The 55,719-nt window shown below is 74.7% G+C and carries 54 protein-coding genes (2 of these 54 running past the window's edge); 27 read left to right on the top strand and 27 right to left on the bottom strand.

Annotation, left to right across the window (positions count from 1 at the left end; translation table 11 throughout):
• Window positions 1-538, top strand: partial view of a HEAT repeat domain-containing protein gene (locus ACZ6EM_RS14095; protein WP_465772454.1) — the 3' portion only. Its footprint begins 263 nt before the window's first position; 538 of the gene's 801 nt are visible here — the last part of the coding sequence; the start codon falls outside the window, past its left edge; its stop codon occupies window positions 536-538.
• Window positions 539-657: 119 nt separating this feature from the next.
• On the opposite strand, the gene ACZ6EM_RS14090 is transcribed toward ACZ6EM_RS14095, so the two are convergent.
• Window positions 658-1,023 (bottom strand): hypothetical protein, encoded by a 366-nt coding sequence (locus ACZ6EM_RS14090; protein WP_359903942.1) that lies wholly within the window; start codon window positions 1,021-1,023, stop codon window positions 658-660.
• Between the two features lie 272 nt (window positions 1,024-1,295).
• Between ACZ6EM_RS14090 and ACZ6EM_RS14085 the strand changes: the two genes are divergently transcribed.
• Window positions 1,296-1,565: a GlsB/YeaQ/YmgE family stress response membrane protein gene (locus tag ACZ6EM_RS14085; protein WP_359903939.1), complete on the top strand. Its 270-nt coding sequence runs from the start codon at window positions 1,296-1,298 to the stop codon at window positions 1,563-1,565.
• A gap of 41 nt (window positions 1,566-1,606) precedes the next feature.
• Here the strand turns inward: ACZ6EM_RS14085 and ACZ6EM_RS14080 are convergent, their stop codons facing one another.
• Window positions 1,607-3,508, bottom strand: coding sequence for an APC family permease (locus ACZ6EM_RS14080; RefSeq protein WP_452180638.1), 1,902 nt, complete (start codon window positions 3,506-3,508; stop codon window positions 1,607-1,609).
• Window positions 3,509-3,978: 470 nt separating this feature from the next.
• On the opposite strand from ACZ6EM_RS14080, the gene ACZ6EM_RS14075 reads away from it, so the two are divergent.
• Window positions 3,979-5,565 carry a N,N-dimethylformamidase beta subunit family domain-containing protein gene (locus ACZ6EM_RS14075; RefSeq protein WP_465772453.1) on the top strand — a complete coding sequence of 529 codons (1,587 nt, stop codon included), beginning with the start codon at window positions 3,979-3,981 and terminating at the stop codon, window positions 5,563-5,565.
• 10 nt (window positions 5,566-5,575) lie between these two features.
• Here ACZ6EM_RS14075 and ACZ6EM_RS14070 read toward each other — a convergent pair whose 3' ends face one another.
• The gene (locus tag ACZ6EM_RS14070; RefSeq protein ID WP_401051632.1) at window positions 5,576-5,707 is read right to left on the bottom strand and encodes a hypothetical protein; all 132 of its coding nucleotides are present in this window, start codon (window positions 5,705-5,707) and stop codon (window positions 5,576-5,578) included.
• Between the two features lie 159 nt (window positions 5,708-5,866).
• Here ACZ6EM_RS14070 and ACZ6EM_RS14065 point away from each other — a divergent pair, with 159 nt between their 5' ends.
• A complete protein-coding gene (locus ACZ6EM_RS14065; RefSeq protein ID WP_359903933.1) occupies window positions 5,867-6,601 on the top strand; it encodes a polyprenol monophosphomannose synthase in 735 nt (244 codons plus the stop codon).
• 100 nt (window positions 6,602-6,701) lie between these two features.
• Entirely contained in the window at window positions 6,702-7,952 is a 1,251-nt protein-coding gene (locus ACZ6EM_RS14060) for an FUSC family protein (protein ID WP_401051630.1), read from the top strand.
• A gap of 84 nt (window positions 7,953-8,036) precedes the next feature.
• Here the strand turns inward: ACZ6EM_RS14060 and ACZ6EM_RS14055 are convergent, their stop codons facing one another.
• The 9 genes from ACZ6EM_RS14055 to ACZ6EM_RS14015 form a co-directional block, all read right to left on the bottom strand.
• Window positions 8,037-8,486, bottom strand: coding sequence for an SRPBCC domain-containing protein (locus ACZ6EM_RS14055; protein ID WP_465772452.1), 450 nt, complete (start codon window positions 8,484-8,486; stop codon window positions 8,037-8,039).
• A 4-nt stretch (window positions 8,487-8,490) separates the two neighbouring features.
• Window positions 8,491-8,964, bottom strand: a complete 474-nt coding sequence (locus ACZ6EM_RS14050) for a VOC family protein (RefSeq protein ID WP_465772451.1) — start codon at window positions 8,962-8,964, stop codon at window positions 8,491-8,493.
• Window positions 8,965-9,054: 90 nt separating this feature from the next.
• Complete coding sequence (locus tag ACZ6EM_RS14045) at window positions 9,055-11,064, bottom strand: phosphocholine-specific phospholipase C (protein ID WP_465772450.1); 2,010 nt, start codon at window positions 11,062-11,064, stop codon at window positions 9,055-9,057.
• Between the two features lie 44 nt (window positions 11,065-11,108).
• The gene (locus tag ACZ6EM_RS14040; protein WP_452177649.1) at window positions 11,109-12,545 is read right to left on the bottom strand and encodes an endonuclease/exonuclease/phosphatase family protein; all 1,437 of its coding nucleotides are present in this window, start codon (window positions 12,543-12,545) and stop codon (window positions 11,109-11,111) included.
• Between the two features lie 287 nt (window positions 12,546-12,832).
• Window positions 12,833-13,099, bottom strand: coding sequence for a metal-sensitive transcriptional regulator (locus ACZ6EM_RS14035; protein ID WP_392877763.1), 267 nt, complete (start codon window positions 13,097-13,099; stop codon window positions 12,833-12,835).
• Between the two features lie 173 nt (window positions 13,100-13,272).
• A complete protein-coding gene (locus ACZ6EM_RS14030) occupies window positions 13,273-13,620 on the bottom strand; it encodes a PRC-barrel domain-containing protein (protein WP_401055264.1) in 348 nt (115 codons plus the stop codon).
• A 344-nt stretch (window positions 13,621-13,964) separates the two neighbouring features.
• A complete protein-coding gene (locus ACZ6EM_RS14025; RefSeq protein ID WP_465772449.1) occupies window positions 13,965-14,642 on the bottom strand; it encodes a response regulator transcription factor in 678 nt (225 codons plus the stop codon).
• On the bottom strand, window positions 14,639-16,000 hold the full coding sequence (locus ACZ6EM_RS14020; protein WP_401055343.1) for a sensor histidine kinase: 1,362 nt from the start codon (window positions 15,998-16,000) through the stop codon (window positions 14,639-14,641). Before ACZ6EM_RS14020 ends, ACZ6EM_RS14025 begins: the two co-directional genes overlap by 4 nt.
• A gap of 226 nt (window positions 16,001-16,226) precedes the next feature.
• The gene (locus tag ACZ6EM_RS14015) at window positions 16,227-18,428 is read right to left on the bottom strand and encodes an MMPL family transporter (protein WP_465772448.1); all 2,202 of its coding nucleotides are present in this window, start codon (window positions 18,426-18,428) and stop codon (window positions 16,227-16,229) included.
• Between the two features lie 379 nt (window positions 18,429-18,807).
• Here ACZ6EM_RS14015 and ACZ6EM_RS14010 point away from each other — a divergent pair, with 379 nt between their 5' ends.
• From ACZ6EM_RS14010 to ACZ6EM_RS14000, 3 genes are read left to right on the top strand one after another with little or no spacing between them, the layout of a single operon-like run.
• Window positions 18,808-19,932, top strand: a complete 1,125-nt coding sequence (locus ACZ6EM_RS14010; protein WP_380544762.1) for a DegT/DnrJ/EryC1/StrS family aminotransferase — start codon at window positions 18,808-18,810, stop codon at window positions 19,930-19,932.
• Window positions 19,933-19,954: 22 nt separating this feature from the next.
• On the top strand, window positions 19,955-20,899 hold the full coding sequence (locus ACZ6EM_RS14005) for an NAD-dependent epimerase/dehydratase family protein (protein ID WP_380544760.1): 945 nt from the start codon (window positions 19,955-19,957) through the stop codon (window positions 20,897-20,899).
• Window positions 20,900-20,911: 12 nt separating this feature from the next.
• Window positions 20,912-22,003: an MGDG synthase family glycosyltransferase gene (locus tag ACZ6EM_RS14000; protein ID WP_465772447.1), complete on the top strand. Its 1,092-nt coding sequence runs from the start codon at window positions 20,912-20,914 to the stop codon at window positions 22,001-22,003.
• A 55-nt stretch (window positions 22,004-22,058) separates the two neighbouring features.
• Here the strand turns inward: ACZ6EM_RS14000 and ACZ6EM_RS13995 are convergent, their stop codons facing one another.
• From ACZ6EM_RS13995 to ACZ6EM_RS13980, 4 genes are all read right to left on the bottom strand, one after another.
• Window positions 22,059-22,826, bottom strand: coding sequence for a polysaccharide deacetylase family protein (locus ACZ6EM_RS13995; RefSeq protein ID WP_465772446.1), 768 nt, complete (start codon window positions 22,824-22,826; stop codon window positions 22,059-22,061).
• Entirely contained in the window at window positions 22,823-23,710 is an 888-nt protein-coding gene (locus ACZ6EM_RS13990) for an SDR family NAD(P)-dependent oxidoreductase (protein WP_465772445.1), read from the bottom strand. The genes ACZ6EM_RS13995 and ACZ6EM_RS13990 overlap by 4 nt, the downstream gene beginning before the upstream one ends.
• Before the next feature lie 78 nt (window positions 23,711-23,788).
• Entirely contained in the window at window positions 23,789-24,676 is an 888-nt protein-coding gene (locus ACZ6EM_RS13985) for a DMT family transporter (RefSeq protein WP_465772444.1), read from the bottom strand.
• A gap of 269 nt (window positions 24,677-24,945) precedes the next feature.
• Window positions 24,946-25,749, bottom strand: coding sequence for an SAM-dependent methyltransferase (locus ACZ6EM_RS13980; RefSeq protein ID WP_465772443.1), 804 nt, complete (start codon window positions 25,747-25,749; stop codon window positions 24,946-24,948).
• 298 nt (window positions 25,750-26,047) lie between these two features.
• Between ACZ6EM_RS13980 and ACZ6EM_RS13975 the strand changes: the two genes are divergently transcribed.
• Both ACZ6EM_RS13975 and ACZ6EM_RS13970 read left to right on the top strand, forming a co-directional pair.
• A complete protein-coding gene (locus ACZ6EM_RS13975) occupies window positions 26,048-26,647 on the top strand; it encodes an RNA polymerase sigma factor (RefSeq protein WP_359902517.1) in 600 nt (199 codons plus the stop codon).
• Entirely contained in the window at window positions 26,644-27,405 is a 762-nt protein-coding gene (locus ACZ6EM_RS13970; protein ID WP_401048550.1) for a hypothetical protein, read from the top strand. Before ACZ6EM_RS13975 ends, ACZ6EM_RS13970 begins: the two co-directional genes overlap by 4 nt.
• A gap of 29 nt (window positions 27,406-27,434) precedes the next feature.
• Here the strand turns inward: ACZ6EM_RS13970 and ACZ6EM_RS13965 are convergent, their stop codons facing one another.
• The 5 genes from ACZ6EM_RS13965 to ACZ6EM_RS13945 form a co-directional block, all read right to left on the bottom strand.
• Complete coding sequence (locus ACZ6EM_RS13965; RefSeq protein ID WP_465772442.1) at window positions 27,435-29,102, bottom strand: condensation domain-containing protein; 1,668 nt, start codon at window positions 29,100-29,102, stop codon at window positions 27,435-27,437.
• Between the two features lie 270 nt (window positions 29,103-29,372).
• On the bottom strand, window positions 29,373-30,050 hold the full coding sequence (locus tag ACZ6EM_RS13960; RefSeq protein ID WP_465772441.1) for a 4'-phosphopantetheinyl transferase family protein: 678 nt from the start codon (window positions 30,048-30,050) through the stop codon (window positions 29,373-29,375).
• Complete coding sequence (locus ACZ6EM_RS13955; protein ID WP_465772440.1) at window positions 30,047-30,832, bottom strand: hypothetical protein; 786 nt, start codon at window positions 30,830-30,832, stop codon at window positions 30,047-30,049. The genes ACZ6EM_RS13960 and ACZ6EM_RS13955 overlap by 4 nt, the downstream gene beginning before the upstream one ends.
• A gap of 4 nt (window positions 30,833-30,836) precedes the next feature.
• On the bottom strand, window positions 30,837-31,127 hold the full coding sequence (locus ACZ6EM_RS13950; RefSeq protein WP_049653836.1) for a phosphopantetheine-binding protein: 291 nt from the start codon (window positions 31,125-31,127) through the stop codon (window positions 30,837-30,839).
• A 138-nt stretch (window positions 31,128-31,265) separates the two neighbouring features.
• Entirely contained in the window at window positions 31,266-32,198 is a 933-nt protein-coding gene (locus ACZ6EM_RS13945; protein ID WP_401048544.1) for a 3-oxoacyl-[acyl-carrier-protein] synthase III C-terminal domain-containing protein, read from the bottom strand.
• A gap of 179 nt (window positions 32,199-32,377) precedes the next feature.
• On the opposite strand from ACZ6EM_RS13945, the gene ACZ6EM_RS13940 reads away from it, so the two are divergent.
• The 4 genes from ACZ6EM_RS13940 to ACZ6EM_RS13925 all read left to right on the top strand — a co-directional run bounded on the left by ACZ6EM_RS13940 (window position 32,378) and on the right by ACZ6EM_RS13925 (window position 35,811).
• Window positions 32,378-32,641 (top strand): hypothetical protein, encoded by a 264-nt coding sequence (locus ACZ6EM_RS13940; protein ID WP_380544725.1) that lies wholly within the window; start codon window positions 32,378-32,380, stop codon window positions 32,639-32,641.
• Window positions 32,638-33,783 (top strand): glycosyltransferase, encoded by a 1,146-nt coding sequence (locus tag ACZ6EM_RS13935; protein ID WP_465772439.1) that lies wholly within the window; start codon window positions 32,638-32,640, stop codon window positions 33,781-33,783. The genes ACZ6EM_RS13940 and ACZ6EM_RS13935 overlap by 4 nt, the downstream gene beginning before the upstream one ends.
• A 239-nt stretch (window positions 33,784-34,022) precedes the next feature.
• Window positions 34,023-35,006: an ATP-binding cassette domain-containing protein gene (locus tag ACZ6EM_RS13930; protein WP_465772438.1), complete on the top strand. Its 984-nt coding sequence runs from the start codon at window positions 34,023-34,025 to the stop codon at window positions 35,004-35,006.
• A gap of 40 nt (window positions 35,007-35,046) precedes the next feature.
• On the top strand, window positions 35,047-35,811 hold the full coding sequence (locus tag ACZ6EM_RS13925; RefSeq protein WP_465772437.1) for an ABC transporter permease: 765 nt from the start codon (window positions 35,047-35,049) through the stop codon (window positions 35,809-35,811).
• An 88-nt stretch (window positions 35,812-35,899) separates the two neighbouring features.
• Here ACZ6EM_RS13925 and ACZ6EM_RS13920 read toward each other — a convergent pair whose 3' ends face one another.
• The 4 genes from ACZ6EM_RS13920 to ACZ6EM_RS13905 form a co-directional block, all read right to left on the bottom strand.
• Window positions 35,900-37,198, bottom strand: coding sequence for an aminotransferase-like domain-containing protein (locus tag ACZ6EM_RS13920; protein ID WP_401048695.1), 1,299 nt, complete (start codon window positions 37,196-37,198; stop codon window positions 35,900-35,902).
• The gene (locus ACZ6EM_RS13915) at window positions 37,195-38,130 is read right to left on the bottom strand and encodes an alpha/beta hydrolase (protein WP_401048693.1); all 936 of its coding nucleotides are present in this window, start codon (window positions 38,128-38,130) and stop codon (window positions 37,195-37,197) included. The genes ACZ6EM_RS13920 and ACZ6EM_RS13915 overlap by 4 nt, the downstream gene beginning before the upstream one ends.
• A gap of 26 nt (window positions 38,131-38,156) precedes the next feature.
• Window positions 38,157-38,933 (bottom strand): class I SAM-dependent methyltransferase, encoded by a 777-nt coding sequence (locus ACZ6EM_RS13910; RefSeq protein ID WP_401048692.1) that lies wholly within the window; start codon window positions 38,931-38,933, stop codon window positions 38,157-38,159.
• Window positions 38,934-39,030: 97 nt separating this feature from the next.
• The gene (locus ACZ6EM_RS13905; protein ID WP_465772436.1) at window positions 39,031-40,131 is read right to left on the bottom strand and encodes an alpha-hydroxy acid oxidase; all 1,101 of its coding nucleotides are present in this window, start codon (window positions 40,129-40,131) and stop codon (window positions 39,031-39,033) included.
• A 179-nt stretch (window positions 40,132-40,310) separates the two neighbouring features.
• Between ACZ6EM_RS13905 and ACZ6EM_RS13900 the strand changes: the two genes are divergently transcribed.
• The 11 genes from ACZ6EM_RS13900 (at window position 40,311) to ACZ6EM_RS13850 (ending at window position 52,443) form a co-directional block, all read left to right on the top strand.
• Window positions 40,311-41,750: a class I adenylate-forming enzyme family protein gene (locus tag ACZ6EM_RS13900; protein WP_465772435.1), complete on the top strand. Its 1,440-nt coding sequence runs from the start codon at window positions 40,311-40,313 to the stop codon at window positions 41,748-41,750.
• A gap of 80 nt (window positions 41,751-41,830) precedes the next feature.
• On the top strand, window positions 41,831-42,106 hold the full coding sequence (locus ACZ6EM_RS13895; RefSeq protein ID WP_380553714.1) for a phosphopantetheine-binding protein: 276 nt from the start codon (window positions 41,831-41,833) through the stop codon (window positions 42,104-42,106).
• On the top strand, window positions 42,103-42,369 hold the full coding sequence (locus tag ACZ6EM_RS13890) for an acyl carrier protein (RefSeq protein WP_401048687.1): 267 nt from the start codon (window positions 42,103-42,105) through the stop codon (window positions 42,367-42,369). The genes ACZ6EM_RS13895 and ACZ6EM_RS13890 overlap by 4 nt, the downstream gene beginning before the upstream one ends.
• Window positions 42,366-43,523, top strand: a complete 1,158-nt coding sequence (locus ACZ6EM_RS13885; RefSeq protein ID WP_401048685.1) for a beta-ketoacyl synthase N-terminal-like domain-containing protein — start codon at window positions 42,366-42,368, stop codon at window positions 43,521-43,523. The genes ACZ6EM_RS13890 and ACZ6EM_RS13885 overlap by 4 nt, the downstream gene beginning before the upstream one ends.
• Window positions 43,524-43,534: 11 nt before the next feature.
• Window positions 43,535-44,158 (top strand): beta-ketoacyl synthase chain length factor, encoded by a 624-nt coding sequence (locus ACZ6EM_RS13880; protein ID WP_465772434.1) that lies wholly within the window; start codon window positions 43,535-43,537, stop codon window positions 44,156-44,158.
• 190 nt (window positions 44,159-44,348) lie between these two features.
• Window positions 44,349-45,965: a class I adenylate-forming enzyme family protein gene (locus ACZ6EM_RS13875; RefSeq protein WP_465772433.1), complete on the top strand. Its 1,617-nt coding sequence runs from the start codon at window positions 44,349-44,351 to the stop codon at window positions 45,963-45,965.
• Window positions 45,966-46,038: 73 nt separating this feature from the next.
• Window positions 46,039-47,295 (top strand): beta-ketoacyl-[acyl-carrier-protein] synthase family protein, encoded by a 1,257-nt coding sequence (locus tag ACZ6EM_RS13870; RefSeq protein WP_452191483.1) that lies wholly within the window; start codon window positions 46,039-46,041, stop codon window positions 47,293-47,295.
• Between the two features lie 160 nt (window positions 47,296-47,455).
• Window positions 47,456-49,426: a 4-hydroxyphenylpyruvate dioxygenase gene (hppD, locus tag ACZ6EM_RS13865; protein WP_465772432.1), complete on the top strand. Its 1,971-nt coding sequence runs from the start codon at window positions 47,456-47,458 to the stop codon at window positions 49,424-49,426.
• The gene (locus ACZ6EM_RS13860) at window positions 49,423-50,556 is read left to right on the top strand and encodes a thiamine pyrophosphate-dependent dehydrogenase E1 component subunit alpha (protein WP_452177675.1); all 1,134 of its coding nucleotides are present in this window, start codon (window positions 49,423-49,425) and stop codon (window positions 50,554-50,556) included. The genes hppD and ACZ6EM_RS13860 overlap by 4 nt, the downstream gene beginning before the upstream one ends.
• Window positions 50,553-51,521: an alpha-ketoacid dehydrogenase subunit beta gene (locus ACZ6EM_RS13855; RefSeq protein WP_452177676.1), complete on the top strand. Its 969-nt coding sequence runs from the start codon at window positions 50,553-50,555 to the stop codon at window positions 51,519-51,521. Before ACZ6EM_RS13860 ends, ACZ6EM_RS13855 begins: the two co-directional genes overlap by 4 nt.
• Before the next feature lie 133 nt (window positions 51,522-51,654).
• A complete protein-coding gene (locus ACZ6EM_RS13850) occupies window positions 51,655-52,443 on the top strand; it encodes a DUF3050 domain-containing protein (protein WP_401048942.1) in 789 nt (262 codons plus the stop codon).
• A gap of 25 nt (window positions 52,444-52,468) precedes the next feature.
• On the opposite strand, the gene ACZ6EM_RS13845 is transcribed toward ACZ6EM_RS13850, so the two are convergent.
• Window positions 52,469-53,818, bottom strand: coding sequence for an acyltransferase (locus ACZ6EM_RS13845; protein WP_465772431.1), 1,350 nt, complete (start codon window positions 53,816-53,818; stop codon window positions 52,469-52,471).
• A 420-nt stretch (window positions 53,819-54,238) separates the two neighbouring features.
• Here ACZ6EM_RS13845 and ACZ6EM_RS13840 point away from each other — a divergent pair, with 420 nt between their 5' ends.
• Entirely contained in the window at window positions 54,239-54,613 is a 375-nt protein-coding gene (locus ACZ6EM_RS13840) for a DUF1304 domain-containing protein (RefSeq protein WP_387687483.1), read from the top strand.
• 75 nt (window positions 54,614-54,688) lie between these two features.
• Entirely contained in the window at window positions 54,689-55,195 is a 507-nt protein-coding gene (locus ACZ6EM_RS13835) for a hypothetical protein (protein ID WP_401055092.1), read from the top strand.
• Between the two features lie 84 nt (window positions 55,196-55,279).
• On the opposite strand, the gene ACZ6EM_RS13830 is transcribed toward ACZ6EM_RS13835, so the two are convergent.
• Window positions 55,280-55,719, bottom strand: partial view of a streptophobe family protein gene (locus tag ACZ6EM_RS13830; RefSeq protein ID WP_465772430.1) — the 3' portion only. It continues 901 nt past the right edge of the window; the window shows 440 of its 1,341 coding nt (coding positions 902-1,341); the start codon falls outside the window, past its right edge; its stop codon occupies window positions 55,280-55,282.

Raw genomic sequence — 55,719 nt, 5'->3', positions numbered from 1 at the left:
GCAGCCGTTGCGCGCGGCCGAGGCGGTCCGGCGGATCGGCGCACTGGCCGACCCGCGCGGCTGGGAGGTGTTCCTGCCGCGCGCGGTGGGCGCCCGCGAGGTGCACCGGGTCCGCGCCGTGCCGCAGGTCACCGGCTGGCGCTACGTGCCGGGCGCCCACGGCACCCGGCCCTGCACCTGTCAGGGCTGCCGGATCTACGGCGAGTACGGCGGCCGCCGGCTGCGCGAGCGCCACCCGCACCCGCTGGACGGCCCGCCGCCGCCCGTGCCCGTGCTGCTCGCGCGGATCGCGGCGGCCGGCGAACCGGGCGACCCGGCCGAACTGCGCTCCGCGCTGCACTGGTTCGGACGGCGCCGGCGCGGCCCGGTGGACCGGCTCGCCCGGCTGGCCTCCCACCCGGCCCCGGAGGTGCGCGAGGACCTGGTTCGGGCCGTCGGCCGCTGGTCCACCCCGGGCGTCGCCGAACTGCTGGACGGCCTGGCGGAGGATCCGCACCCGCGGGTCCGCGAGGCCGTCACGGCGGTCCGGGACCTCTGAGGTCCCGGCCCGCGGTCGGGCCGTACGCCGGCGCCGGGTCGTTCACGGGTACCGGACCGTTCGCCGGTGCCGGCGCCCTGCCGCCGGTTCGGGCCCCGGCGCCGGATCGTGCGTCGGCGTCAGGAGACGCGCTTGAGCTGCCAGGAGTTCTTCTCCAGGCTCGGCACCGCGGAGTACTGACAGCCGGAGCTGTAGAAGGTGCTCACGATCGTCCAGCCGGCCGGCGGCCAGGTCGAGGCGCAGGCGTTGACGACGGTGCCGACCGGGTAGCCGGTGAGCTGCATGATCTTCTTGGTGTTCGGGGTGAACCCGGAGCCGCAGCCGGCGCTGTTCCACCACTGGACGTCCACGAAGCCGGTCGGCGTCAGCGAGGAGGAGCAGCTGGTGCTGGTGTCGCCGGGCGCGGCCTGGGCCGTCCCCATGGTGAGGGTGAGCGCGGCGGCGGCACAGCCCAGGGTCAGCGCGGCGGAACGAAGTCGAATCACGGGGGGTCGGCTCCTCTCGGCGACGCGGCACGTCCGCGTCCCGCCCATTCCTATCCGTGCGGCCGCGACGGCGGACAGCGGATTTCCGGCCCGACCTGCGGCGGGTTCTCGCCCATCCCGGCCGGGAGCGGCCCGGTGGCACGCCGCCGACCTGCGCGGTCTCCGGTCGACGTGCCCGTTCGCCCGATCCGGGTGATCATGGGACGAACCGCGTCATCGGCGATTCGGCGCACCGGGCCTTCGGCCCGGGTGCGCCCGGAAGGTGGACTGCGATGTTCCAGCTCCTGTGGATTCTGCTCATCGGCTTCGTGCTGGGCGTGATCGCCAAACTCATCCTGCGCGGACCGCAGTCGATCCCCTGGTGGCTGACCATGCTGCTCGGCGCCGCCGGGGCCTGGCTCGGCAACGCCGTCTCCGGCTGGATCGGTGTCCGCCACACCTCGGGGATCGACTGGATCCGCCACATCCTGCAGATCGTCTTCGCCGTCGCCCTGGTGGCCTTCGTCGCCCCCGCGTGGAGCAGATCCCACCAGAACCGCTGACCGGCCGACGCGCCGTGCGGGCCGCCGTCGGCCGGGTTCGCTCAGCCCACGTGGACGGCCGGCCGGCGTGAGCGGTCCGGCTCGGCCTCGCGCAGCACCTCGCGGGTGACCGGGGCGATCTCGCCCTGTCCAAACAGGAAGAACCGCAGGAACTGGGCGAACGGGTTGCCCTCGGTCCACTCGAAGTAGATGTGCGGCTGTTGCCCGGTGAGGTCGCGCACCCGGAGCAGCAGGGCCGCCAGGGCGTTGGGCACGCTGGAGCTCTCCAGGGTGAGCACCCGGTAGCGGTCGTGCAGCACCTCGCCGCGCACGGTCAGTTCGGCCTCGAAGTCGGACGGGTCGAGCACGGTGACCTCGACGAAGACCAGGTCGTCCTCGGCCGGGATGTCGTTGTCCCGCCGGATCTGGTGGATCTTGTCACGGTACTCGGCGAGGTCGCGGCTGTTCGGTTCGTTGGCGATCAGCCGCAGCGGGCGATGGGTGTAGTCCCGGACGAACCGCTCCGCGACGTCGTCCAGCAGCACGTCGGTGACGCGCAGTTCGAAGGCGCGCTTGAGCCGGGAGAGGAACGAGACCAGCATGATGCCCGCGATGAAGCAGGCGCCGATCTTGACCCCGTCCGGCCGCTCGGCGATGTTCACCGCCGTGGTGTAGAGGAACACCGCGGCGATCACCGCGAAGCCGGCCCGCCAGCGGCGCTGCCCGGCCTTGTGGGCGGCGATGGTGACGGCGATGGCGGCGGAGCTGATCAGCACCAGGACGCCGGTCGCGTAGGCGCCGCCCTGGGCGTCCACGTTGGCGTCGAAGATCCAGGTCACCAGGAAGGCGATCAGGGTGAGCACGACGACGGTCGGCCGCACCGCGCGGGCCCAGTGCGGGGCCATGCCGTAGCGGGGCAGGTAGCGCGGCATCAGGTTGAGCAGCCCGGCCATCGCGGAGGCCCCGGCGAACCAGAGGATGGCGATCGTGGAGAGGTCGTAGACGCTGCCGAAGGTGCTGCCCAGGTACTCGTGGGCGAGGAAGGCGAGCGCCCGCCCGTTGGCCTGGCCGCCGGGCTCGAACTGGTCCGGCGGGATGAGCAGCGTGGTGATGAAGCTGGTGGTGATCAGGAAGACGCTCATGATCGCGGCGGCGGTGGTCAGCAGCTTGCGGGCGCCGCGGATCCGGCCGGTGGGCTTCTCCTCGGTGTCGTCCGGGTCGCCCTCGATGTGCGGCATCACGGCGACGCCGGTCTCGAAGCCGGACAGGCCGAGCGCCAGCTTCGGGAAGACGATCAGCGCGACGCCGATCATCGCGATCGCGTTGCCGTGCTCCACGGTCAGCGCGTCCGTCCACTCGGTGAACAGCTGCGGCTCGCTGAACACGTGCCACAGTCCGTTGGCCACCACCACGACGTTGAGCGAGAGGTACACCGCGACCAGCACCACGGCCAGGCCGATCGCCTCACTGAAGCCCTTGAGGAAGACCGCGCCGAGCAGCGCGATCATGATCATGGTCAGCATGATCTGCTTGCCGGTCAGCGCGTCGTGCAGGTGCGGGTTCTCCACCAGGTGCGCGCTGGCGTCGGCGGCGGACAGGGTGATGGTGATCATGAAGTCGGTGGCCGCGAAACCCAGCAGGGTGAGCACGAAGAGCTTGCCCTGCCAGAAGGACAGCAGCCGTTCCAGCATCGCGATCGAACCCTGGCCGTGCGGGCTCTCCTGGGCCACCCTCCGGTAGACCGGCAGCGCGCCCAGCAGGGTGACGGCCACCAGCACGATGGTCGCCAGCGGCGAGACCAGCCCGGCCGCGAGCGCGGCGATGCCGGGCTGGTAGCCGAGCGTGGAGAAGTAGTCCAGGCCGGTCAGGCACATGACCCGCCACCAGCGCCGGCCCTCCTCGTGCGGAACCTCGGCGTGCGGGCCGGGGTGCTGCTTGGCCTTTTCGGCCAGGCCCTCCAGCATCCAGGCCCGGAACCGCCCGCGCCGGGAGTCCTGCCCCGCCCCCGCTTCGGCCGACCCCGACGAAACCACGTGCACCCCTGTCCACGACTCGGCCGGGCGCGGACGGCTCCGGATCCCCTGCGGCCGCCGGACGGCGCGCCTGGTCAGGCTAGGGGACCGGCCCGCCGGGGCCGGGCCACCGCGCCGGTCGACACACCCGGGTGCGCCCGTACGGCCCTGCCCGGTCGCGGGCCGTCCCGGCCGCCTTCGCCGACGCCCAGGGGCGCCCCTGAAGCGCCCCTGTGGCGCCCCCACGGAGCCCGGCGACGGCTGCGGCCCGGCGCGGCGGCCCGCACGGGCCTCGCGAAACACGCGAGGATGTCCGCGCGGCCGACACACCGGGCCGGCGGCCCCCAGCGCGCCGCCACCGACCGGGTCGACGCGCCCACGGCCCCGGACACGGGCACGCACGAGGAAACACGGAGGTCGCGGTGGCGGAGCCGAGCCGGCGCAGGATTCTGGGCCTGGGCCTGATGGCGGCCGCCGTCACCTCCTGCGGCCACCCCCGCCCGGCCCCGGCCGCCGCCACGCAGCCGTCCGCCGCGGCGGCCACGGCGGCCTCGTCCGCCCCGAGCACCCCCGGCAGCCCGGCCGCCGACGGGCACACCGGGCCGACGAGCGAGCGCTCCCGCCCCGGCAACCCCGACTGGGAGATCACCGACCCCGGCCCGGACGACGCCATCGCGGGCTTCGCCGACCGGGTCAGCGTCCTGCCCGGCGAGCCCTTCGGCCTGCACGTCTCCACCCCGGCCGCGGCCTTCACCGTCTCCGCCTACCGGATGGGCTGGTACGACGGCGCCCGCGCCCGGCTGGTCTGGCGCCGCGAGCACGTCCCGGGCAGCCGGCAGGCCGCGCCGCACGTGGACCCGGTGACCCGCACCGTGCTGACCGGCTGGCAGCGCACCCTCGCGGTGGACACCGCCGGCTGGCCCGAGGGCGCCTACCTGCTGCGCCTGGACGCCGAGGACGGCTCCGGCCGGCGCTACGTCCCGCTCACCGTCCGCTCGGCGAGCACCGCTGGCAGGACCGTGATCATGAGCGCCCCGGCGACCTGGCAGGCCTACAACGAGTGGGGCGGCTACAGCCTCTACAACGGCCCGACCGGCGGCCTGGCCACCCGCTCGCTGAAGGCCGTCTTCGACCGTCCGTACGACTACGACCACGGCGCCGGGCTGTTCCTGGTCTACGAGGCGCCCCTGATCGCCCTCGCCGAGCGGCTCGGCCTGCCGCTCGCCTACACCACCGGCATCGACGTGGCCCGCGAGCCCGGCCTGCTGACCGGGGCCGCCGCCGTCCTGTCGCTCGGCCACGACGAGTACTGGTCGCCCGAGCAGCGGGCCAACGTGGTCGCCGCCCGCGACGCCGGGACCAACCTGGCGATCCTGGGCGCCAACTGCTGCTTCCGCCGGGTCCGGTTCGAGCCGACCGACCTCGGGCCGGACCGCACGGTGGTCTGCTACAAGGACGCCTGGGCACAGGACCCGGGCCACCTGTCGGGCGCCCCGGCGACCACCGACTTCCGGGCCGGCCCGGGCGCCGACCCGGAGAGCTCGATGCTCGGCGTCATCTACGACGGCTACCCGGTGGACGCCCCGTACGTGGTCACCTCGCCCGGGCACTGGGCCTTCGAGGGAACGGGCGTCGCGGCCGGGGCCTCGTTCCCGCACCTGGTCGGGGTCGAGTACGACCGGGTGGACACCGGCTTCCCCACCCCCCGCCCGATCGAGGTGATCGCCCACTCCCCCGTGGTCTGCGACGGCCGCCGCTCCCACTCCGACACCGCCTACTGCACCGTGCCGGGCGGCGCCGGGGTGTTCGCCACCGGGACGATGCGCTGGGTCGAGGCGCTGGACGCCCGCGGCCCCGGCGGCGGCAGGGCCGACCACGGCATCGACGCGCACGCCGGGGACCTGGTCCGCCAGGTCACCGAGAACGTCCTGCGCGCCTTCGCCGCCGGCCCGGCCGGCCCGGCCCGCCCGGCCCAGGACAACCTCGCCGCCGTCTACGGCACGGCGTAGCGGGGGCGGCTCAGCCGGTGGACGCTCCGGTCGCAGGGGCGGCCTGCGGCGGAGCGGCGCTGTCGGCGCCGCAGCCGGTCAGCGTGGCCAGTGCGAGGACCAGGGCGGTGACGGGCAGGGCGGTGCTGCGACGAATCGTCAAGGAGGGCGCCGGGTCGGCGTTCGGAAAGGGGCGGCGGCAGCCTCCCACATCGGCCCATCGCGGTCGAACGGGTTTCCGCCCCGGCCGGGGCGGGAGCAGGCCGACACGCCGGATAGACTCGCACGGTCCCATCCGGAGCAGGCACGAGGGAAACAGAACATGGTCGAGGCCTCCCCCAAGGTCGTTGTGGTCGTCCCCACGTACAACGAGCGGGAGAACCTCCCGGTCCTCGCGGGCATGCTCGCGGAGCTTCCGGTGCCCAACCTGCACCTGCTGGTGGTCGACGACAACTCCCCCGACGGCACCGGCGAGATCGCCGACAAGCTGGCCGCGGACTCCGGCGGCACCGTGGGCGTGCTGCACCGCACCGAGAAGGACGGCCTCGGCCGCGCCTACCTGGCCGGCATGGCCAAGGCCCTGGACGAGGGCGCCGACGTGGTGGTGCAGATGGACGCCGACCTGTCCCACCCGGCCTCGGTGATACCCGTGATGGTCGAGACGCTGCTCGCCGACGACACCGCCGTGGTGCTGGGCTCGCGCTACGTCCCCGGCGGCTCGACCGCCGAGGAGTGGCCCTGGCACCGCAAGGCGCTGTCCGCCTGGGCGAACTTCTACGTCAACGCGATCCTGAGCCTCGGGGTCAGGGACGCCACCGCCGGGTTCAAGGCCTGGCGCGCGAGCGCCCTGCGCGCCATCGACCTGCCGACCGTGCAGAGCAACGGCTACTCGTTCCAGGTCGAGATGAACTACCGGGTCGTCAAGCAGGGCCTGTCGATCCGCGAGGTGCCGATCCGTTTCGAGGAGCGGATCGAGGGCGCCTCGAAGATGAGCATGGGCGTGCAGGTCGAGTCCGCGCTGGCCCCCTGGAAGCTGCGCTTCAACCGCGACAGCTAGCGGTCACCGGCGGCGCGCCGGCGCGGCCCGATGCGGGCGTACGGGTGCCGGAGCGCCCCGGGAGCGGTGTGAACGGCGGATGCGGGGAAAGAAGGGCGACATGGCCCTTCTCCCGGAGTCCCTCGCGGACCTGGTCCGCCGCAGCACCCGAGAACCCTTCGTGGTCCAGACCGTCCGGGCCACCGTGGCGGCCACCATCGCCTACGCGGTGGCGACGCAGCTGAGCAGCGAGCCCGCCCCGCTGACGGCGCCGCTGACCGCGCTGCTGGTCGTCCAGGTCACCGTCTACTCGACGCTGAAGACCAGCATCCGCCGGGTCAACTCGGTGGTGGTCGGGGTGCTGATCGCGATCGGGTTCAGCGCCGTGGTCGGGCTCTCCTGGTGGAGCCTCGGGCTGATCATCCTGGCCTCGCTGGTCGTCGGCCGGTTCGTCCGGGTCGAGGAGTTCGTCCAGGAGGTCGCGATCAGCGCGATGCTGATCCTGGGCGTGACCAAACTGGCCTCGCAGGCCTGGGACCGGGTGCTGGAGACGCTCATCGGCGCCGCCGTCGGCCTGCTGTTCAACCTGCTGTTCGCGCCGCCGGTCTGGGTGGACACCGCCGGGGAGTCGATCGAGGACCTCGCCCGGCGGGCCCGCCAGCTGCTCCTGGACATCTCCGAGGAACTGGGCCGCCCCACCCCGGTGGCCCGGGCCGCCGAACGGCTGCACGAGGCCCGGCGGCTGGACCAGGCGATCGCCGACGTGGACGCGGCGCTGCGCCAGGCGGAGGACAGCCTGCGCTTCAACCCGCGGATCAGCGAGGGGCTGCTGTCCCGGCTGGTGCTGCGCACCGGGCTGGACACCCTGGAGATCTGCGTCGTGGTGATCCGGGTGCTGGCCCGCTCGCTGACCGACCTGGCCAAGCGGCGCGCGCCCGGCGAACGGCTCTTCCCGCCGGACGTCGCGTCGGGGCTGGAGGAGCTGCTGGCGCACGTGGGCGACGCGATGGTCAGCTACGCGGTGCTGGTGACCACGCAGGTGAGCCGCAACGCCGAAGAGGCCGAGGGCAGGCTGACCGCCGAGCTGGCGGCGGCCTGGGCCTGCCGGGAGAACGTCGCCCAGGTGCTGCTGCGCAAGGTCCAGGAGCACCCGGAGGCCTGGCAGTTGCACGGTTCGATACTGGCCGAGGTGGACCGCATCCTGGACGAGATGGACCTGGAGCACCGCAGCCGGCGGCTGATGGAGGAGCTGGACCGGGCCTCGGTGGCGAACCGGGAGCGGTTCTCCCGCTACGCCGCGCTGCGCCGTCTGCTGCGCGGCGAGCGGGCCCGCGGCGGCCGGTCCGCCACGGCGGAGCGCCCGGCGGCGTAGGGCGCTCCGCCGTGGCGGACACGCCCCGGCCGGGCGCCGTTCGCCACGGGCCGCGGGCCGCGGGCCGCGGTCACGGGGCCGCGGTCAGGGCATCAGCCAGGGCTGCTGCGGCAGCGGGTGGCCGGTCTCCAGGTAGGTCTTGAGGTTGGCGAGCACCGCCGACCAGCCCTGTTCGGCGTCCGCCCGGGCGGCCTGGTCGGCGAGGTCCACGTGGGTGACGGTGAGCCGGGTGAGGTCCTGCCAGCCCTGGAGCTCGAAGGTGACCCGGGAGGGGAAGGCGGCGTGCTGCTCCTGCGGGCCGGCCCAGGTGGTGACCAGCAGGTGCGGGCGGTCGACCGCCTCGACGGTGCCGATGACGTCGGCGGTCCCGGATCCGTCGGTCCGCTGGTGTTCCCAGGGCGCGCCGAGCAGCCAGGTGGAGACGTTGCGGTGGCCCCAGTAGAGGCCGGACTCGTCGGCGTTGGTGAGCGCGTGCCAGACCCGCTCGGGGGCGGCCCGCAGGTAGGTGATGCCGCGGTGGCTGAAGGCGGTCACGGCCTCACCCCTGCGCCGCGTCGAGCAGCGGCTGGATCTCGATCTTCTGCATCCGCAGCATGGCCGCGAAGACGCGGTCCGCCGTGGCCCGGTCCTCGCCCGCGACCAGGTCGAGCAGCACCCGGGGGGTGATCTGCCAGGAGAGGCCGTAGCGGTCCTTGAGCCAGCCGCACGGACCCGGCTGACCGCCGTCCGCGGTGAGCTCCGCCCAGAGCCGGTCGACCTCCTGCTGGTCCTCGCACTCCACCTGGAGCGAGATCGCCTCGGTGAAGTGGAACGCCGGACCGCCGTTGAGGGCCGTGTACTCGCGGCCGGCGAGCTCGAACTCGACGGTCATCACCGAGCCCGCCGGGCCGGGGCCGGTCTCGCCGTACCGGGTGGTCCTGGTGACCCGGGAGTCCGGGAACAGGGTGGTGTAGAAGGCGGCGGCCTCGTCGGCCCGGTCGTCGAACCAGAGGAAGGTGGTGATCTTCTGCATGCGCCCGACGGTAACGGCGGGCTCCGGCACGGCGGCCGAGCCACGGCCGGGGGTCACCGGATCGGCGCCCCCGGCCGGGCCGGCCGGGGCTCAGTGCACCCAGCCCGCGTAGCGCTGGACGAAGCGCTGACCGGTGTGGGCGGTCACGACGACGTCGTAGCGGCCCTGCTTGTCCAGCGGCCAGGCCAGGTCGGCCTGCTTGCCGGGCTTGACCTGGACGGTCTGCGCGGTGCCCGCGAAGTCGTTGGGCGCGGCGGTGAAGGCCACGTCGGTCATCCCGTCGTTGGCCACCTGGAGGGTGAGCCTGCGGTTGCCGCGCAGGTCGGCGGTGACGATCGGCACGCCGATGTCGTTCTGGCCGTCCTGGCCGTCGCGCACCACGGTGCCGGCGAAGCGTCGGACGAAGCCGTCCGGGCCGTGCACGGTGAAGTCGTAGCGGCCGCCGGTGGCGGCGGCGTCCCAGACGTACCGGGCGGTGGCTCCGGGAGCGACGGTGTACGGGGTGCCGGCGAAGGGGAGCAGGATGTTCGGGTAGACGGTGTACGGGAAGGCCACCGAGCCGTCGTTGCTCATCGTGCAGGTGACCCTGCCGGTCTTCCGGTCCACCTCGACGTCGGCCCACGGCTGGTACGGAAGCGGCCGGTGCGGGCGTTCGCCGCGCTCCTGGACCGGCATCGCCTGGGCGCCGACCGCCGGCAGCGCGACGCCGGGCAGCTTGGTGCCCGCGTCGGCCCTGGCCATCAGCGCCTTGGTGTCGGGCAGCGCCGGGATCGAGTGCTCGGGGGCGGCGAAGTCGAAGCAGCTGGTGAGGTCGCCGCAGACGGCCCGGCGCCAGGCCGAGATGTTGGGCTCGGCCACCCCGGTGACCAGCTCCATGAAGCGCAGCACCGACGTGTGGTCGAAGACCTGGGAGTTGACCCAGCCGCCGCGCGACCAGGGCGAGATCACCCAGAGCGGCACCCGGTTGCCGAGGCCGATGGCCCGTCCCTGGGTGAACTCCTCGGGGGTGCCGGGCTCGGGGGTGGGCGGGACCATGTGGTCGAAGTAGCCGTCGTTCTCGTCGTACATCACCAGGAAGACGGTGTGCTGCCAGACGTCCGGGTTGGACATCAGCGACTGCAGGGCCTGGTCGACCCAGTGGGCGCCGTAGGCCGGACCGGCCTCCGGGTGCTCGGAGAACAGGTAGGGCGCGACCAGCCAGGAGACGGTCGGCAGGGTGCCGTCCTTGCAGTGGCGGTCGAAGTCGGCGGGGTCGAACTTCGTCATCGCTTTGACGTACCGCGGGTCGTCGTGCGGGAACTCGTGGAACTGCTTGAAGTAGGAGAGCGCGTTGTCGTCGTAGTCGCCGGTGCGGTCGTCCTTGCTGGGGTTGTGGTAGACGCGCCAGCTGACGCCGGCCGCCTCCAGGCGCTCGGCGTAGGTGGTCCAGTCGGCGACGGGGTTGTCGGTGACCGGGGTGTTGTCGATCCACGGGCCGGTGGTGCCGTCCCGGCCGGGGCCGGCGGTACCGGTCCACAGGTAGAGGCGGTTGGGGTCGGTGGGGCCGGCCAGCGAGGTGAAGTAGGCGTCGCAGACGGTGAACGCGTCGGCCAGGGCGTACTGGTAGGGGATGTCGTCGCGGGTGAAGTAGCCCATGGTGCGCTCGCCCTTGGCGGCGATCCACTTGTTCATCGCACCGTTGTTGATGGCCTGGTGGCCGGTGGCCCAGTCGTGCGGGAGGCCGCCGGCGTTCTGGGCGTTGTACTTGGCGGTGTCCATCCGGTAGGGCAGCATCGCGCCGCCGTCGCTGCGCCGGCTGTCGGGCTGGCGGAAGACGTCGGTGCCGTCCGGGAACTGGAGCGCCTGCTTGTCGCCGAAGCCGCGGACGCCGGCCAGGGTGCCGAAGTAGTGGTCGAAGGAACGGTTCTCCTGCATCAGGACGACGACGTGCTTGACGTCCTTGATGGTCCCGGTGAGCGGGGCGGCGGGCTTGGCACCGGCGGCGGTGGCGGGGGCCGGGGCCGGGGCGGCGGCGGCCTGGGTGGCCGCCAGACCGGTCAGGGCGGTGGCGCCGGCGGCCGCGGTGGCGCCGACGAAGGTGCGGCGGGAGAGCTCGGGCATGACGAACTGGCCTCTCGGAGCTGGGGGATGGGGAGCCGGGGAGCTCAGAGCCGGAAGGTGGCGACCGCGGCGGCGGTGTCGGAGGGCCACTCGTTGGCGGCGGAGCCGGGCTCGGGCTGCGGCCAGTCGGCGACCAGGGTGTGCGCCTCGACCAGCTTCAACGGGCCCGCGTACTGGACGTAGTCGACGCGGTCCTGCGGCTCCGGACGGTCGCCGCGCCGCTTGCGGGTGGGCGACCAGGTGTTGCCGGGGGCCTTGACCGGATCGGGGCACTCCTCGCGGAAGGTGTCGGTCAGTCCGGCCCCCTGGAGGGCCGTGGTGACCGGCCAGGCGAGCGCGCCGACGCCCTGGTGGGCGGCGGCGGTGGCGGCCGTCCAGTCGCGGTGCGAGGGCGAGGAGAGCGCGCCGGCCAGCACCACCGGGGTGCGCCGGGCGATGTCGGTGCGGACGGCGGCGGCCAGCGCCCTGGCCTGCCGCAGCCGCAGCGAGCCGTTCTCGGCGGCCTCCACCTCGGCGGCGCTCCGCCCGTCCTGGACGGCGTACGGGCCGTAGCCCGCCTCGTCCAGGTGGGCGGCCCAGAAGCGGACGCTGCGGCCTCCGGGCAGTCGCAGGGTGGCCGCGGCGGCGGGCAGTTCGGCGGTCGGGGCGGTGACGTCGGTGAGCGGGTGGCGGCTGAGGATGCCGACGCTGCCGGGGCTCTGGTAGGCGTACCAGCCGAGGGCGTCGGCCAGGGTCCTGGCCCGCTCCCCCGCGGTCTCCTGCAGGGCGAGCACGTCCAGGCCCTGGGCGAGGACCACGCGCAACTGCTTCTCCAGCGCGTCGGTGTGGGCCGAGCCCGCGTCGTGCAGGTTCCAGCTGGCGGCCTTGAGGCGCAGCGGTGCGGCCGGGTCCACCACCGGGACGAGGACGGTGACGGTGTCGGTGGCGCCCGTGCTGTCCTTGACGCCGACGACCACCGGCTCGGGGTTCTTGCCGGCGGCGGCGGGGGCGGTGCCGGTGAGCGTGCCGTCGGCGCTGACGGCGGCCCAGGCCGGGCCGCCGACCTTGCGGTAGGTGGCGGAGCCGGCCGGGTTGCCGGCCGGGCGGGACCAGAGGCCGCCGAGCCGGACCGTCACGGCGGCGCCCGGGGCGACGGGCGTGGCGGTGAACGCGTCCACGGCGGCGTGCGGGCGGACGACGGCGGGCTTGGGGCGGAAGGAGAACGGCTCGGTCCTGGCGAGGATGCCGTAGCCGTCCTTGGCGAGCAGGTAGGCGGTGTACGGGCCGCCGGTCAGCGCGGAGGTGTCGAGCTGGACGTCGCCCGAGGTGCCCGGGGTGTACTTCCACAGCAGCGAGCCGCCGTTGCCGGGCTGGCGGCCGCCGTCGTAGATGCCGACCCAGTTCTTGGCGTCGGGGGCGTCGGTGGTCCACTGGAAGGTGAGCCGGTCGCCTTCGGTGGGGTTGGTGGAGGAACTGAGCGTCAGGGCGCTGCCTGCGGCCACGGTTGTCCTGTCCGCCGCCCGGGACCGGGCCGCCGGGGGACGGTTCGCCGGGGCCGGGTACGGCTGGTCACGGAGGCTGGGAGAAGGGAGCTCGCGCAGTTGGCTGTACAACTGCGGGCGGCCTCATTCACCCGAAGGCCGGCGACCGGCGCATGAACGAAGCATGACGGGGCGTCGGGCGGTGCGGGAACTTCGGTGGGCGCACCTGCGGACATGCGGCGGGGGCCGCGGTGGACCGGTCCACCGCGGCCCCCGTCGGGCCGTGCTCCTGAGGCGCGGAGCGCCGGTCAGGCCAGGGCGAGGAAGAGCTTCTCCAGCTCGGCCTCGCTCATCGGCGGGGCGTCCTCGTCCGCGGCGGCCATGCACTGGCGCATGCCGCTCGCGACGATCTTGAACCCGGCCCGGTCGAGCGCGCGCGAGACGGCGGCGAGCTGGGTGACCACGTCCTTGCAGTCCCGGCCCGCCTCGATCATCGCGATCACCCCGGCCAACTGCCCCTGCGCGCGACGCAGCCGGTTCAGGACCGCGCCGACCGCCTCCTCGTCCACCTGCATGTCGGGCCGCCTTTCACATCGACTGTCGATGGACAAGTGTACCCGGCGGGGTATTCATTCCCGGGTGGCGAACGTCGTACCCGACCCGCCCGCGCCGGACGCGGGTCGGCGGCGGGTCGGCGGCAGGGGCGGGCGCGGGTCGGCGGCGGGTCGGCAGCAGGCCAGGGGGCGGTTCAGCGGCGGGCCAGGCGACGCTCCCCGCCCGCGCCGGTCGCGTACGGAAGCTCGTAGTACGCGAACACGGCGGGCTCGTCCTCGGCGGGCAGCACGTCGTCGGTGCCGATCGCCGGCGCCTGCTTGACGAGGTTGCGCGGGTACGCCACCCGGAGGTAGTCCGGGCCGGCCACCGCACCCTCCAGCGGGACGAACACCAGGCGGCGCCGACCGGCGAACCCGACCGTGACGGTGGCGAAGAACGGCTCGTCGCTGGCCGTCTCCACGTAGACCGACTCCAGCGAACCGATGCGGTGGCTCTTCTCGTCGACCACGGCGTGGCCGCGCCACTCGCGGATGTCCGCCATCGCGATGCCCACGGTCCGACCTCCCGTCCCCGGCTGTTCCCCCGCCCCGGTCTCCCATCCTGCGCCGGGAGCGGCCGGGACGCGCGGCGAGGCCACGAGCCCCCGGCCCGACGAAAGGGACATGCGGGGGTGACCCGGCCAACCGCCACGGGGGCCGTGACCTGGGCTTTAGGCTGTCCGGCAGCAGGACCGCGACCACGCCTTCTACCGCTCGCTGGGCTTCCTCTCCTACGAGGAGAAGGAGATGTCCGCCTTCGGGCTCCCCCGCGTCCGCGCTCCGCGGGCAGGGGCGGGGGCGGGGCGGTCCCCGGCCTGACCCCGGCCCCGCCGCGCCCGCCGCACGCTCAGACCGGACGGCCGGGCGGTACCAGGCCGCTCTGGTAGGCGATGGCGACGAGCTGGGCCCGGTCTCGGGCGTCGAGCTTGGACATCGCCCGGTGGACGTGGGTGCGGACGGTGAACGGGCTGACGAACATCCGCTCGGCGATCTCCTCGTTGGTGAGGCCGGTGGCGGCCATCGACATCACCTCGCGCTCACGGGCGGTGAGGACCGCCAGCCGCTCGCTCGCGGGGGTGGCGGACGCCGGCTCGGGCTGGGCCAGGAACTGGTCGATCACGGCCCGGGTGGCGGCGGGCGAGAGCAGCGCCTCGCCCGCCGCGACGGTGCGCACGGCGGCGAGCAGTTCCTTGGGGTCGGCCCCCTTGCCGAGGAATCCACCGGCGCCCGCGCGCAGCGCCTGGGCCACGTACTCGTCGATCTCGAAGGTGGTGAGGATGAGCACCCGGGTGCCGGACAGCTCCTCGTCGCCGCAGATCTCGGCGGTGGCACCGAGACCGTCGACGCCGGGCATCCGGATGTCCATCAGCACGATGTCGGGCTTGGTGGCCCGGGCGAGCGCGACGGCCTCCCGGCCGTCGGCGGCCTCGCCGACCACCTCCATGTCCTCCTCCGCCTCGATCAGCAGGCGGAAGGCACCGCGCAGCAGGGCCTGGTCGTCGGCGAGCAGTACCCGGATGGTCATGCGTGGTCCCTGTCCTCTCGGAGCGCGCCGTCCGCCCGGGCGGCGTGCTCCTGTCGTTCGGCCGGTGTCGGGCGATCGGTACGGGTGGTGCGCGCGGCCCGGGCGGCCCGGGCGACGTCGGCGGCGGTGAAGGCGCCCGCGGACTCGGGGCCGTCGTCGCGGGCGCCGGTGCGCAGCGGCAGTTCGGCGGTGACCAGGAAGCCCCCGTCGGGCCGCCGGTCGGCACTGAGCCGGCCGCCGACCGCCCCGGCCCGCTCGCGCATGCCGATCAGGCCGAAGCCGCCCTCGCTGGGCGGGTGCTGGGGCAGCGACACCGCGCGGCGGCGGCCGGTCACGGTCGGTCGGCCGTTGGCGACGCTGACCGCGACCCGGCTGCCGCTGTAGGCGAGGGTGATCTCGGCGTCGGCGCCGTGGGCGTGCTTGGCCACGTTGGTCAGCGACTCCTGGACGATCCGGAAGGCGGTGAGGTCCACGCCGGGCGACAGCGGGCGGGCCTCGCCCTGGACGGAGAGCCGGATCGGCAGGCCGGCCCGCTCGAAGGTGGTGATCAGTTCGGGCAGCCGGTCGAGGCCCGGGGCGGGTTCGAGCGGGGCGCGGTCCTCGGCGCGGCGCAGCAGGCCGACGGTGGCGCGCAGTTCCTGGAGGGCCGAGCCGGTGGCGTCGGTGATGTGGCTGAGCACCTCCCGGGCCTGGACGGGGTGGTTGTCCATGAGGTGGACGGCGATGGCGGCCTGGGCGTTGGCGAGGGCGATGTGGTGGGCGACGACGTCGTGGAGGTCGCGGGCGATCCTGATCCGCTCGTCCGCGACCCGCCGACGGGCCTCCTCCTCGCGGGTGCGCTCGGCGCGTTCGGCACGCTCCTCGATGGCGGCGAGGTGGGCGCGGCGGTTGCGGATCGAGTCGCCGAGGGCGCCGGGCAGCAGGGCCCAGGCGAGCACGCCGAGCCGTTCGCTGACCGGCCCGCCGGGGCCGAACAGCAGGGCGATCCCGGTGAGCAGGACGGCGGCGGCGACCGAGGCGCGCAGCGCGGTGGCGCGGTCGGTGCGGATGGCGAGGAAGTAGAGCGCGAGCAGCAGCGGGGTGGCCAGGGTCGGGGTGAGCCGGGGGCTGACCATGGCGAGCAGCATCGTGCAGAGCAGCGTGACGGCGACCACCGCACGCGGGTGGCGGCGGTGGGCGAGCACGGTGACGGCGGAGACCAGCGCGATGACGAAGGTGGGCGCGGCGAACGGGGTGAAGCGGCCGCCGGTCTGGTCGATGGTGGCGCCGAGGGCGGTGACCGTGATCATGGCCGTGCCGCCGGCGACGTCGAGCAGCCGCGGATGGTCGCGGCGCAGGCGCTGCCAGAAGTCGCTCATGCTCGTGCTCTCCGGTCGGGGGGACGCCGGCCACGCCCGCAACCGGGCAAGCCTGGGTTCGAGCCGCGCCGATCCCGCTCGGGGGCGCGGCGGGCCGCGGCGGGGGCCTCCGCACGCGCGGTGGCCCCCGACAGCAACGGTAACGGTTGGGCTCGAACCGATGTCCGAGCGGTAGGGCGCCGGCCCGGCCCCGCACGGTGTCGGGGCGGGGTCGGGCGGCAGTGCCCTAGACGGTGACCGACTCCCGGGCCGGGGCCTGCTCGGGGGCGGGGGTCTCCAGCTTGCTGCCCTCGACGTCCACGTCCGGTATCAGGCGGTCGAGCCAGCGCGGCAGCCACCAGGCGCGGCGGCCGAGCAGGGCGAGGACGGCCGGGACGACGGTCATCCGGACGATGAAGGCGTCGAAGGCGACGGCCGCGGCGAGGCCCAGACCCATCATCTTGATCATCGGCTCGCTCATCCCGATGAAGCCGGCGAAGACGGCGATCATGATGAACGCGGCGGCGGTGACCACCCGGGCGTTGTGCCGGAAGCCGGTGACGATCGCCTCGCCGGGCTCCTCACCGTGGACGTAGCCCTCGCGGATGCGGGTGACCAGGAACACCTCGTAGTCCATGGCGAGGCCGAAGACCACACCGATCATGAAGATCGGCATCATGCTCATCACCGGGCCGGTCTGCTCCACGCCGATCAGCTCGGCCAGCCAGCCCCACTGGAAGACCGCGACCACGGCGCCGAGCGCGGCGACCACCGACAGCAGGAAGCCGAGGGCCGCCTTCAGCGGCACGAGGATCGAGCGGAAGACCACCATCAGCAGGACGACGGCGAGGCCGACGACCACGGCGAGGTAGGGCAGCAGCGCGTCGGACATCTTCTGCGAGACGTCGATGTTCATCGCCGTGGTGCCGCTGACCAGGACCGTCGCCCCGGTGGCCGTCTTCAGGCCGGCCGCGTCGTGGCGGATGGCGTGCACGATGTCCTTGGTCTCGGCCTCGCTCGGACCGGTCGCCGGGACGGCGTTGAGCAGGGCCGTGTCGCCCGCCTGGTTGAACATCGGCGGCGTCACCGCGACGACCCCCGGCAGCCCGGAGACCTTCTTGGCGACCTCGTTCGCGGCGGCCTTCGGGTCGGCGACGCCCTTGACGTCCACCATGACCGTCAGCGGGCCGTTGAAGCCGGGGCCGAAGCCCTCGGAGAGCAGGTCGTACGCGCGTCGCTGGGTGGTGGAGGTGGGCTTCGACTCGTCACCCGGCAGGCCGAGCCGCAGGTCGAGCGCGGGGGCCGCGAGCACGCCGAGGCCGATCACACCGCCGAGCAGCACCGCGAGCGGGCGGCGCAGGATGAAGCGGGCCCAGCGGGCTCCGCCGTTCTCCTTCGCGGCCGGGGCCGCCCCGCCGCGGGCCTTGCGGGCCTTGCGCGGCAGCACCTTGCGGCCGAGGAAGCCGAGCAGGGCGGGCACCAGGGTGAGGGCGACCAGCACGGCGATGACGACCGTCCCGGCGGCGGCCATGCCCATCTTGGCCAGGATCGGGATGCCGACCACGGAGAGGCCGGCGAGCGCGATCACCACGGTGAGGCCCGCGAAGACCACCGCGGACCCGGCGGTGCCGACCGCCCGGCCCGCCGCCTCCTGGGGCGCGCGGCCCTCGGCGAGCTCGGCGCGGTAGCGGGAGACGATGAACACCGCGTAGTCGATGCCGACCGCGAGGCCGAGCATCATGGCGAGGGTGCCGGTGGTGGTGGAGAGCCCGAGCGTGCTGCCGAGCGCGGTGATCAGCGCCATGCCGAGGCCCACGCCGACGACCGCGGTGAGCAGCGGCAGGCCGGCCGCGACCAGCGAGCCGAAGGTGATCACCAGCACGACGGCGGACAGCGCCATGCCGATCGCCTCGCTGCTGCCCCCGGCGTCGGCCTTGGCCATCAGCGCGGTGCCGCCGATCTCGACCTTGAGCCCGGCGTCCCGGCCGTGCTGGGCGGCCCGCTCCAGGGTGTCGGTGGCGGTCTTGGACACCTCGCCGGCCTTGGCGGAGTAGCTCACCGTCGCGTAGGCGGTGGTGCCGTCCGAGGAGACGGCGCCCGGCATCTTGAACGGGCTCACCGCGCCGGTGACCTGCTCGGAGCCGGCGAGCTCGCCGACCGTCCGCTCGACCGCCTGCTGGTTGGGCGCGGCGGTGATCTTCTGGCCGGAGGGGGCGACGAACACCAGGCGCGCCGAGGCCCCGTCGGCGTGGCCGCCGGGGAAGCGCTCGTTCATCAGGTCGAACGCCTTCTGCGCTTCCGTGCCGGGCATCGCGAAGCCGTCGTCGGGTGCGGCGGGCGCCTTGGCCGCCAGGACTCCGACGGCTGCCAGCACGGCGACCCAGAGGAAGGTCACCAGCCGGCGCCGGACGAAGGTCCATCGGCCCAGGCGGTAGAGGAACGTGGCCACGGGAGAGCGGACTCCTTCGGATGCGGTTCTCGGGAACAGGAGGCGCCGCGGCCGACCGGACGTCCTGGCGGACGCGGTCCCCCGCAGCATGACCCATCCTTGATCGCCGACCCCTGCTCCGTCGTCGTCCCTGTGCAGGCCGTTTGCGTACTGCGGACGCAGTAGTGCCATCCCCCGCACGGAGGAGCGCACGCCCTGCGCCGGAAGCAGCCCCCGGACCTGCGACGGCCGCAGATCCGGTCACCCGTGCGGTCGGCGACGGCGGGCCGGGGACCGGTGGGCGAAGTAGCGTGATGTGCCTGACCCGTCCGCCGACGTGCGGTTCGGGAGGATTCGACCCGATCGGTGCTGCTCCGGCAGCCCGCCGCCGGAGGTGCCCATGGGCGTTCCAGCCGCCCGCATCGTGTTCGACGAGAGCGACCGCGCGGCCGTCGCCGAAGCGGTGACCGAGATGCTCACCACCGGCGCGCTGACCCTCGGTCCGTGGACCGAGCGCTTCGAGCAGGCCTTCGCCGCCGAGCACGGCGCCTCGCACGCCGTCGCGGTGAGCAGCGGCACGGCGGCGCTGGAGGTGATCCTGCGCAGCGTCGACGTCCGGGGCCGCGACGTGGTCGTCCCCGCCGTCACGTTCTACGCGACCGCCGGGGCGGTGGTGCACGCGGGCGGGCGGCCGGTCTTCGCCGACGTCGATCCGGCCACCCTCGCGCTCTCCCCCGAGACCCTGGAGGCGGCGCTCACCCCGGACACCGCCGCCGTCGTCCTGGTGCACATCGGCGGGCTGGTCGGCCCGCGGGTCGACGCCCTGCGGGCGCTGTGCGACCGGCGCGGCGTCCCGCTGGTCGAGGACGCCGCGCACGCCCACGGCAGCAGCTTCAACGGCCGCGCCGCCGGCACCTTCGGCCTGGCCGGGGCCTTCTCCTTCTACCCGACCAAGGTCACCACCAGCGGCGAGGGCGGGATGATCCTCACCGAGTCGCCCGAGCTGCGCGACGGGGCCCGGATCTACCGCGACCAGGGCAAGGGCTCCTTCACCACCAACCACCACGTGAAGCCCGGCTACTCCTGGCGGATGAGCGAGCCGCACGCCGCGATCGGCGCGGTGCACCTGCGCCGGCTGAAGGAGTTCATCGAGACCCGCCGGGCCGTCGCCCGCCGCTACGACACGGCGCTCGCCGGGCTGGACGGGCTCGACCCGGTGCCCGAACCGCCCGGCTGCCGCGGCAACTACTACAAGTACGTGGCGCTGCTGCCGGCCGGGGTCGACCGCGCCGAGTTCAAGCGGGCGGTGGCCGAGGAGCACGCGGTGCGGCTGTCCGGCGAGGTCTACGACCTGCCGCTGCACCTCCAGCCGGTGTTCGCCCCGTACCGGCGCGGGCCGCTGCCGGTGGCCGAGGACGTCTGCGCCCGGCAGGTCTGCCTGCCGGTGCACTCCGACATGACCGAGGACGAGACGGAGCAGGTGGTCGACGCCGTCTCCGCGGTGTACCGGCGCCTGGCCGGGTAGCCGGAGCGAAGGGAGCAAGATCGTGCGGATAGCCGTCACCGGGGGCTGCGGGTTCATCGGCTCACACGTCGTGGACCACCTGATCGCGGCCGGCCACGACGTCCTCGCGGTGGACACCACCGACAAGTACCTCAACCCGGACGCCGAGCACGCGCGGCTCGACGTCCTCGACCTCAAGGCCCTCACCGCGGCGCTGGCCGGCAGCGAGGTGGTCTACCACCTGGCCGCCATGGCCGACGTCGAGCAGGTCAGCGCCGACCCGGTCCGCGCGGTACGGACCAACATCGACGGCACCGAGGCCGTCCTGGAGGCCGCCCGGCGCAGCGGCCTGAGCCGCACGGTCCTGGCGAGCACCGTCTGGGTCTACGGCGCCGCCCTCACCGACGAGCAACTCGACAGCAGCGAGCAGGAGTTGGACGAGCACGTACCGATCGAGCTGGAGCACAGCGGCCATCTGTACGTGGCCACCAAGCTCGCCGCCGAGATGCTGGTGCACAGCTACCGCGAGCTCTACGGGCAGCACTTCACCATCCTTCGCTACGGCATCCCGTACGGCCCCCGGATGCGGGACGAGCTGGTCGTCGCCCGGTTCGTCCAGGCCGCGCTGGCCGGCCGGCCGATCACCATCGCCGGGGACGGCCGGCAGAGCCGCAACTTCGTCTACGTCGAGGACCTCGCCGACGCCCACGTCCGGGCCCTGTCCCCCGCCGCCGAGGACCAGACCTTCGCGCTGGAGGGCTCGACGGCCGTCTCGGTGCGGGACATCGCCGACACGGTGGACGGCCTGCTGGGACCCGTCACCATCGAGCACATCGACGGGCGGAAGGCCGACTACGCGGGGCGGCGGATCTCCTCGGCGCAGGCCAAGCGGCTGCTGGGCTGGTCGCCGAGCACCAACTTCACCGACGGCGTGCGGCGGTACGCGGACTGGTACCGGGCCGCCGTCGGCACCGCCGCCGGCGCCTGACGGGGCCGCCCGATGCCGCACGCCCTGCTGGTCTCCGGCTCGCTCGGACAGGGCCACGACGTGATGGCCCAGGCCTGCGCCGACACCCTGCGGGAACGCGGCTGGACCACCCGCACCGTCGACGCCATGGCCCTGCTCGGGCAGCGCTCGGGCGCGGCCGGGGAGGCGGTGTTCCGCCGGCTGCTCGACCTGCCCGGGGTGTACGACGCCTTCCACTTCTCGGCGCTGCGGCCCGGCGCCCGGATCGCCCTGCTCGCCGACGCGGCGGCCCGCGGCCGGCTGGTCCCGGCACTGCGGGAGCTGATCGAGGCGCAGCGGCCGCAACTGGTGGTCTCGGTGTTCGCCACCGCGACCTCGGCGGTCAACCGGCTGCTGCGGCAGGCACCGGAGCGGGAGTTCCGGCACTTCGTGTTCTGCACCGACGTGACACCGCACCGGCTCTGGGTGCAGGAGGGGACGGACCTGTTCCTGGTCACCTCCGAGGTCGCCGCGTGCGCGGTCCGGCGGTACCGGCCGGAGGCCGACATCGCCGTCGTGCCGGCGCCGTTGCGCCAGCCGTTCTACCGGCCGCCGCGACGGGCCGCGGCGCGGGCGGAGCTGGGCGTGCCGGCGGGCGCCGCGTGCGTCCTGCTGATGTCCGGCTCCTGGGGGCTCGGTCCGCTCGCCCGCACCGCCGCCTCGCTGGCCGCCGCCGGGCCGCACGTCCTCGCGGTGGCCGGGCGCAACCGGGAACTGGAGCGCCGGCTGCGGGCCGCCGCGCGCCGGGAGCCCCGGCTGCACCCCTTCGGCCACACCGACCGCGTCCCCGCGCTGATGGCCGCCGCCGACCTGGTGGTCACCAGCTCGGGCGACACCTGCAGCGAGGCCCGGGCACTGGGCCGGCGGCTGCTGCTCCTCGACGTGGTGCAGGGGCACGGGCGCGACAACCTCCAGCACGAGCTGGAACTCGGCCACGCCGACGTCGCCACCGCCCACCCGGCCGAGGTGGTCCGCAACGCCCTGGCCGCACTCCACCGCCCCGAGCCCGCGCCGTCCGCCGGCGCCACACCGGAGGCGTGGCAGGCGGGGTTCGGGGCGGCGCTGCGGCGGATGGGGCTGGGGTAGCCGCACCGGGCGGGTCCGGGGCGGCCGGTGTCCGGTACTCCTGACGACGCGTCGGTCACACCGGGCGGTTCCGGCCGGCGGGCGGCGGCACCCGGTGGTCGCGGAGGGGGCCGAGGGTGAGGCGGCGGGTGCGGCAGTGCGCGGCGATCAGGGGGAGGGCGGCGAGGGTGGCGCGCCAGGAGCCGGGGGCGGAGGTGCAGTCGGAGTCGTGCAGCAGGAGGGTGGCACCGCCGGTGAGGCCGGGGCGGGCGGTCGCGTAGACGGACGCGCCGGTGGCCTCGGCCGTCCAGTCGCGGCCCCAGGCGGTCCACAGCACCGTGCGCAGGCCGAGGCGGCGGGCGGCCAGGGCCGGGCCCGCGGTCAGGACGCCGTACGGCGGGCGGTACCAGAGCGGACGGGCGCCGCAGAGTCCGGCCACCGCCTCGGTGGCGCGGCGCAGTTCGCGCAGGTCGCGGCCGGGGGCCGGGTACCACTGCCGCCGGTGGTGCCAGCCGTGGACGGCCACCTCGTGGCCGCGCAGCACCAGCTCCCGGCCGAGCGCGGGGGCCCGCTCCAGCATCGCGCCGAGCAGGAAGAAGGTGGCGCGCGCACCGAGTTCGTCCAGCGCGTCGAGGACGTACGGGGTGCTGCGCGGATCGGGGCCGTCGTCGAAGGTCAGGGCGACGTGGCCGGGCGCGGTGCCGTGGCCGGCGGTGCGGCGTGCCAGGGTGCGGCGCAGCGGCGGCAGCCGGACGGCGGCCGGGGCGAGGTGCAGGAACTCGGCCCCGGCGGCGACGGCGAGGGCCCCGGCGGCGAGCGCCCCCGGGCGCCGGGCGGCGCTCACCCGAAGCGGGAGGCCATCCGGCGGAACACGCCCGGGGCCACCCCGTGGATGCGGGCCGGGAAGCCGAGCCACTGCGGGATGTAGAGCCGGTCGCGCCCGGTGGTGATGGTCGCGACCACGACGTCCGCGACCCGCTCCGCCGGGACCGGGCGCGGGCGGTCGCGCTGGTACGGCGTGCCGCGCCGGTCGAAGAACGGGGTGTCCACGGCCCCCGGGAGCACCAGGCGCACCCCCACCCCGGTGCCGCGCAGCTCGTACCAGAGGCTCTCCGCGAACATCGTCAGCCCGCCCTTGGTGGCGGCGTACCCCGACTCGTCCCGCACGCCGACCTGGCCGGCCATCGAGCCGAGCAGCACGATCCGGCCGCGGCGGCGTTCCAGCATGCCGGGCAGCAGCAGGCGGACCAGGCGCAGCGGGGCGGCGAGATTGACCTCGATCATCCGGTCCAGGGTGTCGGAGGGCGTCTGCGCGTACGGGCCGCGCCAGCCCAGGCCGGCGCTCGCGATCAGGGCGTCCACCCGGCCGGCCGCGGCCAGGGCGGCGTCCGCGAGGCGGGCCGGGCCGTCCGGCTTGCTCAGGTCCTCGGGCAGGGCGCGGCCGCCGGTGCGGTCGGCGAGTTCGTCGAGGCGGGCGCGGTCGGTGCCGGAGAGCAGGGTGTGCCAGCCGGCGTCGGCCAGGCGGGTGGCGGTGGCGAGGCCGATCCCGGAGGAGGCGCCGGTGATCAGCGCGACCGGGCGGTCGGCCGGGGCGGCCGGGGCGGCCGGGGCGGTCCGGCCCTCCGGGGATCTCGGGGCCGAGGGCTCCTTGGGGTCCGAGGGGTCCGAGGGGTCCGTGCGGGCCTTCGGGCCTGACCGCCGGGGTCGGGAGTGGGACTCCTCCGCCATCGGGCACCTGCCGCTCTGTGGCCGTGTCGCCGTCCGATTCGTCCGGCAAGTCACCTTCGCATGGCGGAGCCGTCCGGGCTACCGGGGCGGGACGGCGGGCTCCGCCTCGGTGTCCCGGTGCGGAGCCACCAGTTCGGCGGACTCGCCCTCCAGCTCACCGAAGCGGGAGAGCACGAAGGTGCCGCCCACCGCGATCACGAAGCCGGTCAGCGCGCACCACTCGAACCCGGGCCGGGCGGCGTCCCCGAGCACCGTCACGCCGATCAGCGCCGGACCGAAGGTCTCGGTCACCGTCCCGGCGGCGGTCGCGGCCGTCACCGTCCCGCGCTGCAGCGCCAGGGCGTAGGCGAGGTAGCCGCCGAGGCCGCCGACGGCGAGGGCGTAGGCGGCGGGATCGGTGAGGACGGCGACCGGGCCGGAGACGTCCAGGACCCGCACGGCCAGGCTGGTCACGCCGAAGCCGACCCCGGCCAGCAGGCCCAGGCCGGCCGCGGCCGCGTTGCCCTCCCGGCGCACCAGGACCACGGTGGCGAGCACCATGGCGGCGGTGGTGGCGAGCAGCGCCCAGTGGAAGGCGGTCGCGGCGTGGTCACGGCCCTCCTGGCCGGAGCCGAGCGCCAGCAGGGTCAGGCCGAGGACCACCGCGAGGATGCCCGCGAGATCGCCCCGGCGCAGCCGGGCGCCCAGCAGCCAGACGGCCGCCAGGGCGGTGACGGCCAGGCTGGCGTTGGTGACGGCCTGGACGAGGAAGAGCGGGAGGGTGCGCAGGGCGACGATGCTCAGCACGAAGCCGACGATGTCCAGCAGCGTGCCGAGGATGAACTGCCAGGACCGCAGCAGCGCGGCCAGCAGGCCCGCCCGCACCCGGTCGGCGCGCGGGGCCGACCGCGCGCCACGCGCCTGGAAGACCGCCCCGAAGCCGAAGCAGACGGTCGCGGCCAACGCGGTGGTGAGTCCCAGCAGCATGCCTCTCCCTGCCTCGCGGGGCAGTATTCGGTTCCCCACCAGTCTGTGCCCGGGGGAACGGGGGCGCACGGGTGGGATGACGGGAGCGAGCGGCAGCACCGGGACGGACGCTGCGTGCGCCCTGAGCGGCAGCACGGCAGCGCGGCATCACCGGGAGGACTCCACGACCCCGGGTGGCCCGCACCGACGGATGCGGGGCCACCGGGGGCCGCGCCGGGCACCGGAGCACGGCATCGACCGGGCCGGGCGGTGGAAAGTCGTCCGATGGTTCACGGCCGGACGGCCACCGCGGCGTACAGCGAGACCTCCTCGGCGGCCCCGGGCGTCTCGTCCGGCGCGGGCCGCCACTGCGCGATGGGGACGAGCCCCGGGTCGAGGAGCGTCCAGCCGTCGAAGAAGCGGACGATCTCCGACCGGGTGCGGGCCTGGGCGGCGGTGCCGGCGGCCTCGTAGATCCGGGTCAGCCGGGCGATGTCCTCGGGTGCGAACTCGGGGCTGACGTGGGTCAGCACCAGGGCGCTGCCGGGGACGAGGGCGGATTTGAGGCGCTCGACCAGCTCGTACGCGCCGTGGGTGTCGGGGACGAAGTGGAGCAGGGCGTTGAGGGAGAGCGTGACCGGGCGGGACAGGTCGAGGGTCTCCCGCAGGCCCGGGGCGGCGAGCAGTCCGAGCGGGTCGGTGACGTCCGCCTCGACGTACGCGGTGCGGCCCTCGGGGGTGCCGGTGAGCAGGGCCTGGGCGTGCGAGAGCACGATCGGATCGTTGTCGGCGTAGACCACGCGGGCGTTCGGCCGGATGCCCTGGGCGACCTCGTGCAGGTTGGGCGAGGTGGGGATGCCGGTGCCGATGTCGATGAACTGGTCGAAGCCGGCCTCGGCGAGCGCCCGGGTCGAGCGCTGCATGAAGGCGCGGTTGACCCGGGCGGCGGCGCGCAGCCACGGCGCGACGGCGAGGGCCTGTCCGGCGGCCTCACGGTCGGCGGCGAAGTTGGTGAAGCCGCCGAGGAAGTAGTCGTACATCCGGGCCGAGTGCGGCACGTTCAGCCGCAGGTCCACCCCGTCGTAGAGACCCATCGCGCTCTCCCCCGGTTCCACTCCCGACCGATCATTCCCGACCGATCGCTCCTGACCACGATAGGCGGGACCGGTCGCGTTCCGAACAGCTTCGGAGCATTCCAACCAACCGACGGCGCCCATGAGATGACCATCTGTATTCGGATTGCATCCTGGAGTGACGGGCCTGATGGAATGAGGATGGGCACCGACAGCCCGACCCTCGGGTGGCCGGGTGAGCAGCCGACGGCCACGGAAAGCAGGCTCGATGACGATCGACAGGGGTGCCCCGGCGCGCAGGTTCCGGGGCGGAACGGCCGTGGCGCACATTCACGGAGCGGAGACGGCGCCGGCGGCCGGCTCCGACCGCGCTCCCCGGTCCGACCCCGAACTCCGCCTGGGCCTCGCCTACGCCGCCTTCTGCGAGACGCACGAACCCGCCTGGCACGCGCTCGCGTTGACCCGGATAGGCAACCGGTCCGACGCGGAGCTGGTCGTCGGGGCGGTGAAGTCCGACCTGGCCCGCTGCTGGCCGCAGGTCCTGCGGTTCGAGGAACCGGCCGCCTACGCCTGGCGGTTGGCCAACCGGCACGTGTCGGACTGGGTGGCCGCCGAGGAACCGGTGGAGGTGGAGGCGGTCACCTTCGCGGCGGTGATCGGGGCCTTCAAGCAGGTGGCGAAGGGGCTGCTGCACAGTGAGGCCGACGAGGTGCGGCTGTACGCGGCGATCCTCGAACTGCCGGACCGGCAGCGGGACGTGGTGATCCTGCGGTACCTGCTCGGCCTGCACGTCAAGGTGATCGCGGCGTACCTGGGGCGGCCGGTGGCGACGGTGCACTCCAACCTCCGGCACGCCCGGGAACGGCTGGCCCGCCGGCTCGGGGTGGGCGAACTCCCGGACGACGAGGGCGAGCTGTGACGGGGAGACCGGAGGAGGGCGCCCCGGCCGGTGCGGAACCGGCGGACGGCGGCCCGGCCGGTGCGGAACCGGCGGACGGCGGCCGGACGGTGTTCCGCGTTCCCCGGCCCGAACGCGCCCATGCGGAGCGGGTCGCGGCGCTGCGCCGGGCCAGGCTCACCGCCGCGCCCGCCCACCTGCCGTCGGAGCACGAGCAGGCGGCGTTCGAACTCGGCCTGGTCGTGGCCCTGGTGCTGGGCGCGCCGGACGCCTCGCGCGGACTCGACCTGCTGGTGAACGCGCGCCGGATCGAACCGGAGGGGGCCGAGGTGTTCGGCGCGCTGCTGTACGCCACCGGCAAGGAGGAGGGCGCCGAGTTCTGGTGGCGCTTCGCGGCGGGCTCGGGCAGCGGGACGGCCGCCTACTGCCTGCACCTGCACCACCTGATGCTCGGCGAGACGGACGACGCCGACTACTGGCGGGCCTGGTCGGACCAGCTGGCGACGGTCGAACGACCGCCCGGGCCGCGGGTGTTGCGGATGAACCGGCCGCTGCTGCCGGACGACGTACGGCGGGACATCCTGTCGCGGGTGCACCGGGGGCTCGCCCCGCAGCTGCCGCCGGCGCTGGTCGCGGTGATCGACCGGCTGCCGGTGCAGGACGGGGACGAGGAGGAGGTGCCGAGCCCGTGGGGGCTCACCTCGGGGGCGACCTCCGGCTGCTCCTGGACGGACCTTCCGTGGGGAGCCGGGGACGATCACGGCGCCCCGTGGGAGTGAGTGTCCCGCGGGCTGCCGTGATCATCCGTTCAGGTGAGCGCCGACAGCCGGGCGACGACGGCCTGGTCGCGCCCGCTCCCGGTCTCGGTCCGCTCCCCCGCCGGCGAGGTGTGCCGGACGACGTACCGGTGCGGTGCCATCGCGGTGTCGCGCCCGGCCAGGGCGGCGACCACGGCGCGGTGGGCCTCGGCGGGGCCGAACGAGGGGTCGACGGCGGCCACCTCGGCCACCAGCGTTCCCTCGCTCACCGAGAGCCGGTGGTCCCCGAGCGCGGCGTCCAGGAGTTCGCGGACGGCCGCGAGATCGATCCAGGAGCCGTCGACCAGCCTCCATTCACCGCCCCGGCCGGCCCCCGGCGGACCGAGCGCCGCGGGCAGGTCGGCCAGCAGCACCGGGCCCTCGGCGGCGGCCGCGAGCACGGCCGGCAGCGCCCGGGCGAAGCTCTCGGCCTCCTCGGGGTCGAGCACCTGGGGACAGGCGATCAGGGCGAAGTCCAGGCTGCCGGTGATCCGCAGGACGGTGAGCATCAGCCGGACCGGCAGCGGCGGGGCGGGCAGCACGGTGAGCTCGGGATCGGCGGCCGGGGGCGGCTGGACGGCGGCGACGGAGGCCGGGATGGTGAGACTCAGATCGTTGACGACCACCTGGCGGGCGAACCGGGCGCCGCGCACATGGGCCGCGTCGTCCACCAGCTGCCAGACCTTCTCGGCGTCCAGGGTGCTGTGCCAGTAGGCGCTCAGCGAGGCCGACTTGGCGCGGCCGATCAGCTGGTCGAGGTCGGCCGCGCCGGCGTCGAGCAGGATCAGCGCGTCCTGCGCGAGGGTGCCGACGTGGTCGATCAGGGCGGCGCGCTGACGGTTGGCGGACAGCGCCGAGAACACCAGCTCGGAGCGGCCCGCGCGGTGGGCGACCAGCGCGGCGAAGGCGGCGAGCAGGACGACCGAGGGGCTGGCGCCGGTGCGCCGGCAGACCGCGGCGAGGTCGTCGGCGGCGGTGCGCGAGCGGACCAGCAGGGCGCTGTGGTCGCGGGGCGGGCCGCTGATCCGCGCGTCGGAGAAGACGCCCACCGGACCGGCGGTCAGGATCCGGGCCCAGTGCCGCAGGGCGGCCGCCGACCTGCGGCGGCCCTGGGCGCTCTGCTCCGCCACCGCGATCCCCAGCGGGGTCGGCGCGGTGACCGGCGGCAGCTCCTTCCCGGCGGCGAGGGCGCACCAGTCCTCGATCAGCACGGCGGTGGCGGCGCCGTCGGCGCCCGCGTGGCAGACCACGGCGACCAGCCGCAGCAGTCGCTCGCCCGCGGCGATCAGCGTGAACCGGATCCTCGGCGGCAGGTCGGGGCCGACCGGAACGGTGACATCGACCCGGCCCAACTCCTCGGCCATCGCGTTCAGTTCGGCGTCCGATCGGCAGCCGGCCTCGACCACGGAGACGGCGAACCGGCCCTGCCGGTGCACCACCTGGCGGTCCGGGAATCCGTCCGGACCGGGGCCCGCGGGAAAGGAGGTCCGCAACGACTCGTGCCGCTCGACCAGCCGGCGGAGGGCGACCAGCCCGGAGGGGACCGAGGTGCCGTCGGGCACCGGCCAGACGGACCCCTTGTTGATCGCCTCGGGGGCACTGGCCCGGATGCAGCGGATCATGTTGTCCTGGCCGCGGGTGAGCGGTCCGGAGCCGCTGCTCTCGGCGGCGTACCGCACGGTGACCCGCCTGGTGGCCGGATTCGCGCCGCACGGTGTCGCGCCGAGTGACGCCGGGTCGTGCGGTGTCGCGCCGAGTAGCGTCGGGTCGTGCGGTGGAGCGCCGAGTGACGTCGGGTCCTGCGATGGAGCGTCGTGCGGTGCCACGTCGTACACGCCTTTCGGCTTGCCGGGAAGGGCCGGGGAGGGCTCGGCAGGGGGTGTGACCGGGACGCTACCAGCGCCCTCGTCAGCTGGTCCAGACCAAACCTGACCTGATCGAGTGTTTCGTCAATTCCCGTGCCACTCATGCGAGTTGACATGTATTGACGATTCCCCGAGGGCGGCGACGGCAGCCCGGAACGGTTCCGCGACGGGGACGTCGCAGAGCCGGGCCGGGCCGGCGCCGAGCGCGCCCGGGCCGGCCACCAGCACCGGCGACGGACCGGCGACGGGCACGCCGAAGGACTGCACGACGCGCCCGCCGTACGCCTTGACGCAGGCCTCCCGGCGGCACCACAGCGCGGTGAACCGCGCCGCCCGCTCGGCCGGTTCCGCGGGCTCGGCGACGAACCACGCCTCCTCGACCGGGAACCAGCGGGCGGCCATCCGCTCGGCCGTCCGCGGGTCGTGGAGCCGTTCGACGTCGACACCGACCGCCCGCCCCTCGGCGAGGGCCAGCACCGCGACGGCGTCCGAGGCCGACCAGCTGACCCGCAGCCCGCCGTCCCCCGCCGGCTCGGGCTTGCCGTTCGGCCCGTACCGCCAGACCACGTCGGCCGGGTGCACGCCGAGCCGGGCGGCGACCAGCTGCCGGACGGCGCCGCGCACCACGGTGAAACGCTCGCGCGCCCCGGGGTCCATCCCGGACGCCCGGGCGCGCTCGCCCTGGTCGAGCAGCTGCCACAGCTCCCCGGCCGGAGCGGCCGGTTGACGTGTGTCGATCAGCCAGAGATCGATCGCCGTCACGGCAGGGTCAGCGTGCTCAGCACGCCGAGCCGGCGGTCGAACCCGGCCAGCAGCGCGGGCCGGCCGGCCGCCCGCCACTGCGGGAGGTGTTCGGCCAGCTCCGCCCAGAGTCCGGTGAACGGCTGCGTCGGCGGGGGCTCCGGCGGGCCGAAGCCGGGGCCGAGCAGCAGTGCCGCCTCGGGCCCGAGTTCCCCGGCCGCGGCCCGGACCGACTCGGCCGGGGAGGTCGCGCCCCTGGTCTGCCGGACGGCCAGGCCCTCGCCGGGGGCCTCCTCGCAGACCAGCAGCACCACCGCGTGCCGCTCCGGCAGCGGCACCGGTCCGGGCGGCTCGTAGTGCAGCGCGGTCTGTTCGGCCAGCACCACCACGGCCCGGCGGCAGCCGCCGGTGCGCTGGTGGCCGGCGGCCAGCCGCAGTGCGGTGAAGGCCGCCGCGCCGCCCTGGTCGCAGACCGCGAAGGCGAGCGGGCCGCCCGGGACGGACCGGCTGAGCGCCAGCGAGGACGGCGCGCCGGGCCGCACGTCCGGGGTGTCGAAGGCCAGGATCAGCAGGTCGGCCGGCTCGTCCTCGGCGAGCGCCTCGCGGAGCACTCCGGCGGCCAGTTCCTCGTAGGAGTGGCCGACGCCCTCGCCGAGCAGGTCCTCGCGCAGCGGCAGGCCGTAGGGGCGGACGAGGTCGGAGACGAAGACCCGCAGGTCCGGGTCGAGCGAGGTCTCCGAGCGGCCGTCGAACCGGCGGGCCAGCGCCCGGGTGATCCGCAGACCGGTGGGACCGGGGGCCACCCGGTCAGTCCTCGGGGATGACGTGCCCGGCGACGTAGTCGGCCAGCCTGGTGACCGACCGCAGGTCGTCCTCGGTGATCTGCTCGACGTCCACCTGGATGTCGAGCGACTCCTCCAGCTCCAGGATCAGCTCGATGGTGCCGGCCGAGGTGAGGCCGAGGTCGTCGAAGAGGCAGGCGTCCTGCGGGATCTCGGGCAGTTCGCGCTTGAGGACGCGCGGCAGGAGCTCGCCGATGCCGTGCAGGATCCGCTCGCGCAGTTCGGGGTCGGTGGTCTGGACCGCGGCTTCTGACATGGGTGTCCCGTCCCGTCGTACGTGGGATGTGTGCTCCGGGGCTTGCAGGCGCCCCGGGGCTCTGGGTGGTGTGGGAATCCGGCGTCACCGTGCGGACGGCGGCCGGCGGATTCGGCGGCATCGGTGGCCGGCGGACCGTCAGTACCGCATCGCCATAGCGGAGAAGGTCGCTCCGACACCGGCGGCGGCGATCAGGTAGTGGTCGCCGCGGCGGAGCAGCCCCCGCGTGGTGGCGGTGTGGAGATTGATGAGGCTGTCCGAGGCGAAACTGTGCCCGACCGACCGCACGTTGTCCAGCACGACTTTCTCGACCGGATAGCCGATCCGGCGCGCGATCATCCGCCAGGACGCCTGGTTGACGTTGTGCGGCAGGATCGCGGCCAGGTCGGAGAGGTCCAGACCGGCCTGGTCCAGGGCGGCCTCGATCGCCTCCACCATCACGTTCGGGTACTCGCGCTGGTAGCGGGCGAGCAGGTCCGGGTCCTCGGCCAGCCGGCCGTCGAACTCCGGGCGCTGGCGCACCACGAAGGAGAGCATCCGGTGGCGCTCGCCACCGGCGCTGACCAGGCAGGCGGCCGCGCCCTCGGCGAAGATGCCGGTCTCGGGCACCACCTGGGCGTCCCTGGTGAAGGTCTTCTCGCCGGTCAGCACCAGGGCGAGCGCCGCCGGGTCGGGTTCGTCCGCGAGCAGCCTGCCGGCCAGGTCGATGGCCAGCAGGCCCACCGCGCAGGCGTGGTGGGTCACCGTGAAGGCGTTGGCGTGCGCCAGTCCACGGGCTTCGAGCAGGTCGTGCAGCGGGTTGAGCGGATGGGGCACCGCCACCGGCATGCTGCGGGCGTGGATCACGAAGCGGATGTCGGGTTCGCGTCCACGCAGCTCCGGCAGGTTGTCCAGGGCGGCGTCGAGCAGGTCGGGCAGCGTCCCGGTCGGATCCAGACGCAGCTGGTCCAGGCCGTGGAAGCGGCGGAAGAGACGGAGTTGACGTGGGGTCAGGCCGATGAGCTCGCCCACAGCCTCGATGGGAACGGCGTGCGGGGGGAGGTGGACGGCCACTGCCTCCAGTGCGGTCACCCGGGCTAGTATTCCGACGCCCGCCGGGTCGCACAAGTGATCTCGGGCCCCCTCCGTCGCCGCCGCTCCCCGGGAAGCCGGTCAACTTCCCCACGGCGCGGCCGCGTTCACCCCCGTGCCGTCGAGCAGGTGGGAGATCTCTCATGTCGAACCCTGAACCCCCCTACCCCGGAGCCCCGTTGAACCAGGATCTGGTGGCCCTGCTGGTCGAGGTGGCCGGTGCGCCGCCCGGCTGGGCGCGTCACGTCACCCCGGACGCCCGGCTGGACGGTGACCTGCTGCTGGACGAGGACGAACTCGCCGAACTGGCCGATCGGCTGCGCGGGCGCTTCGGCCCGCAGGCCGACCTGGCCGCGCTGCGCGCAGGGCTCGACCTGGCCGCCCTGGAGGCCCTGACCGTCGCCGACGTCCAGCGACTGCTCCCCGAGGAGGGCGCACGATGACCCGGTTCCTCCTGGTGATGCCGCCGTTGACCGGCCACGTCAACCCGGCCGCCGGCATCGCCGCCGAGTTGACCGCACGCGGCCACCAGGTCGCCTGGACCGGCACCGAATCGGTGCTGCGCCCGCTGCTCGGCCCGCAGGCCCGGGTGCTCGGCACCGGCACCCGGGCGTTCCGGGCCCAGGGCGGACACGGGCTGGCCGCGTTGCGCTCGCTCTGGGAGGGCTTCATCGTCCCGTACACCAGGTTCACGCTGAAGCCGCTGGACGCCGCCGTACGGGAGTGGCGGCCGGATGTGCTGCTGGTCGACCAGCACACTCCGGCGGGCGCGCTGGTCGCACACCGGCACGGTCTGCCGTGGGCGTCCTTCGCGCCCGGGGCGATGGAACTGGGGCGCCCCTACCGGGCGTTGCCGCAGGTCGAGGCCTGGATGACGGGGCTGCTGCGGGGGCTGTGGGAGCGCGCCGGGCTGCCCGCGGAGGAGTACCTGGACCCGCGTTTCTCCCCCGCCCTGGTCCTGGCGACCACCGGTCCGGCCCTGACCGGCTCGACCCCGCCGCCGGAGCACGCGCTCGTCGGGCCGGTGATCCCGGCGCGGCCGCACGATCCGGACTTCCCGTGGGAGCGGCTGCAGCCCGGCCGGCGCCGGGTGCTGGTCACCATGGGGACCCTGGCCGGCGAGCTGGGCGCGGACTTCCTCGCCCGGTCCGTCCGGGCGCTGGAGCTGTGCGGTGACGAGGTGCAGCCGGTGTTCGCCGCGCCGAGCGAGCTGCTGCCCGAACTCCCCTCCCGGGCCGTCGCGGTGGGGCGGGCGCCGGTGCTGGAGCTGATGGCGCGCGGCGAGCTGGACGCGGTGCTCTGCCACGGCGGGATGAACACCGTGGGCGAGGCCCTGGCGCACGGACTGCCGCTGGTCACCGCACCGATCCGGCACGACCAGCCGATCGTGGCCGGCCAGGTGGCGGCGGCGGGCGCGGGGCTGCGGGTGCCGTTCGCGCGCGTCACCTCGGTGCGGCTGGCGGACGCGCTGCGGGCCGTCCTGGACTCCACGGCCCACCGGGAGCGGGCGGTTCAGGTCGGGAGCCGACTGCTCGCCGGGGGCGGTGCGGTGGCCGCGGCGGACCGGCTGGAGGCGCTCGGCTGAGCGGGCCCGGACCGGGCTCGTCCCACCCCCGGACCGCCCCGATCCACCCTCGGAGCCGCCCCGCCCCGCCCCGGAAACGCCGCCCCTTAGCAGACCGGCCGAGGGTACGTCCATTGGTCTAGGCCATTGTTTCCGGGGCGGGGTTCGCCCTAGGGTGTCGCAGCGGCACCGCCCTCCGCAGGTGCCGGGCCCCGCCTTTCCAGGTGCCGTGGCAGCCCATCCCCGCACGGGAGTTCCGGTTGATCGAGACCGCGGGACTGCGCAAGTCCTACCGCAAGAAGACCTCCCGCCGCAGCGGCGAGAACCCCACCGTCGACGCCGTCCGCGGCATCGACCTGTCGGTCGCCGCCGGCGAGATCTACGGCTTCCTCGGCCCCAACGGCGCGGGGAAGACCACCACCCTGCGCATGCTGGCCACCCTGATCCGCCCGGACGGCGGACGGGCCACCATCGCCGGGGCCGACCTGTTCACCGACCCCGCCGGGGTCCGCCGCCGGATCGGCTACGTCGCCCAGGGCGGCGGCACCACCGACCACGTCAGCGGCCGCGAGGAGCTGGTCCTCCAGGCCCGGATGTACGGCGCGGCCAAGGCCCAGGCCGTCCAGGCCGCCGCGGACGCGCTCAAGGCCTTCGACCTGGCCGAGTTCGGCGACCGCCCGTGCGCCACCTACTCCGGCGGCCAGCGCCGCCGGGTGGACATCGCGCTCGGGGTGATCCACCAGCCCCGGGTGCTGTTCCTGGACGAGCCCACGGTCGGACTGGACCCGGCCAGCCGGGCGCACGTCTGGGAGGAGATCCGCCGGCTGCGCACCGAGGGCATGACGGTGGTCGTCACCACCCACTACCTGGACGAGGCCGACGCGCTCTGCGACCGGGTCGCCATCGTCGACCACGGTCAGGTCGTGGCCGAGGGCACCCCCGAGGCGCTCAAGCGCGAGATCTCCGGCGACGTCGTCCTGGTCGGACTGGACGCCGCGGAGGCCGCGGAGGCCGCCTTCGAGCGGGCCGCCGAGGTGCTGCGCCCGCAGCCGTACCTGCACCGGCTGGAGCAGAACGGCGACGAGGGGCTGCGACTGTACCTGGAGGACGGCGCCGCCGCCATTCCCCGGCTGCTGCGCGCCCTGGAGGCGGCGGGCGTGACGCCCGGCACCGTGCAGCTCCAACGGCCCAGCCTGGACGACGTGTTCCTGGCCCGCACCGGCCGCTCGCTGCAGCAGTCCTGACCCCGTACCGCCCGGACCCGCACAACTCCCTGGGGAGACCGTGAAGCTCGCCCGCGACACCTGGCTGGTCTTCCAGCGCCAGCTGCTGCTCATGATCCGCACCCCGATCTGGATCGCCGTCGGCATCATCCAGCCCGTGTTCTACCTCCTGCTGTTCGCCCCGCTGCTGAAGAAGGTGCTCGCCCCGGAGGGCGCCGGCAGCTACGCCGACGCCTACCAGGTGTACGTGCCGGGCCTGTTGGCGGTGCTGTGCATCTTCGGCGGACTGTTCACCGGCTTCAGCCTGCTCGGCGAGCTCAGGGCCGGCATCATCGAGCGCTCCCGGGTGACCCCGGTGAGCCGGCTGGCGCTGCTGCTGGGACGGGCGCTGCGGGAGATGGTGGCGCTGCTGGTGCAGGCCGTTCTGATCACCCTGATCGCGCTGCCGTTCGGGCTGCGGGTGAACCCGCTGAACCTGCTGCTCGCCTACCTGCTGCTGGGCCTGCTGGCGCTGATGACCTCGGCGATCTCCTACGGCATCGCGCTGATGGTGCCGACCGACGCGGCGATGTCGCCGGTGGTCAACACCATCGCGCAGCCGATCGCGCTGCTGTCGGGGGTGCTGCTGCCGCTCACCCTGGCGCCCGGGTGGCTGCAGCAGGCGGCCAGGTGGAACCCCTTCTACTGGGCCGTGGAGGGCATGCGCGCGCTGTTCTCCGGGCACGCCGGGGACAGCGTGGTGTGGCAGGGACTGCTGGTGGTCGTCGTGATGACCGTCCTGGCGGTGTACTGGTCGGCCCGGCTGTTCTCCACCCGGGTGCGCTGACCGACGAACGGCGGAGGGGCCCGGCTCACCACGAGCCGGGCCCCTCCCTCGTTCGTCGTTCCGCGCCCCCGCCGGTCCGCGCGGGCTCTCAGTCCGCCACGAAGGCCGTCACGAAGGCCGCCAGCCTGGCCACGCCGTCGATGATCTGTGCCTGCGTCAGCGAGCTGACGGACAGCCGCAGCCGCTGCTCGCCACCGCCCGCCGGGTAGAACGGCGCCATCGGTGTCCAGAGCACCCCGTGCTCGCGGGCGCAGCGCTCCATGGCGGCCTCGTCGGCGACGAACGGCACCGTCAGCACCGCGAAGAAGCCGCCGTCCGGCCGGGTCCAGGAGATGCCCAGCCGGTTCCGCACGGAGGCCGGGAAGTGCCGGTCCAGCTCCCGCAGCAGGGTGTCCAGGCCGGCCGCGTAGTGGGCCGTGGCACGGGCGTTGGCGGCCCGCAGGCGGCAGTCGTGGGTCAGCAGCATGCCGCCGATGACGGCCTGGCTGAGCGCCGGGGTGTTGACCGTCGTCATGCTCTTCAGCTTGGCCAGCTCGTCCGCGAGGAGGCTGCGCCGGCCGTCGGGGCCGGTCACCTCCTGGTCGGCGACCACGTAGCCCAGGCGGGCCCCGGGGAAGCAGGTCTTGGCGAAGGAGCCCAGGTGGACGACCTGGCGGCGGCGGTCCAGCGCCTTGAGGGTGGGCCGCAGCCCCGGGGTGCGGGAGAAGAAGCCGTACGGGTTGTCCTCGACGACGAGCACGCCCTCCTCGGCCGCCGCCTCCAGCAGCCCGGCGCGGGCCGGGACCGGCATGCTGGTGCCGGAGGGGTTGGCGAAGTCCGGGACGACGTAGAAGGCGCGCGGACGGCGTCCCTCGGCCCGCACCGCGCGGGCGGCCTCCCGGAGCGCCGCCGGGTCGGGGCCGCCGTCCGGGCCCTCGGGGACGGGGCGGACGGTCAGGTCGAGCAGCCGGGCGGCGCCGGTGACGCCGACGTAGCAGGGCGAACTGACCAGCAGGACGTCGTCCGGGCCGGCGCACAGGGCGCGCAGCGTCAGCAGCATGCCCTCCTGGGCGCCGACCGTGACCACCACGGCCGCGGGGTCGACGGTCAGGCCCTCGTCGTGGGCCAGCGTGCGGGCGATCAGCTCGTTGATGATGCCCTTGGTCGGACCGTACTGGAACAGCGCGGTGCGCACCGCGTCCCGGTCCAGGCCGCGGTCGGCCAGGTGGGCGAGGTAGGTCTCCAGGTACGCCGGGACGTCCTGGGGCTCGAAGAAGCCCTCGTAGGGGCGGCCGGGGGCGAAGGAGACCGCCTCCGGGTAGCGGGTGGTGACCTCGTTGAGGAAGGTCATCGCGTCCAGCAGCGGATCGGCCAGGGAGGCGTGCAGGTCGCTCAACGGGATCGTCATCGCAGCGCCTCCCGGAGGCGCTCGGCCGCGAAGTCCTGGGCCTCGGCGGCGGCGTCCAGGGTGCCGGTCATGGCGAAGAAGCCGTGCGGCATGCCCTGGTAGCGGCGCAGGTCCACCGGGACCCCGGCGGCGCGCAGCGCCTCGGCGTACTGCTCGCCCTCGTCCCGCAGCGGGTCGTACTCGGCCGTCAGGACGGTCGCGGGCGGCAGGCCGGCCAGGGTGGCGGCGCGCAGCGGGGAGGCGTACGGGCTGGCGCCGTCGCCCTCGTCGGCCAGGTAGTGGCCCCAGTACCAGGCCACCGAGCGGCGGTTGAACAGTGCCGGGTCGTCGTGGGCGCGCAGCGAGGGGGTGTCGGCGCCGTGGTCGGTGTTGGGGTAGACCAGCAGTTGGTGGCGCAGGGCGGGGCCGCCCTCGGCGCGCAGCAGCAGGGTGAGCGCGGCGGTGAGGTTGCCGCCGGCGCTGTCCCCACCGACCGCGATCCGGTCCGGGTCGATGCCGAACTCCGCCGCCCTTTCGACGAGTTGCAGCAGTGCGGCGCGGCAGTCGTGCAGCGCCGCGGGAAAGGGGTGTTCGGGGGCGAGCCGGTAGCCGACGGAGGCGGTGACGCAGCCGACGGCGTTGGTGAGCCGGCGGCAGATCGCGTCGCTGGTGTCGGGCGAGCCGAGCGTCCAGCCGCCGCCGAACAGGTAGAGCAGGGTGGGCAGCCGGCGGCCGGGCGGCTCGGGGCGGTAGAGCCGCAGCGCGAGTTCGCCGCCGGGACCGGGGATGCGGTACTCCTCGACGGCGGCGACCGGTTCGGGTGTGCCGGCCGCCGCGCGGATGTCCGCGAGGTCGGCGGCACGGGCCTCGGCGAGGCTGAGGGTGTAGAGCGGCGGGGCACCGCTGCCGGCGCGCCTGGTGCGCAGCGCTTCGGCCTGGGGGTGCAGGGGCATGGGCGGATCCATTCGGTGCGGAGGGCTCAGCGGTCTGCCTCGACGTAGACGGTCTCGTCGGTGCGGAAGGCCGTGTCGAGGTCGGCGACGTCCGGCCGGGTGCCCTGCCGGTAGGCGCACGGGCGAATCCTCCCGGGGTCGAAGCCGGCCCGGGTGAGGACATGCCGCAGTTCGTCCAGGTCGTAGATCCACTGGTGCCCGAAGTGCCGGAAGATCTGGTTCACCAGGAAGGCCGGACGCGCGGGCATCGGCGGGCCGAAGCCGAGAGTGGTCAGCCGGCGCCGGTGCTTGGCGAGGAAGCCGTCGCCGGTGGCGTAGCCGACCAGGTAGCGGGCGAGGTCGGGGGTGGTCAGGCGCAGGACGCCGCCGGGGCGCAGCACCCGGCGGGCCTCGCGCAGCCAGCCGACGGCGACGGGCATGGTGACGTGCTCGATCAGGTGCTCGGCGTACACCCAGTCGACGCTGGCGTCCGCGAAGGGCAGCGGTTCGGCGATGTCGAGCCGGGTGAACCAGCGGTCGCCGTCGACCCGGTAGAGGGTGCCGGGCTCGGTGGCGGTGTCGGGGCTGCGCAGGGTGGCGAGGTCGGTGCCGAGCCCCTGGGGGTGGGCGGTCCGGAAGGCGGCGAACTCGATGCCGGTGATGCCGAGTTCGCGCAGGCCCGCGTGGTCGCGCGGCAGCCCGCCCGGATGCGCTTCGAGCTTCTCGCAGGTGGCGACCTGTTCGCTGAAGGCGTCCAGTCGGGGGGCCAGCCCGTCCGGGTCGTCCCAGTCCCAGCCCGGGAATCGCTCGCTCTGCTCGGTCATGTGTCGGACCTCCTGGTGGGAAGAACGCGGTTCGGGGGCGGCGCGGTTCAAGGGCCGCGCGGGTGCGAGGCGGATGAACGACCGCGCGGGTGCGGCGTCAGCCGGCCGGGCAGGGCCAGGGGGCGAGGACCGTGCGGTCCAGGTCGGCGAGCCGGGGGCGGCCCAACAGGGCCATGGTGTGCTCCAGTTCCTCGCGCAGCAGGTCGAGCACCCGGTGCACCCCGGCCTCGCCGTCGGCGGCCAGGCCCCAGAGCGCGGGGCGGCCGATCAGCACGGCGCGGGCGCCGAGGGCGAGGGCGATCGCGAGGTCGGTGCCGCTGCGCACGCCGCCGTCGAACAGCACGGGCAGGTCGGCGGGCACCGCCTCGACCACGTCCGGGAGTGCCGCCAGGGCCGGTATCGTCCCGTCGAGTTGGCGTCCGCCGTGGTTGGAGACCAGGAGGGCGTCGACGCCGTGCTCGACGGCCAGCCGGGCGTCCTCGGCGGTGAGGACGCCCTTGAGGACCAGCGGCAGCCGGGTGCGTTCGCGCAGCCAGGCCAGATCGGTCCAGCTCAGGGTGGGGTCGAACTGTTCGCGGGCGTGCTCGGCGATGCCCGAACTGCCGCCGGCGGCGCGGTGACTGGCGGACATCAGGGACCGGTCCAGGTTGACCGCCCGGACGGTGGGCGGGACGGCGAAGCCGTTGCGCAGGTCGCGCAGCCGACGGCCGATCCTGGGGGCGTCCACGGTCAGCACCAGTGCGCGGTAGCCGGCCGCCTCGGCGCGCTCCACCAGGGCGGCGAGGGCGGCGCGTTCGCGCAGCCAGTACAGCTGGAGCCAGAGCGGGCCGGTGGCGGCCGCGGCGATCTCCTCCAGGGTGCGGCTGGCGAACATCGCGGCGACCAGCAGGGCCCCGGCCCGGCCGGCGGCGCGCGCGGTGGCGGTCTCGCCCTCCGGGTCGACCAGCCGGTGGTAGGCCATCGGGGCGATCCCGAGCGGGAGGCGCAGCGGTGCGCCGAGCAGGGTCAGTGTCGGGTCGCAGGCGGAGACGTCGACCAGCGTGCGCGGACGCAGCGCATGGCGTCCGAACATCTCCCGGTTGGCCGCCAGGGTGCGTTCCGCATCGCTGCCGCCTTCGATGAAATCCCAGATTTCCGTTGGGAGTCGGTCGCGCGCCGCGCGCTCGATCCCGGCCGACGTGAGAACTCTCACGGGCATTCCTCGTTCCAGGACGGCCACGCGCGGGCCGGTCCTGGTTGGGCAGCGTAGGAGCAACGACCACATTGGTATAGACCTTGATTTGACCAAACGTCTGTGCCATGGTCTGGCCACGGAATTGGCCGTTCTGACTTGTTAACGGCGTTCATGTCAAATCCCCTCACTTGTGTGGAGCCGCGTTGACCGGCTTTTCCCCCTCCGTACTTCCGGCTGCCTTCCTGCCGCACTCCGACGCCCCGGACTCCTGGGTCGACCGGCTGCTGCTGGCCGGCCCCGGCACCGAGGAGTGCCTGCGCCTCGGCGCACCGCTCGACCGGGACGCCCTGCGCGCCCTGGTCGAGGATCAGTCCGACCGACTGGCGGCCGCCGGACTCGGCCCCGGCGGGACGGCGGCGCTGCGACTGCCGCCCTCGGTGGCGTTCGTCGCGGTGCTGCTGGCATGCTGGCGTCTCGGCGCCCAAGTCGCACTGCTCGACCACCGGTTGACCGACCACGAGATCGACGCGGCGGTGGCGCGGCTGGCCCCGCAGGTGCTGGTAGGCTCCGCCCATCGGTCCGCGGCGGCCCTGCGCGGCTTCTCCGAAGTCGAGCCGGTGGCCGTCCCGTTGACGGACGGACGCCCGGCCCGCACCGGGCACGCGTTGATCCAGCTCAGCTCCGGATCCACCGGTCCGGCCAAGGTCATCGCCCGCACGGCGGCCGATCTACTACGCGAACTCGACTGTTACCGAAGGCTGGTGGAGTTCCCCGGCGAGGGCGAGCGGGTCGTCCTGCTCTCCTCGGTGGTGCACGTTCTCGGCCTGGTCGGCGGGCTGCTCAACAGCCTGCATGCCCGGGTCGCGCTCACCGTGCCGGAGCGGATGACGGCGGCGGGCATCCTCGCCGAGGTCGCCGCGAGCGACCGGCCGACGACCGTGATCGGGGTGCCCTTCCACGCCGAGCTGCTGGCGGGGACGGTCGCTCCCCCGCCGCTGCCCCGGCTGCGGCGGATGGTCGTGGCGGGCGAGCTCGTCCGCCCGGGACTGCCCGCGCTGTTCACCGAACGCTACGGCGTCCCGCTCGGCACCATGTACGGCATGACCGAGACCGGGGTGATCGCCACCGACCTCTCCGGCACGCTCCACCCCGCCAAGCAACCCGTGCACGGCATGGAACTGCGCCTGGTGAAGGGCGAGTTGCAGATCGGCGCGGCGGCCTCCCCGTACCCCGGACTGGACGATCCGACCCGCTGGTCGGACGGCTGGCTGCACACCCGGGACGCCGCCGAGCTGACCGCCGACGGCCTGGTCACCGTGCTCGGCCGACTGGACTCCCAGGTCTCGATCGGCGGCCTGAAGGTCGACCTCACCGAGGTCGAGCAGACGCTCGCCGCGCTGCCCGAGGTCCGCGAGGCCGTCGTGGTCTTCGACGGCGGCGCGATCGAGGCCTACCTGGCCACCGAACCCGGGACCGACCTCGCCTCCGTCCAGGACGGGCTGGCCCGCCGGCTGGCCGCCTACAAGCGGCCGCGCCGGCTCGCCGGGCTGGACCGGCTCCCCCGCACCGCCACCGGAAAGCTGCTGCGCGACCCGGCCGCCCTGCGCGAGCGCGCGGCCGCCGGCCGGCCCGCCGCAGGCTGACCCCGCCCGCCACCGGGCCGCCCGCACCCGGCCGCACCCCGAACCCTTCGCACCACCACCCCGACAAGGAGCCCACCACCATGCAGGACCGCATCCGCGCCTTCGTCCTGGCGGCACTCGCCGAGATGCAGTACGACGTCTCCGAGGTCACCGGGGACACCGACCTCGGCCCGGCCGGACTGGACCTCGAATCGCTCGCCCTCGCCGACCTGTCGGTGCAGGTCGAGGACGAGTTCGGGATCAAGTTCGACCTGGACGAGATGGAGACCACCGCGCTGATGACGCTGGACGAGTTCACCGCCGACGTCACCCGCCGGGTCGACGCCCTCGCCGCCGCCTCCGGCAGCGCCGCGTGACCGGCTCCCCGCTCCCCGACGCCCTGCCGGACCGGACCGAGGTCCTCACCATGCTGGCGGCGTTCGGGCAGCGCGCCGTCGACGCCGTGCCAGAGGACCTCGGGTCGCTCGAACTCACCTGGCTCGTCGCCGAGTTCGAGCAGCGGTACGGGCTCCAACTGGACCTGGACGACGACCGTTTCGGCGCGGTGCGCACCGTCGACGACGCCGCCGAACTGCTGCGCGAGGCCGTCCTCGCCGACCGCGCGGGCGCACGGCCGTGATCGCCGCCGGGACGGGCACCGGACCACCGGGCCGGACGGCCGGCCACCCGGTGGTCACCGGTGTCGGGGTGCTCAGCGCCGCCGGGCGCGGACTCGCCCCGCTCGCCGAGGCCGCCACCCACGGCAAGTCCCTGTTCGGCCCGGTCACCCGCTTCGATGTGAGCTCCCGCCGCACCACCCGGGCCGCGCTGTTCCCCGCCACCGTGCCGCTGGCCTGCACCTTTCCGCTGGCCAGGGCCGTGCTCGACGCGATCGGCCAGGCCTGCGGGCAGGCCGGGCTGACCGCCGCCGAGGGCGCCGGACTGCCCGTGCTGCTCGCGCTGCACAGCGACGAGCGCACCCGCGCGACCGCCGCCGCGGTGGCCGCCGGGGTCCGCGCCGACTGGGGCGCGCCGGGCGTCACCCGGGTGTACAACGGCGCCTGCGTGGCCGCCGCGACCGCCGTCGCCGACGCGGGCGCCCTGGTGGCCGCCGGACGGCACGAGCGGATCCTGGTCGCCGCCGGACACCTGGTCGAACCGGGCGTCTTCGCGGTCTTCGACGCCGGACGGGCGCTGGCCCGGGACGGCGAGGCGCGCCCGTTCAGCGCCGGCCGCACCGGCACCCTGCTCGCCGACGCGGCCGCGGCCGTCCTGGTCGAGTCCGCCCCGGCCGCCGAACGCCGCGGCGCGCCCGCCCTCGCCCGGCTGGCCGGCTGGGGCCGGGCCGGGGACGCCCACCACGTCTGCCGCCCGGACCCGGAGGGCGGCGGGGCGATCCGGGCGATCGGGGCCGCGCTCACCCGCGCGGGCGTCGACCCGGCCGAGATCGGCTACGTCAACGCCAACGGCACCGGCTCCGCCCTCGCCGACCGCGCCGAGGCCCACGCCCTGCGGCGGGTGTTCGGCCCGCACACCGACCGCCTGCCGGTCAGCTCCAGCAAATCCGTGCACGGGCACGCCCTGGAGGCCTCCGCGCTGCTCGAACTCGCCGCCACCATCGGCGCGTTGGGCACCGGACTGCTCCCGGTCAACGCCGGCTGGCTCGGCCCGGACCCGGACGTCGCACTGGACCTCGTCCTGGACGGCCCGCGCGCCGCCCGCCCCCCGTACGCCCTCAGCCTCAACTCCGCCTTCGGCGGCGCCAACACCGCGCTGCTGCTGGCCCCGGGATGACAGCCACCGCCATGACCACCCCTGCCGACCACACCCACGGACTGCGGATCCTCGCCGAGGCCCGCCACCCCGCACCGGGCCCGGACGGGCCCCCGCCACCGCCACCGCCACCACTGCCCGGCTTCTCCGCCTCCGGCTTCAATCCGCTGGTCGCCGACACCGCCGAACGCTGCCTGCGCGCCCACCACGGCGAGCCGCCCGCACCCGGGCGGACCGCCCTGCTGCTCGCCAGCGCGAGCGGCGACCTCGAAACCGCGCGGGCCATCGAGCGCAGCGCCGAACCCGGGCAGCGGACCGGCCCGCTGCTGTTCTTCCAGTCCAACCCCAACGCCGTCCTCGGACACATCGCCGCGCGCTGGGGCCTGACCGGCCCGGTCGTGGCGATCTGCCCGGCCGAGGCCGAACCCGGCCGTGTCCCCGCCGAGGCGTTCGAACTCGCCGCACTGCTGCTCCAGGACGGCGACGCCGACCGGGTGCTGGCCGTGGCCGCCGAGCAGACGCCCGACGGGGACCTGGCCGCGGCCGTCCTGCTCGCCGGTCCGGCCACGGAATCCGGACGGGCCGAAACCGAACCGGCCGAAACCGAACGGACCGAACCCGAACGGACTGAACCCGCCGCCCGCCCCTGGCCGTAGCAATCATCGAGGCCCGGCGCCTGACGCAGCCGCACCCGGCACACCAGCGCCCCCGCCCGTCTCCGTCTCACTCCCGACATCCGCCGCCCGACGACGCGCGGCCGACCGCACCCGCCGCCCGTGCGGCCGCCCCTGCCACCCGATCAGCCGCCCGGGCCGTCCACCGGCCCCGAGGGAGGGATCCACCCCCGTGACCATCCGCAGCCTCCGCACCCAGCTCGCGGACGACCCCGACGTGGGCGCCGGCAACGTCCTGACCGCCCGGATCGCGCTCGGGCTCGACCTGGACGTGCCGTTGCTCAGCTTCGACACCCCGGTGGACGACCACCCCGCCTGGCAGCCCTTCACCCTGCGTGAGCTGGACCGCGCCGTCCGGGCCCGCGCCGCCGCACTGCACGCGCTGGGCATCACCCGGCGCGACCCCGTCGTGGTGTACGCGAGCGACGCCGCCGACCACGTGCTGTCCTTCCTCGCCCTGGCCCGGCTCGGCGCCGTCCCGGCCCTGCTCAACCCCAACCTGGACGGCGAGCGCGCCGCCCGCTACATCGCCCGCCTCGGCGCGGCCGGCGTCCTCGCCGACCCCGCCCACCTGGCCGCACTGGCCGGCCACGACCCCGGCGCGCCGCTGCTGCCGGAGATCTCCACCCTCGGCTCCGGCGACCCGGACGCCGCCCCCGAGCCGTACCGGCACTGGTCCGGCGACCCGGTGGCGATCACCCACTCCTCCGGCACCACCGGAATGCCCAAGGCCGTCGTCCACTCGCACGCGAGCCTGTACGCCGCGATCCGCCACCGGCTGCGGCTGCCCCGCCCGCAGGGCCAGGACCGGATGCTCAGCGCACTGCCCGCCCCGCACGCCGCCACCCTGATCGCCCTCAACCTCGCGCTCAGCTCGCACACCGAACTCGCCGTACTCTCCCGGCAGTCCGGCGACGGCGTACTGGAGGCCGTCGAGCGGTGGCGGCCCACCGGGGTGATCGGCTTCGCCGCCACCTGGGCCGACCTCGCCCGGCACGACCTCGCCGCCCGCGACCTGAACTCCGTCGCGCTCTGGTGGAACACCGGCGACTGCGCCCACGAGGTGCACATCCGCCGCCTGATCGCCACCGGCAGCCGGGAGACCGTCACCCGGGCCGGCCGCACCCGGCTGCCCGGCTCGCTGTTCGTGGACGGCCTCGGCTCCACCGAGATGGGCCACTCGCACTTCTTCATCACCCACGGCCCCGGCACCGAGCGCTACGGCCGCTGCGTCGGCCGCCCGCACGCCTTCGTCGACTGCGAGGTGGTCGGCCCGGACGGCGAGCCGCTCGGCCCCGGCGAGGTCGGTGAACTCGCCACCGCCTCACCCACCTTGGCGCTCGGCTACTGGAACGACTCGGCCACCACCTTCCGCACCCGGCTGCGCGGCCGCTTCCTCACCGGGGACCTGATGTACCGGGACGAGGAGGGCTACTACTACCACGTGGACCGGGCCGTCGACTCGGTCGAACTCGGCGGCGGCAAGCGGCTGTTCACGGCCATGTCGGAGGAGCGGGTGCTGGCCGCCTGCCCGGACGTGCTGGACTGCACGGTGGTCGCGGTACGGGACGGCGAGCGCGTGGTCACCGACGTGCTGCTGCTCCTCGCCGCGGACGCCGACCCGGCCGCCGACCGCACCGCGGCGGTCGTCGCCGCCTTGGACGAGGCCGCCGCCGCGACCGTCCGCAAGGTGTTGGCGGTCTCCCCCGACGACATCCCGCTCGGCCCGACCGGCAAGGTCCGCAAGGTCCTGCTGCGGGAGATCCACCTCGCGGCGGTGGGCGCATGAGCGAGCGGAGCGAACGCGTCGTCGAGGGGTGCGCGTCGCGCGAAGCGGCCGCCGAGCGGAACGAGGTCCGCGCATGAGCCCGCGCCCCGGTGCCGTCGTCACCGGCATCGGCCTGGTCTCCCCGCTCGGCCGCCGACCCGCCGAGGTGTTCGAGGCGCTGGTCACCGGCCGCTCCGGCCTGCGGGCCGTCCCCGAGGGCCACCCCGCGCACGGCTGGCTGCCCGCCGCCGGGATCGCCCCCGCCGTCGACGGCCGGGAGGTACTGCCGCCCACCGAGACCCGCTGCGTGGACCGCTTCGTGCTGCTCGCCCTGGCCGCCGCCGACGACGCGCTCGCCGACGCCGGCCTGGCCGTCGGCCGGGACTCCGACCCGCACCGCACCGCCGTGGTACTGGCCACCGGCGGCGGCGGACTGGAGACCTTCGAGCAGCAGTCGCACCGCCGGCTGGAACGCGGCCGGCCCGGCGTCAGCCCGTACCTGCTGCCCGGGATGCTCTCCAACATGGCCGCCGCCCGGATCGCCATCAAGCACGGCATCCGGGGCTACAGCTCCGCCGTGGTGACGGCCTGCGCGGCCGGCGCCCAGGCGATCGCCGAGGGGCTGCGGCTGATCCGGGCCGGGGACGCCGACGTGGTGGTGTGCGGCGGCACCGAGTCCTCGCTGCACCCGACCATCGCCGCCGCCTTCACCAACGCCCGTGCCCTGGCGCAGGGTTGGGACGAACCGGAGCAGGCCAGCCGGCCCTTCGACGCCCGCCGCAACGGCTTCGTACTGGGCGAGGGCAGCGCCGTCCTGGTCCTGGAGCGGGCCGAGCACGCCGAGGCCCGCGGTGCCGCCGGGTACGCGGACGTCCTCGGCTGGGGCGCCTCCACCGACGCCCACCACCCGACCATGCCCCGCCCCGACGGCACCGGCGCCGCCGACGCGATGCGCGCCGCACTCGCCAACGCGGGCCTGGCCCCGGGCGACATCGACTACGTGAACGCCCACGGCACCGGCACCAAGCTCGGTGACGTGGCCGAGACCGCCGCGCTGCGCGCCGTCTTCGGCGCGCAGCCGCCCGCGGTCAGCTCCACCAAGGGCGCCACCGGCCACCTCCTCGGCGCCGCGGGCGCGCTGGAGGCGGCGGTGACCGCCCTGGCGGTGGCGCGGGGGACGCTGCCGCCGACGCTCAACCTGACCGATCCCGACCCGGCCTGCGACCTGGACCATGTCCGGGGCGCCGCCCGATCCGCCCCGGTGCGCGCCGCGCTGAGCAACGCCTTCGCCTTCGGCGGCCACAACCTCAGCCTGATCCTCGGCCCGGCCTCCACCCGGGCCGGCCGATAGCGGTCGCCCAGTAACGGTCGCCCGACAGTGGCCGCCCACCGGGGGTGGCCCGAGTGCCGCCGGCCGGGCGCCGCCCGTCGGCGACCGCCCGCCGCCCACCGCCGCGCGGCGGCCCGCGCGCCGATCCCCGATCCACCGTTCCCTCCGGGGGGAGATCCCGTTGTCCATCCAGACCATCACCCACGTCGAGTTCCACTGCGCGGACGCCGACAAGACCGCGGCCGGACTCCACGCCGACCACGGCTTCACCGTCGACGCCCCGGCCACCGCGCCCGACGGCGCCCGCACCGTCGGGCTGCGCCAGGGCACCATCCGGCTGCGGCTGACCTCCGCCCCCGACCCGGAGCACCCGGTGGCCGAGTACGTCGCCCGGCACGGGGACGGCGTCGCCGTCCTCGCGCTCGGCTGCGCCGACCCGGCCGCCGCGCTGGAACGGGCCGAGCGGCACGGCGCCCGGGTGCTCGACCGGGCCGGCGCCCTGATCGAGGGCTTCGGCGACACCGCACTGCGCCTGGTGCCGCTGCCGGACGCCGGGCCCACCCCGGAGCCCCGCCTGCTGGAGGACCTCGACCACGTCGCGATCTGCCTGCCGGCCGGCACGCTCGCGGACGCCGTACGGTTCTGCGAGACGGCCCTGGGCTTCCGCACGATCTTCGAGGAGTACATCGAGGTCGGCGAGCAGGCGATGGACTCCAAGGTGGTGCAGAGCGCCTCCGGCGGCGTCACCTTCACCCTGATCGAGCCCGACACCACCCGCCGCCCCGGCCAGATCGACGAGTTCCTCGCCGCCCACGGCGGGGCCGGCGTCCAGCACCTCGCCTTCAGCACCCGCGACATCACCGGCGCCGTCCGGACCGCCCGGGAGCGCGGCGTGGAGTTCCTGAGCACCCCGGACGCCTACTTCGACGCCCTGACCGAGCGCTTCGGCGGGACGGCCATCCCGGTGGCGACCCTGCGCGACCTGCACGTCCTGGTCGACCAGGACCACGGCGGCCAGCTGTTCCAGATCTTCGCCCGTTCGACACACCCCCGGCGCACCTTTTTCCTCGAACTGATCGAGCGGCAGGGAGCGGGTACCTTCGGCACCGCGAACATCAAGGCCCTCTACGAGGCCGTCGAACGGCACAGTCCCACCGCCGACGACCGGCCCGCAGCCGTCGCCCGGCCCACCGCCGACGGCCGGCCCTCCCCCGCACATCCGAAGGAGGCCCTCCCGATGGCCGCAGCCTCCGAGTTCCGGCTCACCGAGGCCGAGCTCGCCCTGCTGCCCACCCCCGAGGAGGTGGCGCACTACCGCGAGCACGGCTGGTACCTCTCCCGCAGGCTGTTCAGCGACGAGGAGCTGGACACCCTCCAGGCCGCCACCGAGCTGTACTACGCCGGCCACCGCGACCGCGAGCTGCCCGCCCGGCCGCCCCGGCTGGCCTCCTGGCGGCCCGAGGACGGGCCGGTCCAGCGGCACAACGACTACGTGCACTACGAGAGCGACGCGATCGGCGCGATCCTGCGCAAGCCGCTGATCGGCGCGGTGGCCGCGCTGCTCGCCGGTACCCAGGAGATCCGGATCTTCCAGTCGACGCTCATCTACAAGCCCCCGGTGCCCGAGGAGCCCAGCAACCGGGTGCCGTGGCACTTCGACAAGCACTACTGGCAGACCTGCACCTCGGACGAGATGCTCACCGCCTTCATCCCGTTCCACGACTGCCGCGAGGAGAACGGCACCATCACCATGGTCGACGGCAGCCACCGCTGGCAGGAGCTGCCCTCCGGCGAGGACTCCACCCGGCACTTCGCCGACCGCGACGGCTCCGAGCTGGAGGACATCCTGGCCGCCAACGCCGCCCACAACGGGCAGCGGGTGCGGAAGGTGCCGATGCTGATCCCGCGCGGCCACATGTCCTTCCACCACTGCCGCACCTACCACGGCAGCGGCCCCAACCTGGCCTCCCACCCGCGCCGGGCGATCTCGCTGCACCTCCAGGACAGCGCCAACGAGTACCGCCGGCACGACCGGCCGGACGGCGAGCCGGTGGTGTACAACCACGACGTGCTGGTGCGCCGCACGGACGACGACCGGCCGGACTACGCGGACCCGCTGTTCTGCCCGGCGGTCTGGCGGGGACGGCCGTGACCGCTCCCGCACGCACGACCGACGCGAGCGCCGGGCCGCCCAAAGGCCCCGGAGCACAGGCCCGCCCCGGCGCACAGGCCCGCCCCGCCCCGCTGGACACCCCCGCCGAGCGCTACCGGATGCTGCGGCTGATCCGCGGCTTCGAGGAGCTGGCGCTCGGCCTGGTCAAATCCGGCGCGATCCCCGGCGGCATCCACCCGTACATCGGGCAGGAGGCCGTCGCGGTGGGCGTCTGTTCGGCGCTCGGCCCCGACGACCGGCTCGCCAGCACCCACCGCGGCCACGGCCACGTGCTCGCCAGGGGCACCGCGCCGCACCGGCTGCTCGCCGAGCTCCTCGGGCGGGTCGACGGATCGAACGGCGGCCGGGGCGGCTCCATGCACGCCGCCGACTTCTCGCTGGGCATCCTCGGCGCCAACGGCATGGTGGGCGCCGGCGCCCCGATCGCCGTCGGCGCCGCCTGGGCGGCCCGGGCCGCTTCCTCCCCCGAACGGTCGGCGGCCGAACGGGTGACAGCCGACGGTCCCGTCGCCGGGCGGCCCGCGTCGGGCCGGACCCCGGTCGCGGTGGCCTTCTTCGGCGACGGCGCGCTCAACCAGGGCGTCCTGCTGGAGTCGCTCAACCTCGCCGCGATGTGGCGCCTGCCGGTGCTGTTCGTCTGCGAGGACAACGGCTATGCCACCACCCTGCCCGCCGCCACCGCCGTCGCGGGCAGCGCCACCGGCCGGGCGGCCGCCTTCGGCATCCCCGCCGAGGAGGTGGACGGCATGGACACCGAGGCCGTTCGCACCGCCGCGCTGCGCGCCGTCGAACGGGCCCGCACCGGCCGCGGCCCTGGCTTCCTGGCCTGCCGCACCTACCGCTACGAGGGCCACCACACCATGGAACGCCGGATGAAACTGCGCTACCGCTCCCCCGAGGAGGTCGGGGCCTGGCGCGAGCGCGACCCGCTCCCCCGGGCCGCCGCCCTGCTCGACCCCGCGACGGTCGCCGACCTGGACCGCGCGGTGGCCGAACAGCTCTCCGCCGCCGAGGAGTTCGCGCTCGCCTCGGCGCATCCGGACCCGGCGGGGGCGCTGGACCACCTGTACGCCGACGGGCTGCGGCCCCGGGCGGGGGTGACACCGTGACCAGGCTCTCGTACACCAAGGCGCTCAACCGGGCACTGGCCGACGAACTCGCCGCCGATCCGGCGGTCTGCGTCTTCGGCGAGGACATCGGCGCCGGTCTGGCCGGGCCGACCCTCGGCCTGCTGGACCGCTTCGGGCCGGGGCGGATCGTCGACACCCCGCTGTCCGAACAGGCCTTCACCTCGATGGCGGTCGGCGCCGCGCTGGCCGGCCGGCGTCCGGTGCTGGAGTTCCAGATCCCGTCCCTGCTGTTCCTGGTCTTCGAGCAACTCGTGAACCAGGCCCACAAGTTCTCGCTGATGACCGGTGGCCAGGCGGCCGTCCCGCTGACCTGCCTGGTGCCCGGCTCGGGCTCCCGGGACGGCTGGGCCGGGCAGCACTCCGACCATCCGTACAGCCTGTTCGCGCACGCCGGGGTGAAGACCGTGGTGCCCGCCACCCCGACCGACGCCTACGGGCTGCTGCGCTCGGCGATCCGCGACCCGGACCCGGTCGTGGTGTTCGCGCCCGCCGCCGCGATGCCGGTGCGCGAGACCGTCACCTGGGACCTCGTGCCCGTCCCGCTGGGCCGGGCCCGGATCCACCGGCCGGGCACCGACGTCACCGTGGTCGCCCTCGGGCACCTGGTGCACGACGCCCTCGCGGTCGCCGAGGAGCTGGCGCCGGACGTCTCGGTGGAGGTCCTCGACCCGCGCACGGTGTACCCCTTCGACTGGCAGGCGCTCGCCGACTCGCTGGAGCGCACCGGGCGACTGGTCGTCCTGGACGACTCCAACCGCAGCTGCGGCTTCGGCGCCGAGGTGCTGGCCACCGCCGCCGAGGAGATGCGCCTGATCGCCCCGCCCCGCCGGATCACCCGCCCGGACGGCGCCGTGCTGCCCTTCGCCCCGGCCCTGGACCGCGCCGTCCTGCCCGGTCGCGAGCAGCTGCGGCACGCGCTCGGCCTCGTGCTGAAGCACCGCTGACCGCACCCGCCCACGAACTGTTCGGCATCGAATTACAAAGATCACTGACGAGTACGCGCCAGAAACCGTACGATGATCGCGCAAGACCCCCGTAGACCCGTTGACTGTCCAACGAGCCCACCAAGGAGTCGCATTGTCCACGAACCGCTACCACTGGGACCGTTCGCACCCCGGCCTGAGCAGCCTTCAGCAGGCCATCGACCCGCTGCGCCGCGAGGTCGTCGAGCACTCGGTGTACCGCTCGCTCACCGGCATCGAGCGCGTCCGCACCTTCCTCGGCAGCCACGTGTTCGCCGTCTGGGACTTCATGTCGCTGCTCAAGAGCCTCCAGCGCGACCTCACCTGCGTGGACGTGCCGTGGGTCCCGAACGGCCCGACCGCCAGCCGCCGGCTGATCAACGAGATCGTCCTGGTCGAGGAGAGCGACGAGCTCGGCGAGGGCTACACCAGCCACTTCGAGCTGTACGTGGAGGGCATGCGGCTGGCCGGTGCCGACCCGCGCCCGATCGAGGAGTTCCTGGCCCTGCTGGGCGCCGGCAGCACCGTTCCGGAGGCCCTGAAGAAGGCCGAAGTTCCGCAGGCCGCCCTCGACTTCACCTCCACCACCTGGTCGATCGTGGAGAACGCGCCGGTGCACTGCCGGGCCGCCGCCTTCGCCTTCGGCCGCGAGGACCTGATCCCGGACATGTTCGCCCAGGTCATCCGGATCGACGACCCCGAGGGCGCGCTCACCGTCTTCAAGGACTACCTGGCCCGTCACATCGAGGTCGACGGCGAGCAGCACACCCCGATGGCGATGCAGATGCTGATCGACCTGTGCGGCGACGACCAGGACAAGTGGGACTCCTGCGCCGAGACGGTCCGCACCGCGCTGCGCGCCCGGCTCGGCCTGTGGACGGCGATCGAGCAGTCCTTCCAGTAGTCCTTCAGGACAGACCCCGGATCACCTAGATCACCTTGGGCAGGACGGCCGCCGACGCGGGCGGCTGATCCTCCGCCCGCCGGTAGCGGTGCAACGCCGCCCGGCCCTCCGTCCCGCGTACCCGGGCGGCGAGCCGGGCCGGCAGCACCACGGTGGCCAGCCGGCCCTCGCCGCGGAACCCCTCCACCGTCCAACAGACCCAGGGAATCGGATAGTTGGCGGCAGGGCTGAAGAGCACCGGGCGCCTCCCCTGGAAACCCACCGCATAGGCGCCGAAGCCGCTCCAGTTGGAGAAGCTGAACCGGCGTGCCGCCGGGTCGAAGCCCAGCGGCACGCAGTCGCGCAGCCGCGGGCGACCGAGGGTCGCCAGGAACCACAGGTTGGCGCGGAGGTTGAGGTGCGCGGCGGGGAACTCCTCCAGCGCCGTGCGCAGCGCGCCCGCCAGCACCGCAGGCCCGTCCTCGGGCCGGTGCGGCAGATGGACCTCGCTCAGCAGGTTGCCCATCAGCGCGGGCGACAGGCCCAGCCAGCGGCGCACGTTGACCGGCACCGTCAGCATCCGTTCGGCCTCGTCCCCGTCCAGCTCCCGCAGGGTGCTCAGGAGGTGGGCGCAGAGCACGTCCCCGGAGGAGAGCCGGCGCCCGGCCGCCGCACCGAACTCCTCGCACATCCGGGCCAGTTCGGCATCGGTGAAGGCGATCTGGACGAGCCGGTTGGCGCGCGGCCCGGCCGCCACCTCGCGGGCCAGCAGCTCCGCCTCCTCCGCCGAGGGCAGCCGGAAGCCGGGCCGGCCGCAGTCCTCGGCGGGGAGCAACTCGGCCAGCAACTCGTCCTGGTCGTCCACGAGTTCGGCCTCCGGCAGCGGCTCCCCCTCGACCGCCGCGGACCAGGCCCGCAGCAGCAGCATGAAGCTGTGCAGGTCACCGATCGCGTGGTGCCAGGAGCAACCGAGCACCGTGCCGCCGTCGGCCGTGCGGGTCACCCGTACGGTGAGCAGCGGGACGCCGCCGTCGCGGGCGGCGGGGGCGTCCAGCGGGGCGACCAGTTCGGAGCCGGGCACCGTCACCCGGCCCATCGCCTCGGCGAGCGTGCCCTCCACGGTGTAGACCTCGAACGGCACGCCGGTGTCGTCGCAGACCACCTCCAGGACGCCCTCGACGGTGCGCAGGCGTCCGGCGAAGACCGGCACCCGCTCCAGCGCACGGGCCAGCCCGACGGCGAGCCGGTCGTCGTCCAGCGGGTGCTCGAAGCAGAGCGCGACCGAGACGGCGAGGTCGGCGAGCATGGTGTCCATCAGTCCGCAGCGCAGCACCCGGCCGGTGGCCTGCCCGGCCCGGACGGTCCTGGATCTTCGCAACTGCGGCCAGATGCTCATGGGTTCCGTTCCGAAGCACTCGACGACTTCCGGCGACGCGCGATGCGTTCCGGCGGCGCGCGATCCGCGGGCACGCCGAACGATAGTGGTGCGCGGAGGCAGTGGTCCAGTCCAATCCCGCACCCCGGAAGGGCTCTTCGACCGCCGCGGCGACCGCACCGGCGATAGAATGCGCACCATGGGAAAGCGTCCCGGCGCACCCGCCGCGCCGTCCCTCGCCCGGGTCACCGGCACCGGATCGGGCCCGATCGGACCGGCCCGGGCCCACCTCGACGACCCGCCGCCGGCGCTGCGCGAGCAGCGGCCCGCCCGCGGTGCCGCGGCCGCCCGTCCGGGCCGATCCGGCCGCCCGGCGCCACCGCCCAGCCACTGTCACCGCCCACCCGCCTCCGTCGCCCCGCCAGGAGGGAGCCGTCCGCCATGAACGCCGTGAGCCAGGTCTTCGCCGTGGTCGCCGCGGCGATCCACCTGATCGTGTGGCCGCTGGAGAGCTTCCTGTACGGGCACCCGCGGGTGCGCCGCGTGCTGACCGGCAGCACGGCGGACGCCCCGGAGGTCCGGCTCTGGCGCGTCAACGTGGGCTTCTACAACCTGTTCCTGGCACTCGGCCTGGTCGCCGGACTGGTCCTGCTGCACGCCGGGCACCCGGGGGCCGGGCGACCGGTGGTGCTCTACGTCGCCGCGTTCATGGTCGCGGGCGGGATCACCCTGTTCGCCTCGGAACCGAAGCTGTGGCGCGGCGCACTCGGTCAGGCCGTCCCGGCGGCCATCATCCTTCTGGCCGAGGCTTTCTGACGCCGCACCACCGGTTTCGAGACCCTCCGGAAGGGCTACGATCCGCCTACCCCGCGACGGTCGCGGAGGCTGGGGGTGGCAGCAGTGGTCAGGATCCCGATCAGCGACCGGTACGTCGTCAGCCTCGGCTGCCGGGTGAGCGTCGAGCACGGGGCCTCCGTGACGAAGGTCAACTGGAGCATCGCCCACCTGCCGGAGGGCGGCTCGCCCCGGCCCACCGGTGGCGACCGGGAGATCGGCGTCATCTGCCCGCGCTGCCGGCGCTCCTTCTCCGTCCGGGTGGAGACCGCCACCAGGGCGCGGGTCAAGCGGCGGGTCCACCGGGCACTGGGCTGGCTGCTGGTGCTCTCGCTGCTGGTCACCGTCCCCCTGCTGATCCAGCTGGGCGGCCGGACCGTCGAGGAGGGCGACGACCAGGCGGTCGACAACTTCGGCATGCTCTTCGCCCTGGCCGCCGCGGGCGTGATCGTCGGCCCCTCGCTGCTGTTCAGCGCGAGCGTGCACGACGGCATCAAGAAACTGCGGCTGATCCGGGCCAACGGGCGGAAGACCATGTGGGTGCAGGGCCACCGGCTGTTCTGAGCCGGTCCGCGCAGCCCCTCACCCGGCGCCCCCTCGCCGCCGAGATCGCCGCCCCCCGCTTCCGTGCTCCTCGCCCGGCGCCCCTCACCGCGGATCCGCCGGCAGCTCGCCGCGGTGTCGCACCCGGGTGGCGAGCAGGGCGCCGAGCGCGCCGGTCAGTAGACCCCAGCCCGCCGCGAGCGGCACCGCCGTCCACAGCACCGGGCGCAGGGTGAGGCTGCCGCCGCCCAGCGCGGCCAGCGGGTTGTCGGCGCCGAGCACGGCGCCCAGCAGGTCGCCCAGACCGCCCTGGCCGAGGCCGACGCCGAGCACGGAGAGCCCGTAGGCGGCGTCCACCCGGCTCCACAGGCCCACCAGCAGCATGGTGACGGCGGTGGCGAGCGCGAACCGGACGGCGTGCTGGCGGAGCCGGACGGTGCGCGGCGCGCTGCGGGCCGCCAGGAAGGCGGCCGCGAGCAGCAGGACGGCGGCCAGCGGCAGCAGCCACCAGCTGGCGGCGCCCTGCTCGGCGAGGGTGCCGAGGT

The organism is Kitasatospora sp. NPDC041917 (assembly GCF_055589745.1).
Note: the sequence above shows the minus strand (reverse complement) of the source record. Positions and strands in the feature narration are given on the sequence as shown.

Excerpts from the sequence above, each read along its gene's own strand:
- ACZ6EM_RS14085 (WP_359903939.1), top strand. The coding sequence starts at position 1,296 with ATGTTCCAGCTCCTGTGGATTCTGCTCATCGGCTTCGTGCTGGGCGTG.
- ACZ6EM_RS14080 (WP_452180638.1), bottom strand. The coding sequence starts at position 3,508 with ATGCTGGAGGGCCTGGCCGAAAAGGCCAAGCAGCACCCCGGCCCGCAC.
- ACZ6EM_RS14065 (WP_359903933.1), top strand. The coding sequence starts at position 5,867 with ATGGTCGAGGCCTCCCCCAAGGTCGTTGTGGTCGTCCCCACGTACAAC.
- ACZ6EM_RS14060 (WP_401051630.1), top strand. The coding sequence starts at position 6,702 with ATGGCCCTTCTCCCGGAGTCCCTCGCGGACCTGGTCCGCCGCAGCACC.
- ACZ6EM_RS14050 (WP_465772451.1), bottom strand. The coding sequence starts at position 8,964 with ATGCAGAAGATCACCACCTTCCTCTGGTTCGACGACCGGGCCGACGAG.
- ACZ6EM_RS14045 (WP_465772450.1), bottom strand. The coding sequence starts at position 11,064 with ATGCCCGAGCTCTCCCGCCGCACCTTCGTCGGCGCCACCGCGGCCGCC.
- ACZ6EM_RS14035 (WP_392877763.1), bottom strand. The coding sequence starts at position 13,099 with ATGCAGGTGGACGAGGAGGCGGTCGGCGCGGTCCTGAACCGGCTGCGT.
- ACZ6EM_RS14030 (WP_401055264.1), bottom strand. The coding sequence starts at position 13,620 with ATGGCGGACATCCGCGAGTGGCGCGGCCACGCCGTGGTCGACGAGAAG.
- ACZ6EM_RS14025 (WP_465772449.1), bottom strand. The coding sequence starts at position 14,642 with ATGACCATCCGGGTACTGCTCGCCGACGACCAGGCCCTGCTGCGCGGT.
- ACZ6EM_RS14020 (WP_401055343.1), bottom strand. The coding sequence starts at position 16,000 with ATGAGCGACTTCTGGCAGCGCCTGCGCCGCGACCATCCGCGGCTGCTC.
- ACZ6EM_RS14010 (WP_380544762.1), top strand. The coding sequence starts at position 18,808 with ATGGGCGTTCCAGCCGCCCGCATCGTGTTCGACGAGAGCGACCGCGCG.
- ACZ6EM_RS14000 (WP_465772447.1), top strand. The coding sequence starts at position 20,912 with ATGCCGCACGCCCTGCTGGTCTCCGGCTCGCTCGGACAGGGCCACGAC.
- ACZ6EM_RS13990 (WP_465772445.1), bottom strand. The coding sequence starts at position 23,710 with ATGGCGGAGGAGTCCCACTCCCGACCCCGGCGGTCAGGCCCGAAGGCC.
- ACZ6EM_RS13985 (WP_465772444.1), bottom strand. The coding sequence starts at position 24,676 with ATGCTGCTGGGACTCACCACCGCGTTGGCCGCGACCGTCTGCTTCGGC.
- ACZ6EM_RS13980 (WP_465772443.1), bottom strand. The coding sequence starts at position 25,749 with ATGGGTCTCTACGACGGGGTGGACCTGCGGCTGAACGTGCCGCACTCG.
- ACZ6EM_RS13950 (WP_049653836.1), bottom strand. The coding sequence starts at position 31,127 with ATGTCAGAAGCCGCGGTCCAGACCACCGACCCCGAACTGCGCGAGCGG.
- ACZ6EM_RS13935 (WP_465772439.1), top strand. The coding sequence starts at position 32,638 with ATGACCCGGTTCCTCCTGGTGATGCCGCCGTTGACCGGCCACGTCAAC.
- ACZ6EM_RS13920 (WP_401048695.1), bottom strand. The coding sequence starts at position 37,198 with ATGACGATCCCGTTGAGCGACCTGCACGCCTCCCTGGCCGATCCGCTG.
- ACZ6EM_RS13915 (WP_401048693.1), bottom strand. The coding sequence starts at position 38,130 with ATGCCCCTGCACCCCCAGGCCGAAGCGCTGCGCACCAGGCGCGCCGGC.
- ACZ6EM_RS13910 (WP_401048692.1), bottom strand. The coding sequence starts at position 38,933 with ATGACCGAGCAGAGCGAGCGATTCCCGGGCTGGGACTGGGACGACCCG.
- ACZ6EM_RS13905 (WP_465772436.1), bottom strand. The coding sequence starts at position 40,131 with ATGCCCGTGAGAGTTCTCACGTCGGCCGGGATCGAGCGCGCGGCGCGC.
- ACZ6EM_RS13895 (WP_380553714.1), top strand. The coding sequence starts at position 41,831 with ATGCAGGACCGCATCCGCGCCTTCGTCCTGGCGGCACTCGCCGAGATG.
- ACZ6EM_RS13880 (WP_465772434.1), top strand. The coding sequence starts at position 43,535 with ATGACCACCCCTGCCGACCACACCCACGGACTGCGGATCCTCGCCGAG.
- ACZ6EM_RS13870 (WP_452191483.1), top strand. The coding sequence starts at position 46,039 with ATGAGCCCGCGCCCCGGTGCCGTCGTCACCGGCATCGGCCTGGTCTCC.
- ACZ6EM_RS13845 (WP_465772431.1), bottom strand. The coding sequence starts at position 53,818 with ATGAGCATCTGGCCGCAGTTGCGAAGATCCAGGACCGTCCGGGCCGGG.
- ACZ6EM_RS13840 (WP_387687483.1), top strand. The coding sequence starts at position 54,239 with ATGAACGCCGTGAGCCAGGTCTTCGCCGTGGTCGCCGCGGCGATCCAC.